Source organism: Curvibacter delicatus NBRC 14919 (assembly GCF_001592265.1).
Lineage (GTDB): Bacteria > Pseudomonadota > Gammaproteobacteria > Burkholderiales > Burkholderiaceae_C > Hylemonella > Hylemonella delicata.
On sequence record NZ_BCWP01000029.1, the window covers coordinates 1 to 42,696 of the forward strand.

The 42,696-nt window shown below is 63.3% G+C and carries 50 protein-coding genes and 3 pseudogenes; 31 read left to right on the forward strand and 22 right to left on the reverse strand.

What is annotated here, in order from left to right; genetic code table 11:
- Both CDE01S_RS13295 and CDE01S_RS13300 read right to left on the reverse strand, forming a co-directional pair.
- Nucleotides 1-245: winged helix-turn-helix domain-containing protein (locus tag CDE01S_RS13295; RefSeq protein WP_157077127.1), on the reverse strand; the 245-nt coding region annotated here is incomplete at its 3' end.
- 171 nt (nt 246-416) lie between these two features.
- Nucleotides 417-1,346, reverse strand: a complete 930-nt coding sequence (locus tag CDE01S_RS13300; protein WP_066708363.1) for a LysR family transcriptional regulator — start codon at nt 1,344-1,346, stop codon at nt 417-419.
- 119 nt (nt 1,347-1,465) lie between these two features.
- Here CDE01S_RS13300 and CDE01S_RS13305 point away from each other — a divergent pair, with 119 nt between their 5' ends.
- From CDE01S_RS13305 to CDE01S_RS13350, 10 genes are all read left to right on the forward strand, one after another.
- A complete protein-coding gene (locus CDE01S_RS13305) occupies nt 1,466-2,296 on the forward strand; it encodes an intradiol ring-cleavage dioxygenase (RefSeq protein WP_066708366.1) in 831 nt (276 codons plus the stop codon).
- 52 nt (nt 2,297-2,348) lie between these two features.
- Nucleotides 2,349-3,455 (forward strand): C4-dicarboxylate TRAP transporter substrate-binding protein, encoded by a 1,107-nt coding sequence (locus CDE01S_RS13310; RefSeq protein ID WP_084382887.1) that lies wholly within the window; start codon nt 2,349-2,351, stop codon nt 3,453-3,455.
- A 135-nt stretch (nt 3,456-3,590) separates the two neighbouring features.
- Nucleotides 3,591-4,133 (forward strand): TRAP transporter small permease subunit, encoded by a 543-nt coding sequence (locus tag CDE01S_RS13315; protein ID WP_066708370.1) that lies wholly within the window; start codon nt 3,591-3,593, stop codon nt 4,131-4,133.
- Between the two features lie 2 nt (nt 4,134-4,135).
- The gene (locus CDE01S_RS13320; protein WP_066708377.1) at nt 4,136-5,455 is read left to right on the forward strand and encodes a TRAP transporter large permease; all 1,320 of its coding nucleotides are present in this window, start codon (nt 4,136-4,138) and stop codon (nt 5,453-5,455) included.
- Between the two features lie 9 nt (nt 5,456-5,464).
- The gene (locus CDE01S_RS13325; protein WP_066708379.1) at nt 5,465-5,770 is read left to right on the forward strand and encodes a YciI family protein; all 306 of its coding nucleotides are present in this window, start codon (nt 5,465-5,467) and stop codon (nt 5,768-5,770) included.
- Nucleotides 5,771-5,782: 12 nt separating this feature from the next.
- The gene (locus CDE01S_RS13330) at nt 5,783-6,085 is read left to right on the forward strand and encodes a Dabb family protein (RefSeq protein WP_066708382.1); all 303 of its coding nucleotides are present in this window, start codon (nt 5,783-5,785) and stop codon (nt 6,083-6,085) included.
- Nucleotides 6,086-6,124: 39 nt separating this feature from the next.
- Nucleotides 6,125-6,742, forward strand: coding sequence for a nuclear transport factor 2 family protein (locus CDE01S_RS13335; RefSeq protein ID WP_066708385.1), 618 nt, complete (start codon nt 6,125-6,127; stop codon nt 6,740-6,742).
- 24 nt (nt 6,743-6,766) lie between these two features.
- Nucleotides 6,767-7,777 carry a Bug family tripartite tricarboxylate transporter substrate binding protein gene (locus CDE01S_RS13340; protein ID WP_066708397.1) on the forward strand — a complete coding sequence of 337 codons (1,011 nt, stop codon included), beginning with the start codon at nt 6,767-6,769 and terminating at the stop codon, nt 7,775-7,777.
- 38 nt (nt 7,778-7,815) lie between these two features.
- Nucleotides 7,816-8,358, forward strand: a complete 543-nt coding sequence (locus tag CDE01S_RS13345; protein WP_066708399.1) for an NADPH-dependent FMN reductase — start codon at nt 7,816-7,818, stop codon at nt 8,356-8,358.
- Nucleotides 8,359-8,389: 31 nt separating this feature from the next.
- Complete coding sequence (locus CDE01S_RS13350; RefSeq protein ID WP_066708401.1) at nt 8,390-9,145, forward strand: sulfite exporter TauE/SafE family protein; 756 nt, start codon at nt 8,390-8,392, stop codon at nt 9,143-9,145.
- Here the strand turns inward: CDE01S_RS13350 and kefC are convergent, their stop codons facing one another.
- Nucleotides 9,146-11,011, reverse strand: a complete 1,866-nt coding sequence (gene kefC / locus CDE01S_RS13355) for a glutathione-regulated potassium-efflux system protein KefC (RefSeq protein ID WP_066708404.1) — start codon at nt 11,009-11,011, stop codon at nt 9,146-9,148. It abuts the gene before it with no gap.
- A gap of 46 nt (nt 11,012-11,057) precedes the next feature.
- Between kefC and CDE01S_RS13360 the strand changes: the two genes are divergently transcribed.
- Both CDE01S_RS13360 and CDE01S_RS13365 read left to right on the forward strand, forming a co-directional pair.
- Nucleotides 11,058-11,672, forward strand: coding sequence for a nucleotide-binding protein (locus CDE01S_RS13360; protein ID WP_066708406.1), 615 nt, complete (start codon nt 11,058-11,060; stop codon nt 11,670-11,672).
- A gap of 200 nt (nt 11,673-11,872) precedes the next feature.
- Entirely contained in the window at nt 11,873-12,328 is a 456-nt protein-coding gene (locus CDE01S_RS13365) for a MaoC family dehydratase (RefSeq protein WP_066708408.1), read from the forward strand.
- A 6-nt stretch (nt 12,329-12,334) separates the two neighbouring features.
- Here the strand turns inward: CDE01S_RS13365 and CDE01S_RS13370 are convergent, their stop codons facing one another.
- Both CDE01S_RS13370 and CDE01S_RS13375 read right to left on the reverse strand, forming a co-directional pair.
- Nucleotides 12,335-12,802, reverse strand: a complete 468-nt coding sequence (locus CDE01S_RS13370; RefSeq protein ID WP_066708410.1) for a tRNA (cytidine(34)-2'-O)-methyltransferase — start codon at nt 12,800-12,802, stop codon at nt 12,335-12,337.
- Between the two features lie 151 nt (nt 12,803-12,953).
- Entirely contained in the window at nt 12,954-13,649 is a 696-nt protein-coding gene (locus CDE01S_RS13375; protein WP_066708412.1) for a ComF family protein, read from the reverse strand.
- Between the two features lie 35 nt (nt 13,650-13,684).
- Between CDE01S_RS13375 and CDE01S_RS13380 the strand changes: the two genes are divergently transcribed.
- The 7 genes from CDE01S_RS13380 to CDE01S_RS13405 all read left to right on the forward strand — a co-directional run bounded on the left by CDE01S_RS13380 (nt 13,685) and on the right by CDE01S_RS13405 (nt 19,522).
- The gene (locus CDE01S_RS13380) at nt 13,685-14,593 is read left to right on the forward strand and encodes a methyltransferase domain-containing protein (protein ID WP_066708414.1); all 909 of its coding nucleotides are present in this window, start codon (nt 13,685-13,687) and stop codon (nt 14,591-14,593) included.
- Between the two features lie 186 nt (nt 14,594-14,779).
- Nucleotides 14,780-15,955 (forward strand): cytochrome c oxidase subunit II, encoded by a 1,176-nt coding sequence (gene coxB / locus CDE01S_RS13385; RefSeq protein WP_066708489.1) that lies wholly within the window; start codon nt 14,780-14,782, stop codon nt 15,953-15,955.
- Between the two features lie 41 nt (nt 15,956-15,996).
- Nucleotides 15,997-17,613: a cytochrome c oxidase subunit I gene (gene ctaD / locus CDE01S_RS13390; protein ID WP_066708416.1), complete on the forward strand. Its 1,617-nt coding sequence runs from the start codon at nt 15,997-15,999 to the stop codon at nt 17,611-17,613.
- Nucleotides 17,614-17,637: 24 nt separating this feature from the next.
- On the forward strand, nt 17,638-17,751 hold the full coding sequence (locus CDE01S_RS18855; protein WP_218016526.1) for a cytochrome oxidase small assembly protein: 114 nt from the start codon (nt 17,638-17,640) through the stop codon (nt 17,749-17,751).
- Between the two features lie 9 nt (nt 17,752-17,760).
- Nucleotides 17,761-18,369 (forward strand): cytochrome c oxidase assembly protein, encoded by a 609-nt coding sequence (locus tag CDE01S_RS13395; RefSeq protein WP_066708418.1) that lies wholly within the window; start codon nt 17,761-17,763, stop codon nt 18,367-18,369.
- The gene (locus tag CDE01S_RS13400; protein ID WP_066708420.1) at nt 18,366-18,587 is read left to right on the forward strand and encodes a DUF2970 domain-containing protein; all 222 of its coding nucleotides are present in this window, start codon (nt 18,366-18,368) and stop codon (nt 18,585-18,587) included. Before CDE01S_RS13395 ends, CDE01S_RS13400 begins: the two co-directional genes overlap by 4 nt.
- Nucleotides 18,588-18,640: 53 nt before the next feature.
- Entirely contained in the window at nt 18,641-19,522 is an 882-nt protein-coding gene (locus CDE01S_RS13405; protein WP_066708422.1) for a cytochrome c oxidase subunit 3, read from the forward strand.
- Nucleotides 19,523-19,702: 180 nt separating this feature from the next.
- Here CDE01S_RS13405 and CDE01S_RS13410 read toward each other — a convergent pair whose 3' ends face one another.
- Nucleotides 19,703-19,924 (reverse strand): twin transmembrane helix small protein, encoded by a 222-nt coding sequence (locus CDE01S_RS13410; protein WP_066708425.1) that lies wholly within the window; start codon nt 19,922-19,924, stop codon nt 19,703-19,705.
- Nucleotides 19,925-19,951: 27 nt separating this feature from the next.
- Here CDE01S_RS13410 and CDE01S_RS13415 point away from each other — a divergent pair, with 27 nt between their 5' ends.
- From CDE01S_RS13415 to CDE01S_RS13435, 5 genes are read left to right on the forward strand one after another with little or no spacing between them, the layout of a single operon-like run.
- On the forward strand, nt 19,952-20,674 hold the full coding sequence (locus CDE01S_RS13415; protein ID WP_066708428.1) for an SURF1 family protein: 723 nt from the start codon (nt 19,952-19,954) through the stop codon (nt 20,672-20,674).
- A complete protein-coding gene (locus CDE01S_RS13420) occupies nt 20,625-21,350 on the forward strand; it encodes an SCO family protein (RefSeq protein ID WP_066708431.1) in 726 nt (241 codons plus the stop codon). Before CDE01S_RS13415 ends, CDE01S_RS13420 begins: the two co-directional genes overlap by 50 nt.
- A gap of 6 nt (nt 21,351-21,356) precedes the next feature.
- Nucleotides 21,357-22,517 (forward strand): COX15/CtaA family protein, encoded by a 1,161-nt coding sequence (locus tag CDE01S_RS13425; protein ID WP_066708433.1) that lies wholly within the window; start codon nt 21,357-21,359, stop codon nt 22,515-22,517.
- Nucleotides 22,514-23,410: a heme o synthase gene (gene cyoE / locus CDE01S_RS13430; RefSeq protein WP_066708436.1), complete on the forward strand. Its 897-nt coding sequence runs from the start codon at nt 22,514-22,516 to the stop codon at nt 23,408-23,410. The genes CDE01S_RS13425 and cyoE overlap by 4 nt, the downstream gene beginning before the upstream one ends.
- 5 nt (nt 23,411-23,415) lie before the next feature.
- A complete protein-coding gene (locus CDE01S_RS13435) occupies nt 23,416-24,027 on the forward strand; it encodes an SCO family protein (protein ID WP_066708491.1) in 612 nt (203 codons plus the stop codon).
- Nucleotides 24,028-24,060: 33 nt separating this feature from the next.
- Here CDE01S_RS13435 and rpoH read toward each other — a convergent pair whose 3' ends face one another.
- A complete protein-coding gene (rpoH, locus tag CDE01S_RS13440; protein ID WP_066708438.1) occupies nt 24,061-25,002 on the reverse strand; it encodes an RNA polymerase sigma factor RpoH in 942 nt (313 codons plus the stop codon).
- Between the two features lie 181 nt (nt 25,003-25,183).
- Between rpoH and CDE01S_RS13445 the strand changes: the two genes are divergently transcribed.
- The 3 genes from CDE01S_RS13445 to CDE01S_RS19290 all read left to right on the forward strand — a co-directional run bounded on the left by CDE01S_RS13445 (nt 25,184) and on the right by CDE01S_RS19290 (nt 27,140).
- Entirely contained in the window at nt 25,184-25,567 is a 384-nt protein-coding gene (locus tag CDE01S_RS13445; RefSeq protein ID WP_245636172.1) for a LexA family protein, read from the forward strand.
- A gap of 219 nt (nt 25,568-25,786) precedes the next feature.
- Nucleotides 25,787-26,767, forward strand: a complete 981-nt coding sequence (locus tag CDE01S_RS13450; protein ID WP_028915768.1) for an IS5 family transposase — start codon at nt 25,787-25,789, stop codon at nt 26,765-26,767.
- Nucleotides 26,768-26,921: 154 nt separating this feature from the next.
- The gene (locus CDE01S_RS19290) at nt 26,922-27,140 is read left to right on the forward strand and encodes a hypothetical protein (RefSeq protein WP_066708443.1); all 219 of its coding nucleotides are present in this window, start codon (nt 26,922-26,924) and stop codon (nt 27,138-27,140) included.
- A 139-nt stretch (nt 27,141-27,279) separates the two neighbouring features.
- Here the strand turns inward: CDE01S_RS19290 and CDE01S_RS13460 are convergent.
- From CDE01S_RS13460 to CDE01S_RS19250, 3 genes and pseudogenes are all read right to left on the reverse strand, one after another.
- A pseudogene (locus CDE01S_RS13460) lies at nt 27,280-27,411 on the reverse strand (integrase core domain-containing protein); the annotation flags it as partial.
- A 313-nt stretch (nt 27,412-27,724) separates the two neighbouring features.
- Nucleotides 27,725-28,627 (reverse strand): putative bifunctional diguanylate cyclase/phosphodiesterase, encoded by a 903-nt coding sequence (locus CDE01S_RS13465; protein ID WP_084382889.1) that lies wholly within the window; start codon nt 28,625-28,627, stop codon nt 27,725-27,727.
- A 36-nt stretch (nt 28,628-28,663) separates the two neighbouring features.
- A pseudogene (locus tag CDE01S_RS19250) lies at nt 28,664-29,100 on the reverse strand (diguanylate cyclase domain-containing protein); the annotation flags it as partial.
- On the opposite strand from CDE01S_RS19250, the gene CDE01S_RS18860 reads away from it, so the two are divergent.
- On the forward strand, nt 29,009-29,209 hold the full coding sequence (locus CDE01S_RS18860) for a DUF302 domain-containing protein (protein ID WP_218016529.1): 201 nt from the start codon (nt 29,009-29,011) through the stop codon (nt 29,207-29,209). The pseudogene CDE01S_RS19250 and the gene CDE01S_RS18860 sit on opposite strands and share 92 nt — an antisense overlap.
- Nucleotides 29,210-29,225: 16 nt before the next feature.
- Here CDE01S_RS18860 and sorB read toward each other — a convergent pair whose 3' ends face one another.
- The 8 genes from sorB to CDE01S_RS13510 all read right to left on the reverse strand — a co-directional run bounded on the left by sorB (nt 29,226) and on the right by CDE01S_RS13510 (nt 36,078).
- The gene (gene sorB, locus CDE01S_RS13475; RefSeq protein ID WP_221892517.1) at nt 29,226-29,894 is read right to left on the reverse strand and encodes a SorB family sulfite dehydrogenase c-type cytochrome subunit; all 669 of its coding nucleotides are present in this window, start codon (nt 29,892-29,894) and stop codon (nt 29,226-29,228) included.
- 11 nt (nt 29,895-29,905) lie between these two features.
- Complete coding sequence (gene sorA / locus CDE01S_RS13480) at nt 29,906-31,153, reverse strand: SorA family sulfite dehydrogenase catalytic subunit (RefSeq protein WP_066708460.1); 1,248 nt, start codon at nt 31,151-31,153, stop codon at nt 29,906-29,908.
- Nucleotides 31,154-31,190: 37 nt separating this feature from the next.
- Nucleotides 31,191-32,576, reverse strand: coding sequence for a beta-propeller fold lactonase family protein (locus CDE01S_RS13485; protein ID WP_066708463.1), 1,386 nt, complete (start codon nt 32,574-32,576; stop codon nt 31,191-31,193).
- Nucleotides 32,576-33,043, reverse strand: coding sequence for a DUF305 domain-containing protein (locus tag CDE01S_RS13490; RefSeq protein WP_424858570.1), 468 nt, complete (start codon nt 33,041-33,043; stop codon nt 32,576-32,578). Before CDE01S_RS13490 ends, CDE01S_RS13485 begins: the two co-directional genes overlap by 1 nt.
- A gap of 24 nt (nt 33,044-33,067) precedes the next feature.
- Nucleotides 33,068-33,910, reverse strand: coding sequence for an anti-sigma factor family protein (locus CDE01S_RS13495; protein ID WP_066708469.1), 843 nt, complete (start codon nt 33,908-33,910; stop codon nt 33,068-33,070).
- On the reverse strand, nt 33,907-34,434 hold the full coding sequence (locus CDE01S_RS13500) for an RNA polymerase sigma factor (RefSeq protein WP_174525469.1): 528 nt from the start codon (nt 34,432-34,434) through the stop codon (nt 33,907-33,909). The genes CDE01S_RS13495 and CDE01S_RS13500 overlap by 4 nt, the downstream gene beginning before the upstream one ends.
- A 39-nt stretch (nt 34,435-34,473) precedes the next feature.
- A complete protein-coding gene (locus tag CDE01S_RS13505; RefSeq protein ID WP_066708472.1) occupies nt 34,474-34,914 on the reverse strand; it encodes a nuclear transport factor 2 family protein in 441 nt (146 codons plus the stop codon).
- Between the two features lie 117 nt (nt 34,915-35,031).
- A complete protein-coding gene (locus tag CDE01S_RS13510; RefSeq protein ID WP_066708475.1) occupies nt 35,032-36,078 on the reverse strand; it encodes a YeiH family protein in 1,047 nt (348 codons plus the stop codon).
- A gap of 131 nt (nt 36,079-36,209) precedes the next feature.
- Here CDE01S_RS13510 and CDE01S_RS13515 point away from each other — a divergent pair, with 131 nt between their 5' ends.
- Nucleotides 36,210-37,124: a LysR substrate-binding domain-containing protein gene (locus tag CDE01S_RS13515; protein ID WP_200899120.1), complete on the forward strand. Its 915-nt coding sequence runs from the start codon at nt 36,210-36,212 to the stop codon at nt 37,122-37,124.
- Between the two features lie 456 nt (nt 37,125-37,580).
- The gene (locus tag CDE01S_RS13520; RefSeq protein WP_066708478.1) at nt 37,581-38,570 is read left to right on the forward strand and encodes an IS5 family transposase; all 990 of its coding nucleotides are present in this window, start codon (nt 37,581-37,583) and stop codon (nt 38,568-38,570) included.
- An 80-nt stretch (nt 38,571-38,650) separates the two neighbouring features.
- On the opposite strand, the gene CDE01S_RS13525 is transcribed toward CDE01S_RS13520, so the two are convergent.
- The 3 genes from CDE01S_RS13525 to CDE01S_RS13535 form a co-directional block, all read right to left on the reverse strand.
- The gene (locus CDE01S_RS13525) at nt 38,651-40,168 is read right to left on the reverse strand and encodes an AAA family ATPase (protein ID WP_245636173.1); all 1,518 of its coding nucleotides are present in this window, start codon (nt 40,166-40,168) and stop codon (nt 38,651-38,653) included.
- Between the two features lie 368 nt (nt 40,169-40,536).
- A complete protein-coding gene (locus CDE01S_RS13530) occupies nt 40,537-40,779 on the reverse strand; it encodes an MbcA/ParS/Xre antitoxin family protein (RefSeq protein ID WP_066708480.1) in 243 nt (80 codons plus the stop codon).
- A 59-nt stretch (nt 40,780-40,838) separates the two neighbouring features.
- Nucleotides 40,839-41,651, reverse strand: a complete 813-nt coding sequence (locus CDE01S_RS13535) for a metallophosphoesterase (RefSeq protein WP_066708483.1) — start codon at nt 41,649-41,651, stop codon at nt 40,839-40,841.
- A 143-nt stretch (nt 41,652-41,794) separates the two neighbouring features.
- Between CDE01S_RS13535 and CDE01S_RS19255 the strand changes: the two genes are divergently transcribed.
- Nucleotides 41,795-42,442 carry a HigA family addiction module antitoxin gene (locus tag CDE01S_RS19255; protein WP_084382891.1) on the forward strand — a complete coding sequence of 216 codons (648 nt, stop codon included), beginning with the start codon at nt 41,795-41,797 and terminating at the stop codon, nt 42,440-42,442.
- A gap of 5 nt (nt 42,443-42,447) precedes the next feature.
- Here the strand turns inward: CDE01S_RS19255 and CDE01S_RS18685 are convergent.
- Nucleotides 42,448-42,696, reverse strand: a pseudogene (locus CDE01S_RS18685) (metallophosphoesterase); the annotation flags it as partial.

Genomic DNA, 42,696 nt, shown 5'->3' on the forward strand with positions numbered 1-42,696 from the left:
AAGCCCATACTGACAAATACCCCCGAGCCTTGACGCGCTTCAACATAGCCATCGTGCTTGAGCCGCGACAGTGCTTCACGCACCATGGGTGGGCTCACATTGAACGCCTGTGCAAATTCGCGCGTTGAAGGCAATTTGGAGCCAGGCGCGTACTCACCCGACTCAATCCTGCGTAGCAGCACAGTGGTGATTTCATCGGGAAAGCGCAATGGCTTCGGAAGAGCTGTCATAGTGTGTTCAAACATGGTTACCAGGTTATCTGATAAGTTGAGATGTCGTATTGGTGGAAACCCTTGGAAAATTAGTTAATTGATATCAAGTTGACCAATAAATCACTGCGGTCCGCAATGAACTGTGAACGACTGAATTCAGGAATGGCCCAAGATCTCTGCTTCTGGCCGAGCCCAGCCATTCCCTCAATCTACCCCAAACCTCCCCGTCCACTTCTGCTCATAGTTCATCTTCGCAAAGTGCTCGGCCATGAAGTCGATGAAGGTGCGCACCTTGGCTGACAGGTGCTTGCGGCTGGGGTAGGCCAGGTTGACGGTCAGGCGCGGCAGGTCCCAGTCGTCCAGCACCGGCACCAGGCGGCCGGCCACCATGTCGTCGTACAGGATGTAGGTGGGCTGCACCAGGATGCCCATGCCGTCCAGCGCGGCGGCGCGCAGGATCTGCCCGTCGTTCGATTCCAGCAAGCCCTTCACCGACAGCGTGGTGGTCTGGCCGTCGCGCGTGAAGCGCAGCTCGTTCGGGTTGTTGGCGTGGGTGTAGATCAGCAGTTTGTGCTGCGCCAGGTCTTCCAGCGTCTTGGGCCGGCCGTGTTTGGCCAGGTAGCGCGGCGCGGCGGCCAGGATGCGGCGCGTCTGCCCCAGGCGGCGGATGGTGATGTTGGAGTCCGGCTCGAACTCGCGTGTGCGGATGGCCACGTCGATGTTGTTGTCGATGATGTCCAGGTAGCGGTTGGCGGCTTCCACGTGCACGCTTACATTCGGGTAGCGCTGGGTGTACTCGCGCAACAGCGGCGCCACGTGGTGCATGGAAAACGACAACGAGGCGGTGATGCGCAGCGTGCCGGTGGGGTTGAGGGTGGCGGCGTTCACCGCGTCTTCGGCGTCCTTCAGGTCGGCCAGCACGGTCTTGGCGCGGCTGAAGAATTCCTGCCCGGTGTCGGTCAGGTACAGGCGGCGGGTGTTGCGCTCCACCAGCCGCGCGCCCAGCCGGTCTTCCAGCGCTTGCAGGTGCCGGCTGGCCGCCGCGTTCGACAGGTCCAGCGCCTCGGCGGCGCGGCTCAGGCTGCCGGTTTCCGCCACCTGCACAAATAGTTCCAGTTCCGTCCAGCGGTCCACCGCAGTCTCCTGTTTTTTTCGCTGCGCGGAAAAGTCATTTACGGCAGCGCTCTTTCGCAAATTGTGGCGGACTTTTAGAGTCACGGGCATAGCGAGAACCCGCAGAGGAGACAGACAAGATGCGCAACCTGAACCAGGACACCATCACCCAGGCCGTGATCGAGCGCTTTTCCAGCACGCCCGACCCGCGGCTGAAGGAGATCATGACCAGCCTGATCCAGCACCTGCACGCCTTCGCGCGCGAGGTCAAGCTGACGGAAGAGGAGTGGTTCAAGGGCATCGAGTTCCTGACCCGCACCGGCCACATGTGCACCGACACGCGGCAGGAGTTCATTCTGCTGTCGGACACGCTGGGCCTGTCCATGCTCACCGTGGCCATGAACAACCAGAAGCCGGCCGGCTGCACCGAGTCCACGGTGTTTGGCCCCTTCTACGTGGAAGGCGCGCCGCACTACGACCACGGCGACGACGTGGCCAACGGCGCCCGCGGTGAACCCTGCGAGGTGCGCTGCACTATCAAGGGCCTGGGCGGCGAGCCGGTGCCGCATGCCACGGTGGAGGTCTGGCAGGCCGATGCCGACGGCAACTACGACGTGCAGTACGCCCACCTGGCCCATGCGCAGGCGCGTGGCGTGCTCAAGTCCGGCCTGGACGGCAAGTTGCACTTCAAGACCATCGTGGCCGAGGCCTACCCCATTCCCACCGACGGCCCGGTGGGCGACATGCTGCGCGCCACCAAAAACCACCCCTGGCGCCCGGCCCACCTGCATTTCATGATCAAGGCCGACGGCTACGAGACGCTGATCACCCACGTGTTCCGCGACGGCGACCAGTACCTCGACTCCGACGCGGTGTTCGGCGTGCGCCAGTCGCTGGTGAAAGACTGGGTGAAGCGGCCCGACGGCAGCTACCTGCTGGAGTACGACTTCGTGCTCAACCCGGAAAAGTGATTTTGTGCCAGTGAGACCTCTTCAGAAGAGGCAAAAAGATTAGGAGACAAGCATGAGCAAGCGACTGATGATGAAAACCGCCCTGGCCACGGCCCTGGGTGTGGCGCTGTCGATGGCGGCGGTGCTGCCGGCGCAGGCGCAGCAGACCTTCAAGCTGACCATCGCCTCCAGCCACCCGGTGGTGCTGCCCTGGGTGGGGCTGATGAGCACGCTGTTCGTGCCCGAGGTCAACAAGCGGGTGGCGGCGCTGAACAAGGGCTACAAGATCGAGTGGCGCGAGGCCTATGGTGGCCAGCTCTACAAGATGAACGCCACGCTCACCAGCGTGGAGCAGGGCGTGACCGACATCGGCTGGGTGTTCCACAATCTGGAGGCGGCCAAGATGCCGCTGTCGCAGTTCGGCACCGTGACGCCCTTCACCACCGACGACGTGCGCATCATCCTCGACGTGGCCAACGAGATGAACGAGAAGGTGCCGGCGCTGCAGAAGGAGTGGGACAAGAACAACATGGTGTTCCTCGGCGCCACCGGGGTGGACACCTACCACCTGTTCACCAAGAACCCGATTGCCACCTACGCCGACCTGAAGGGCCGCAAGATCTCGGCGCCGGGCTCCATCGGCCTGTGGCTCAAGGGCTCGGGTGCGGTGCCGGTGGACGGCTCGCTCACCAGCTACTACACCGACATCCAGAGCGGTGTGAGCGAAGGCACCATCTCCATTGCCACCGGCATCCTGCCCAACAAGATCTACGAGGTGGCGCCCTACATCACCACGGTGAACATCGGCGCGCTCTACATCGGCGGCATGGCCATGAACAAGGACAGCTACAGCAAGCTGCCGCCCGAGGTGCAGAAGATCGTGAAGGACGTCGGCAAGGAATATTCCAAGGCGCTGGGTGAGACGCTGATGCAGCGCTACGAGGGCGCGCTCAAGACCATGGTGGAGCGCGGCGCCACCCAGAGCCCGGCGGTCCGCCTGACCAACCTGAGCGGCGGCGAGCGTGACAAGTGGGTGCAGAGCATGCCCAACCTGGCGGCCGACTGGGCCAAGGCCAATGCGAGCAAGGGCCCGGCCAAGGAGATCGTCAAGACCTACATGGATGCGCTGCGCAAGCGCGGCGTCAAACCCGCCCGCGACTGGGACAAAGAGTTGAAGTGAACACCCCCGTGGCGGCTGTCGCCGCCTCCCCCTCAAGGGGGTAACGCCAGTGGCCCGGCAAAGCCGGTGCCACGGCGTTTCCCGGTTGCTTGGTTGGTGTGCCGCGGCTTGTGCCCGGTCTGGGAAGGAATTGATTTGTCTTACGAAGCGAATACCGATCTGGAAGCGGCGCCGGCACCCGGCGCGCCAAACAGCCTGTTCGGCTGGCTGGTCGATGGGCTCAATGCCGCCGGTTCGGTGGTGATTGCCATCGTCATGCTGCTGATGTGTGCCGACGTGCTGCTGCGTGACCTGGCCAACCGGCCGCTGGACGGCGTGGCCGAGCTGGTGGCCAGCAGCATCGTGGTCATCGTGTTCCTGCAATTGCCGGGCACGCTGCGCCACGGCCGCATGTCGCGTGCCGACCTGTTCATCGACCCCTTCATCCAGCGTCGGCCGCGCGCTGGCAAACGGCTGCGGGCGCTGTTCTCGCTGGCCGGGGTGCTGGCCTGCAGCATCATTGCCTACGCCACCTGGCCACTGCTGGCACGCGCCTGGAGCGACAGCGAGTTTTTTGGTGTCGAGGGGGTGTTCACCTTCCCGACCTGGCCCATGCGCGCGGTGGTGCTGCTGGGGGCGGCGCTGGCAGCCGTCCAGTACGTGCTGCTGGCGATTCAGGATTTGAAAGAGGCCCGTTGAGCATGTCTGATCTGAACATCGGCCTGCTGGCCATTGCCCTGATGCTGGCGGGCATCTATTTCGGCATGCACATCGGGGTGGCGCTGATCGTCACCTCCTTCATCAGCGTCTGGCTGGTCAAGAGCCCGGAGGTGGCGGCACGTTTCGTAGCGGCCTCGGCCAACGACGCCATCCGCGACTACCTCTTCGGCGTCATCCCACTGTTCGTGCTGATGGGCATGCTGGTCAGCGTCTCGGGGGTGGGGCGCGACACCTTCGATGTGTTCCAGTGGCTGATGCGGCGCATCCGCGGCGGCCTGGGGCTGGCCACGGTGGCGGCCAATGCGGTGTTTGCCGCCATCACCGGCATTTCCATTGCCTCGGCGTCCGTCTTCACCAAGGTGGCGGTGCCGGAGATGATGCGCCACGGCTACACGGCGCGTTTTGCGGTCGGCGTGGTGGCGGGTTCGTCGGTGCTGGGCATGCTGATCCCGCCCTCGCTGCTGATGATCATCTACGGCGTGCTGGCCGAGGAGTCGATCGGGCGCATGTTCATTGCCGGTGTCATCCCGGGCATCGTGCTGGCGCTGGGGTTTGCCGTGCTGATCGTCGGCATGGCCTACCTGCGCCCGGCCATGATCCTGGTGCCGGGTGCGGCCGATCTGGCCCGCGACGAATTGCAGGAAACGCCGGCCAGCGCCGCCATCAAGTTCATTCCGATCCTGATCCTCATCACCCTGGTGCTGGGCGGCCTGTATGGCGGCCTGTTCACGCCGACCGAGGCCGGCGCCGTGGGGGCCGCCGGCGCGCTGGTGATTGCGCTGGTGCGCCGGCGCCTCACCTGGGCCAAGCTATGGAACGTGCTGGTGGAAACCGGTTATGTCTCGGTGTCGGTGCTGTTTCTCATCATCTCGGCCATGCTCTACAGCCGCATGCTGGCGCTGACCGGCATGCCCGCGGCGGTGACGGAAGGCATCACCCACCTGGGCCTGGGTCCGTGGGGTTTTCTGGGGGCTTATGTGCTGATCGTGCTGGCGCTGGGCTGCATCATCGATTCGGTGTCCATCATGCTGATCATGCTGCCCATCGTGCTGCCGATTGCGCGTGCGTTCGGCATGGACGTGGTGTGGTTCGGCGTGGTGACAGTGGTGGCGGTGGAGATCGGCCTGCTGACGCCGCCGTTCGGTGTCTCGGTCTACACCGTGAAGTCGGCACTCAATGACCCGCGCATCACCGTGCGCGACATCTTTGCCGGTGCCTTCCCCTTTGTGTTGATGATGTTTGCCGTGCTGCTGGTGCTGATTGCCTTCCCGCAGCTGTCCACCTGGCTGGCCTACCTGTAGGAAACCACCATGATTTTCACTTTCATCCTGATCGACAAACCCGACAGCAGCGAGCTGCGCCAGCGCGTGCGGCCCGAGCACAAGGCCTACCTGGCGGCGGTGGCCGACCGCATGGCCTTTGCCGGCCCGTTCACCAAGGACGACGGCCAGACCATGATCGGCAGCCTGCTGGCGATCGACTTCCCGTCGCGCGACGCGGCGCACGCCTGGCTGGCGAACGAACCCTTCACCAAGGCTGGCCTGTACGCCAGCACCACGGTGCACGCCTTCGTGAACCTGTGGCCGCAAAAGGCCGGCTTCCCGCCGGCTGCCTGAACCCGCCTGCCCATGATCCGACACATCGTGATGTGGAACGTGCGCGGCGACACGCCGGCCGAGAAGGCGCGCGGCATCGCGCAGCTGCAGCGCAGCTTCGAAGGGCTGCGCGGCCGCATCCCGGGCCTGCTGCACCTGGAGATCGGCGTTGATGTCAGCCGCGTCGACTACGCCTGCGACGTGGTGCTGTATTCGGAGTTCGAGAGCCAGGCCGCGCTCGACGCCTACGGCACGCACCCCGAGCACCTGCGCGTCAAGGACGAGGTGGCCGAGCTGCGCATCGCGCGCCACCAGGTGGACTACGTGGTGCCGTGAGTCGCCACTGATTTTTGATGGAACCTTGAGGAGACAAGAATGAACGACAAGCTGATGGACGAACTGCTGATTCGCCAGATGGTGGAGCGCTGGGCGGTCTGGCGCGACGCCGGCGACTGGGAGCGTTTTGCCACCGTGTGGCACCCGGAGGGCGTGATGATGGCGACCTGGTTCCAGGGGCCGTTTGCCGACTTCATCCGCGTCACGAAAGAGGGGTGGGCCAAGGGCGTCAGCATCCTGCACTTTCTCGGTGGCTCGGCGATCGAGGTGGCAGGTGATCGTGCGATTGCCCAGACCAAGATGACGATCTCGCAGCGCGGCATGGTGGAGGGCGAAAACGGCCCGGTGCTGTGCGACGTGGTGTGCACCGGCCGCTTCCATGACTTTGTCGTCAAGCACAACGGCGAGTGGAAGCTGTTGCACCGCCAGCCGATCTACGAGAAGGACCGCATCGACCCGGTGGATTCCACCGCCGTGCTCAAGCTCGACCAGCAGGCGCTGGCCACCTTCCCCGAAGGCTACCGCCACCTGGCCTACATCCAGACGCGCATCGGCTACACGGTGAAGATGGACATGCCCATGCTCAAAGGCCCGGTGGTGGAAGAACTCTACAAACGCGGCGCACGCTGGCTGGCCGGTGGTGCGCTGGAGCGCTGAACAAGCTGACCTGAGGAGACCCGCATGAAGAAGATCGACGCGCTCCCGAAGCACCTGCTGTCGCGCCGTGCCATCGTGCAGGCGTTGCCATCCCTGGGCCTGCTCGGCCTGGCGCCCGGTGCATGGGCGCAAGGCGCCTACCCGAACCGGCCCTTGCGCGTGATCGTGCCGCAGCCGCCCGGTGGCGGTTTCGACTTCGTGGCGCGTGCGCTGGCCGACCGGCTGGGCAAGCTCATGGGCCAGAGTGTGGTGGTGGAAAACAAGCCCGGCTCCGGCACGCTGGTGGGCACCGACGCCGCAGCCAAAGCGGCGCCCGACGGCTACACCCTGCTGATGGGCTCGGTCTCCAACATCGCGCTCAACATGGGGCTGTACGACAAGCTGCCTTACGACAGCCTGCGCGACTTCGAACCGGTGGGGCTGGCGGTGAGCTACAGCTACACCCTGATGGCGCGCAAGGACCTGCCCTTCAACTCGCTCAAGGAGGTGGTGGCCTATGCCAAGGCGAATCCGGGCAAGCTGACCTATGCCTCGGCCGGCAATGGCTCGGGCCAGCACGTGCTGGCCGCGGCGTTGTGGCACCTGGCCGGCGTGAATGTGGTGCACGTGCCCTACCGCGGCGCGCAGGCGGCCTACCAGGACCTACTGGGTGGCCGGGTGGATGTGTTCTTCGACCTCTCGTCCACGGCGCGTGCACAGGTGGATGGCGGCACCGTCAAGGCGCTGGCGGTCTCGGGCGCCGAGCGCAACGCCATGCACCCGACGGTGCCGACCATCAACGAGAGCGGTGTGGCCCAACTCGATCTGGAGTCCTGGTTCGGCTACTTCGTGCCGAGCAAGACGCCGGCCGAGGTGCAGGAACGCTTGCGCACGGACCTGGCGCGCGTGATCGCCCAGCCCGATCTGCAGGAGACCTTCCGCAAGGCCGGCGGCAAGCCGCTGAACCTGAACGCGGCCGACACCAAGGCCCTGGTCAAGCGCGATGTCGAACGTTGGACTAAGCTGGTGCGCGATATCGGCATCAAGGCCGAATGATCCGGCCACTCGATGGTATTTTTTGAAAGAGGTAAGTCATGAAAGTTCTTGGCATTTCAGGCAGCCTGCGCAAGGGCTCCTACAACAGCATGGCGCTGCGCGCCGCACAAAAACTCGCGCCTGCCGGCATGGAGATCTCCATCGCCGACATTTCGCAGATCCCGATGTACAACGACGACGTGCGTGCCGCCGGTGAACCGGCCGCCGTGACGGCGCTCAAGGCGCAGGTGCGTGCCGCCGACGCGGTGCTCATCGTCACCCCCGAGTACAACTTCTCCATTCCGGGTGTGCTGAAGAACACGCTGGACTGGCTGTCGCGCCCGCCGGAACCGCCGTTCGACGGCAAGACGGTGGCCATCATGGGTGCCAGTCCGGGCCCGGTGGGCACGGCACGCGTGCAGTACCACATGCGCCAGGTGATGGTGTTCATGAACGCCTTCGTCGTCAACAAACCCGAGGTCTTCATCAGCAACTGCGCCAGCAAGTTCAACGAGCAGGGCGAGCTGACCGACGAGACCACCGCCAAGTTCATCGGCGAGCTGCTGGTGTCGCTGCAGAAGCTCAAGACCCGGGTGGGCTGAAGCCGGTGCTGCGGGCGGCGACAATCAGCGGATGAACTTTCCGCTCATCACCGACTGGTATTTCTACGCCGTGGCCGTGCCGGCCGTGCTCTTGCTGGGCATCAGCAAGAGCGGCTTCGGCGCGGGTTTTGGTTCGCTTGCCGTGCCCTTGATGGCCATGGCGGTGACGGTGCCGCAGGCTGCCGCCATCCTGATGCCGGTGCTGCTGGTGATGGACCTGCTGGGCATTGCGGCCTTGCGCAAGGAGTTTGACAAGCGCCTGCTCAAGTTCCTGCTGCCCTTCGGCCTGCTGGGCACGGTCATCGGCGCGTTGCTGTTCAAGGTGCTGGCCGCCCATATCGTGGCCGGCATCGTGGGCGGCTTCACGCTGCTGTTTCTGGCGCAGCGCCTGCTGTTCCCGCCGCGGGCCGACAGCGCACCGCCGCCGCGCTGGCTGGGTGCCATCCTCACCGCCACGTCGGGCTTCACCAGCTTTGTGGCGCATGCCGGCGGCCCGCCGGTCAGTGCTTATGTGATTCCGCTCAAACTGTCGCCGGTGGTGTTCGCGGCCACGCTGTCCTACTTTTTCTTCTTCATCAACCTGTCGAAGTGGATTCCCTACGCCTGGCTGGGCCTGCTCGACTGGCGCAACCTGGCGACGTCGCTGGTGTTGTTGCCGCTGGCCCCCATTGGCGTGTGGAGCGGCATCTGGCTGGCGCGGCGCATCAACCAGCAGCTGTTCTACCGCTTGATCTACCTCGGCTTGTTTATGACCGGCGTCAAGCTGGTGTGGGATGCGTTCCGCTGATCAGGCCTGAGGCTTTCCCTGGCTTGCCTGGCCGGCGGCTTCGGCGCGTTGGGCCCGCTCCTGCGCCATCTGCTCTTCCAGCTGCTGCCGCCCTTGCTTGATGACGGCAATCAGTTTGCTCTGGTCCTTGTAGTGCGGGCGCATTTTCTCGAACAGCTCCATGTTGTGCTGACGGAAACGGCGTGCGGTCTGGCGCACTTCGGCGGGGTCGTGGCCGAGCAGCTCAAGCACGCTGCGGGCACTGCGCAGACTGGACTCGAACAGCTCACGTACGACCAGGGTCACACCGTGGTCACGCAGCTTGTGCCAGTGCGTGACGTCGCGCGCACGCGCCACGATCTGCAGCTGCGGAAAATGTTTGCGGGCCAGGTCGACGATCGTGAGTGATTGCTCGGGATCGTCCACCGCCACCACCAGCACCTTGGCGCTGGCAGCGCCGGCAATGCGCAGCAGATCAAGCCGGGTGGCATCGCCGTAGAACACGCGGTAGCCGAAACTGCGCGCGGCCTCGATCATGTCGGCGTCATGGTCCAGCAGGGTGCAGGGGATGCCTTCTGCCAGCATCACACGGGCGATGATCTGGCCGTAGCGGCCAAAGCCGGCGATGAGCACGGGAGCGTCCTGCGGCTCCGAGATTTCTGACATGGCCGGGCCCTTGCTGCGGTTCAGCCGGGGCAGCCAGTAACGGTCGAGCCCCACGAGCAGCAGCGGGCTGAGCAGCATGGACAGGGCGACCGAGCCGATCAGCAGCGAGGCGGTTTCCGGCGACAGGACCTGGGCGCCGGTGGCGGCCTGGAACACCACAAAAGCGAATTCGCCGCCCTGCGCGAGCAGCAAGGTCAACACGGGGCGCTCCTGGACGGGGACCCGCATGAGGGCCGTCAGGCTGTAGATCACCACGCCCTTGATGGCCAGAAAGCCGAGCACGATGGCGGCCATCAAGCCGGGCGAGCGGCGCAGCACATCAAAGTCGATGCTCATGCCGACCGCGATAAAGAACAGGCCGAGCAGCAGGCCCTTGAAAGGCTCGATGTCGGTCTCCAGCTCGCGCCGGTATTCGCTCTCGGCCAGCAGCACGCCGGCCAGAAAGGCGCCCAGCGCCATGGACAGGCCGGCCTTCTGCATCAGGGTGGCAATGCTGGCCACCAGCAGCAGTGAGGCGGCGGTGAAGATTTCCGGTGTCTTGCTGCGTGCGATCCAGCGCAGCAGGGGCCGCAACAGCAAGCGGCCGCCGAGCACGATGCAGCCGATCACCAGGATGATCTTGAGGGCCGCCCACAGCCGGCCCGCGGGGGACACGTCGGAGGCGGCGAACAGCCCGCCATCGCTGCCCAGCAGCGGCAGCAGCGCCAGGATCGGGATGGCGGCCACGTCCTGCAGCAGCAGGATGGAAAAGCCGGCCTGCCCGCCGGGGGTGGGCAGGAGGTTGCGCTCGTCCATGGTCTGCAGCGCGATGGCCGTGGACGACAGCGCCAGCCCCAGTGCCGCGACCAGCGCTGTTTCCCAACCGCCCAGCAGTTTGGGAAACGCCGAGCCGAGGGCATACAGCGCCATGAACAGGGCCGCACTGCAGGCCAGCATCTGGGCGCTGCCCCAGCCGAAGATGGGGCGGCGCAGGCTCCACAGGCGGCGCGGCTCCAGTTCCAGCCCGATCAGGAACAGCATCAGCACCACGCCGAATTCGGCGAAATGCAGGATGTCCTCCACATGGGCGACCAGTCCCAGGCCCCAGGGTCCGATGGCGATGCCGGCGGCCAGGTAGCCGATGATGGCACCCAGACCGAGGTATTTGCTCAAGGGGACGGCGAAGACGGCGGCGCCGAGGTAAATCAATGTGCTGCTAAGCCAGCCGGGCGTGTGTTCCATGGCCCTACGCTAACATAGGGCTCGGTCAGACTTCAAGGAGCACGAGATGCCAGTTGTCGTGGTTGCCAATCCCAAGGGGGGGGTTGGAAAGTCCACCCTGTCCACCAATGTGGCCGGGTACTTTGCCAGCAAGGGACATAAGGTGATGCTGGGTGATGCCGATCGCCAGCAGTCTTCACGCCTGTGGCTGGGCCTGCGGCCGCCCACGGCGCGCCCGATTGCCACCTGGGATGTGGGGGAGGACCGCCTGGGCAAGCTGCCCAAGGGCACGACCCATGTGGTGCTTGACACCCCCGGCGGGCTCAAGGGTTCGCACATGAAGGATGTGCTGCGCCACGCCGACAAGGTGATCGTGCCGTTGCAGCCCAGCGTGTTCGACATCTTCGCCACCCGCACCTTTCTTGACCAGCTGCAGCAGCACCGCCACCCGGGTTTGCAGATCGGCATTGTCGGCATGCGCGTGGACGGCCGCACCATTGCTGCCGACAAGCTGCGCGAATTCGTCGAAAGCCTGGGCCTGCCGGTGCTGGGTTACCTGCGCGACACGCAGAACTACATCCACCTGGCGGCACACGGCCTGACCCTGTTCGACGTGGCGCCCAGCCGGGTGGAGAAGGATCTGGAGCAGTGGCAGGGTATCTGCCGCTGGTTGGATGCCTGAGAACTTGCGAATAAATCTGCTGCGCAGCCCGATCGCGGCGTTGGGCGGTGCTCGGAATCCTCACGTACCTGAGTACGCTCCGGTTCCTGCGCTCCGTCCGCCTTGCGCTCGTGCCGCTCGCTACGATTTCTTCGCAAGTTCTTCCTTTGCGTCGCACGCATGACAGCCAGCGCGTGGGTTGCACCGCTACAGTGGTTGACATGAAAACCTTCCAATCCCTCAAGGAGTTTCCGGCGCTGGTGGGGCAGGAGGTCGCGGTCAGCGACTGGCTCACCATCACGCAGGAGCAGGTCAACCAGTTCGCCCAGGCGACCGGTGACCACCAATGGATCCACATCGATGTCGAGAAAGCCAAGGCCGGGCCCTTCGGTGGTCCGATCGCGCACGGCTTTCTTACCCTGTCGTTGTTGCCGCAGTTCTTCGAGACGACGATGGAGATCGTCGAATCGCGCATGGGCGTGAACTACGGCCTGAACCGGGTACGTTTCATGGCGCCGGTGCCGGTGGGCAGCCGGCTGCGTGCGCGCATGAAGCTGTTGCAGTGCGAGCCGATCGACAACGACGGCATGCAGATGACCTGGGAAGTCACGATCGAGCGCGAAGGCGCACCGAAGCCGGTGTGCGTGGCCGAGTCGATCGCTCGGCGTTATCCCTGAGCGGGCTTAATCTGCTTTGAAGCCGTTCTGGCGCCAAGCCTCGAACACCGTCACTGCCACCGCGTTCGACAGGTTGAGGCTGCGCTGGCCGGCGCGCATCGGCAACTTCAGTTGTTGACCGGGCGCGAAGGCGGCACGTACCGCCTCTGACAGGCCGCGCGTTTCGGCGCCGAACACCAGCCAGTCACCGGGCTCGAAGTGCACGTCGTGCACGAAGCGTGTGCCGCGTGTGGTGAGCGCGAACATGCGCTCGGGCCGGGGCTGCTCGCTGGCCAGGAAGGCTGGCCAGTCGGCATGGCGTTTGACCTCGGCGTACTCGTGGTAGTCCAGCCCGGCGCGGCGCATGTGCTTGTCGTCCATCGAAAAGCCCAGCGGCTCGATCAGGTGCAAGGTGCAGCCGGTGTTGGCCGCCAGACGGATGACGTTGCCGGTGTTGGGCGGGATCTCGGGTTCGACCAGGACGATATGGAACATGCGCCTATTGTCGCTGGCGGGCGTGGGGCTGTTTTGCCGCCGGGCCGTCCCAAGGCGAAACGTGGCCCCAAGCCCAAGCAGAGCGCCGGGCAAGCCTGCGCCTGGGGGCAGCGAGCCACACGCAGTGGGTGAGCGTGGGGGTTCTATTTCTTCATTCCGTCCGCGCCAGCACCAGCCCGGTGATGTGGGCGGCGCCGGCGTCGCGCAGGGCTTGTGCAGCGGCGAACAGTGACGCACCGCTGGTCATGACGTCGTCCATCAGCACCACGCGCTTGCCACGCATCTCGGTCTGGCGCAATGGGTCGACGGCGAAGGCCGCTTTGACATTGCGCAGGCGCTCGGCGCGAGGCAGCGCGCTTTGCGGCGGCGTGTCACGGATACGCAGCAGCAGGTCGGGGCTGGCTTTGCCTGGTGCCAGTTGGCGCGCCAGTTCCCAAGCCTGGTTGTAGCCGCGCTGTTGCAGCCGTTGGCGCGACAGCGGCACCGGCAGGACCAGGTCGGCGGCCTCCAGCGCCGGTTCGACCCAGGGCATGCTGCGCAGCAAGCCGGCCAGGGTGGCCGACCAGCCTGGCACGCTGCCGAATTTGTAGCGTGCGATCAGCTCGCTCCAGGGATAGGCATAAGCGACGGCGCTCAGGCAGGTGTCGAGCGGCGGGGGTGATTTGAGGCAGGCGCCACAGCGGCTGATGCCGGCCGGTACCGGCAGGGCGCAGGTCTGGCAGCGCGGCTGCGGCTGGGCGAAACGGGTGACGCAGCCGTGGCACACCGGCTGGGCTGGCCAGGCATGGCAGACCACGCACTGGCTGGGGAGCGCACTGGACACGGTGTCGAACAGGCGGCGGAACATGGAGTCAATATACTCGTGACGCTATCGACCCGACCATGACCACCGAACGTCCTCCCACCATCGATCCCCTGGCTGCCGCACGCTGGCAGCGGCTGCCGCTGTCCGATTCGCCCTGGCTGCACGAGGAGGTGGCGCGTCGCATGGAGGAGCGGCTGGCCTGGATCATGCGCCAGCCGCAGAACTGGGTGCACTGGGAGCCGCAACGCGGTGGCCTGCAGGCACAGGCGCTGTTGCAGCGCCGTTACCCAGGTTCCGAATGTTTTCTGGCCTTGTCCCCCGAGGAGATTGCGCAAGGCGCTATTAAAAAGATAGCAAAACCGTGGTGGCATCCGGCCCGCTGGCGCGGTGGGCTGCGCTATGGCGCGGTACCGCCGCGCGGGGCGGCCCAGATGCTGTGGGCCAATATGGCGCTGCACATGGCGGCCGATCCGCAGGCGCTGCTGGCGCGCTGGCATGAGGCGCTGGCGGTCGACGGTTTCCTGATGTTCTCCTGCCTCGGGCCCGACACGCTGCGTGAGTTGCGCGCGCTGTACCAGGTGCTGGGCTGGCCGGCGCCATCGCACGAGTTCACCGACATGCATGACTGGGGCGACATGCTGGTGCAGGCCGGCTTTGCCGAGCCGGTGATGGACATGGAGCGTATCGAACTGACCTTCGAGACGCCGCAACGCCTGCTGCAGGAGCTGCGCGAACTGGGGCGCAACCTGCATCCGCAGCGTTTCCCTGGCTTGCGTGGCCGCGGCTGGCGCGAGCGGCTGCACCAGGCATTGCAGCAACTGGCCGACCCGGCGCAGGACGGGCGGCTGAAGCTGACCTTCGAGATCATCTATGGCCATGCCTTCAAGCCACAGCCACGCATTCCGGTGGCTGCCGAGACCGCATTGTCGCTGGAAGAAATGCGGCAGACTTTGCGCCAGCGCAAACCCAAAGAGCCGGGTCTTTGATCGAGATCAACACCTGCCGGTTGACGTAAAACGCTGGGCTACAATAAGTAGTTGCTGAAATTAGGTTTTCAACGGGTGCATTGCTGCCTGCTGTTGATTGGCAGCGGTCGCATGGGCCAAAAAAGCCGCATGTCCGGCGAGCCTGGGCAGTCTTGGATTAATTAAGACATTGAAGAAGTGAACATGATGAAGAGCATTTCTAATAAATTGACTTCACTGCTGCTCGCGGCAAGTGCATGGGCTGGCACAGCAGCATTCACGGTGGCTCATGCGGTGAATGACCTGCCCGGCGGCCCGGCCGTCAACCAGCTGAACCTCCATCCCCCGGCAACCAAGATCGCTGAAGAGCTGCACTGGCTGCATTGGTTCATGCTGATCCTGTGCGCCGTGATTTTTGTCGCTGTGTTCAGCGTCATGTTCTATTCCATCTGGAAGCACCGCAAGTCGGTGGGCCACAAGGCTGCCAATTTCCACGAGTCCGTCACGGTTGAAATCGTCTGGACGATCGTTCCCTTCATCATCGTGATCCTGATGGCGCTGCCGGCGACCAAGATGGTGGTGGCCATGAAGGACACCAGCAACGCCGACCTGACCATCAAGGCCACGGGTTACCAGTGGAAATGGGGTTACGACTACCTCAAGGGCGAGGGCGAAGGCATTGGCTTCCTGTCCACGCTGGATGCATCCCATCGCGCCATGTCCGAATCGGGCAAGCCGCCGGCAACCGACAACTACCTGTTGAAGGTGGACAACCCGCTGGTGGTGCCGGTGGGCAAGAAGGTGCGCATCATCACCACCGCCAACGACGTGATCCACGCCTTCATGGTGCCGGCCTTCGGCATCAAGCAGGACGCTATCCCCGGCTTCGTGCGCGACACCTGGTTCCGCGCCGAGAAGACCGGCGACTTCTATGGCCAGTGCGCCGAGCTGTGCGGCAAGGAACACGCCTACATGCCCATCCACGTGAAGGTGCTGTCGGCAGAAGACTATTCCAAGTGGGTGGACGGCGAGAAGAAGAAGCTGGCCGCCAAGGCGGATGATCCGAACAAGGTCTGGACGCTGGACGACCTGGCCAAGCGCGGCGAGAAGGTCTATGCCGCCAACTGCGCTGCCTGCCACCAGGCCAACGGCAAGGGCGCCGGCCCGATCAAGCCGCTGGACGGCGCTGCTGTGGTGCTGGACGAAGACAAGAGCAAGCAGATCGCCGTGCTGCTCAATGGCCAGAACAACGGCACCATGCCTTCCTGGAAGCAGTTGAGCGACACCGAGATCGCTGCGGTGATCACCTACACCAAGAACAACTGGTCCAACAAGACCGGCCAGCTGGTTCAGCCGGCTGAGGTCAAGACTGCTCGCAAATAACCAGTCGTCACACGCATAGAAGTATTGAGAAGGAAATCAGGATGAGTGCCGTTCTAGACCATCACGATCACGCCCATGACGACCATCACCACGCCCCCACGGGCTGGCGGCGCTGGGTCTTTGCGACCAACCACAAGGACATCGGTACCCTGTACCTGCTGTTCAGCTTCACCATGCTGATGATCGGCGGCATTCTGGCGCTGCTGATCCGTGCCGAGCTGTTCCAGCCCGGTCTGCAGGTGGTGAACCCTGAGCTGTTCAACCAGCTCACCACCATGCACGGTCTGATCATGGTGTTCGGCGCCATCATGCCGGCCTTCGTCGGCTTCGCCAACTGGATGATTCCGCTGCAGATCGGCGCCTCCGACATGGCGTTTGCCCGCATGAACAACTTCAGCTTCTGGCTGTTGATTCCTGCCGGTGTCATGCTGGCCGGTTCGTTCTTCATGCCGGGTGGCGCACCCGCTGCCGGCTGGACGCTCTACGCACCGCTGACCCTGCAGATGGGCCCCTCGATGGACGCCGGCATTTTTGCCATGCACATCATGGGTGCCAGCTCGATCATGGGTTCGATCAACATCATCGTGACCATCCTGAACATGCGCGCGCCCGGCATGACGCTGATGAAGATGCCGATGTTCTGCTGGACCTGGCTGATCACCGCCTACCTGCTGATCGCCGTGATGCCGGTGCTGGCTGGCGCCATCACCATGACGCTGACGGACCGCCATTTCGGCACCAGCTTCTTCAACCCCGCCGGTGGCGGTGACCCGGTGATGTACCAGCACATCTTCTGGTTCTTCGGCCACCCCGAGGTGTACATCATGATCTTGCCGGCCTTCGGCATCATCAGCCAGATCGTGCCGGCTTTTGCCCGCAAGAAGCTGTTCGGCTACGCCTCCATGGTGTACGCCACGTCTTCGATCGCCATCCTGTCCTTCATCGTGTGGGCTCACCACATGTTCACCACCGGCATGCCGGTGACGGGCCAGCTCTTCTTCATGTACGCCACCATGTTGATTGCGGTGCCGACGGCCGTGAAGATCTTCAACTGGCTGGCCACCATGTGGCGCGGTTCGATGACGTTTGAAACCCCGATGCTGTTTGCCATCGGCTTCATCTTCGTGTTCACCATGGGCGGCTTCACCGGCCTGATCCCGGCCGTGGCCCCGATCGACATCCAGATCCAGGACACCTACTACATCGTGGCCCACTTCCACTACGTGCTGGTGGCGGGTTCGCTGTTCACCCTGTTCGCCGGTTTCTACTACTGGAGCCCGAAGTGGACCGGTGTCATGTACAACGAGACGCGCGGCAAGATCCACTTCTGGTGGTCGCTGATTTCGTTCAACATCACTTTCTTCCCGATGCACTTCCTGGGTCTGGCCGGCATGCCGCGTCGTTATGCCGACTACCCGATGCAGTTCGCTGACTTCAACGCCATTGCCTCCGTGGGCGCCTTCGGCTTCGGTCTGGCCCAGGTCTACTTCTTCCTGTTCGTCGTGGTTCCGACCATGCGCGGCAAGGGCGAGAAGGCTGCCCAGAAGCCGTGGGAAGCCGCTGAAGGCCTCGAGTGGGAAGTGCCGTCGCCGGCACCGTTCCACACCTTCGAGAATCCCCCGAAGCTGGATGCCACGGCAACCCGCGTGATCGGCTGATCGAAATCGTCTGGAGGCCAAGCCATGAAGTCGCAAGAGCAAAAGAAAGCCAATGTCCGGATGGCACTGATTCTGCTGTCGGTGGTGCTGGTGTTCTTCTTCGGTTTCATGGCCAAGATGGTCCTGCTCGGCAAGTAAGCAGCCAACATGAGCTTGCGGACCGAAAACGTCAAGATGGTGGGCAAGCTGGTCGTGGTTGCGGCCGGCATGTTCGGCTTCGGCTACGCGCTGGTCCCGATCTACAAGCATCTCTGCGAGGCTTTGGGCATCAACATCCTGGCGCTCGGCGAGCGTGACATCCGCGGTGGCCGGGCCAGCTTGCCGGCGAACACCCAGGTCGACATGAGCCGTACCATCACGGTGGAGTTCGATGCCAATGCGCGCGGGCCCTGGAGTTTCCGGCCGGCCAAGCGTTCGCTTCAGGTGCACCCTGGCGAGTTGGCGACGGTGATGTACGAATTCCAGAACGTGCAGGACCGCCGCATGTCGGCGCAGGCCATCCCGAGTTATGCGCCGCGGCAGGCCTCGGCCCACTTCAACAAGCTGGAGTGCTTCTGCTTCAACGAGTACACGCTGGAGCCGGGTGAGAAGAAGGAATGGCCGGTTGCGTTTGTGATCGATCCCAAGCTGTCGAAGGACGTGACGACTATCACCCTGTCCTATACCTTCTTTGAAGTGGGCAGCAAGACGCCGCCCGCACCCGGATCGACCTCTGGCAAGACCGTGGCCCGTCTGTCCTCTGGAGTGGGGGCATGAGCCACACACCCTCTGGCAAGAAGACCATGCCCAAGGGCTCGTTCTGGCACACAGTCAAGGCCGTGGCCTGGTCGTTTATTGGTGTTCGCAAGAACAGCAGCTTTCAGGAAGACATCGGCCGCCTGAACCCTTTCCACATCATCGTGGTGGGGATTGCTGGCGCTTTGATTTTTGTAGTGAGTTTGATTGCATTGGTGAACTGGATCGTGGCCAAGTAAGCCGCGACCGTTGACCCGAGACATTGAAGAGAACCGGAAGGAATGGAGCAAAAATGAGTTCGACAACACACGGCGGCACCCCGTACTACTTCGTGCCCGGCCCCTCACGCCATCCCGTCATGGCTGCGATCGGCCTGTTCTTCGTCATCCTGGGCGCCGGTCAATGGGTCAATGGCGCCGAATGGGGCAAGTACTCCCTGTTCGCCGGCATGGCCTGGTGGCTGGTGGTGCTTTACCAGTGGTTCCGTGATGCCGTGTCCGAGAGCGAAGGCGGTCAGTACGGTCACAAGATCGACCTGTCGTACCGCTGGAGCATGACCTGGTTCATCTTCTCCGAAGTCATGTTCTTCGGTGCCTTCTTCACCGCTCTGTGGTGGGCACGTGCCCATTCGGTGCCGGCACTGGGCAGCCTGGACAACGCCTTGCTCTGGCCCGACTTCAAGGCAGTCTGGCCGAGTGTGGCTGCTGGCGTGACGGCTTCGCCGGCCGGCATCATCGAGCCCTTCCAGACCATGGGCCCGTTCTGGCTGCCGACCATCAACACCGCCCTGCTGCTGAGCTCCGGCGTGACGCTCACGATCGCCCACCACGCCCTGCGTGATGGCAACCGCAGCAAGACCATCGGCTTCATGTGGATCACCGTGCTGCTGGGCATCACCTTCCTGTTCGTGCAGGGGTATGAGTACGCACACGCCTACAGCGAGCTGAACCTCAAGCTGACCTCCGGCATCTACGGCTCGACTTTCTTCATGCTGACCGGTTTCCACGGTTTCCACGTGCTGGTCGGTATGCTGATGCTGTTGTTCATCACCCTGCGTCTGCAAAAAGGCCACTTCACCGCTGAGCGCCATTTCGGCTTCGAAGGTGCAGCCTGGTACTGGCACTTCGTGGACGTGGTGTGGCTGGGCCTGTACATCCTCGTCTATTGGATGTAAGGGGCTACTGCGCGGGCGCATTGCGTCGTTGGGCGGTGCTCGGAATCCTCACGTACCCCAAGGTACGTTCCGGTTCCTGCGCTCCGTCCGCCTAGCACTGCATCCCGCTCGCTACGCCCAGGTGGTGTGGCAATAAAAACAAAAGCCGCATGAAGCGGCTTTTGTTTTTGTTTGAGATGGTTATTTCCCGGCAGGAATGCCGGTGGGTTGGATATAGCCGAGCTTCCAGGCGATCAGGATGCAGAGGAAGATCAGGATCGAGAAGCCGACTCTAAAAGCAAGGGCGCGGGCCATGTTGTTGCTTTTGGGCTTGCCATCGCGGCCGTCCTTCATCATGAAGAACAGGGCAGAACCCAGGCTGGCGATGATGGCCAGGAAGGCAAGGGCAATCAGGTATTTCATGAGCGAGATTATCGCGTGACTGCACGTATGAATGAGCGCATCCGGTTCTGGTTGATCACATTGCTGGCGCTGCTGGCGGTTGCCACCACGGCTGCGCTCGGGCGCTGGCAGCTGTCCCGGGCCGCGGCCAAGGAGGCCTTACAGGCGAGCATGGAGGCACGCTTGGCAGAGCCTGTGCTGGATGGCGCCACCTTGCGCGGTGAGGTGACGACGGACGCGCTGCTGCATCGCCGCATGGTGGCGCGTGGGCAATGGCTGGCCGAGCGGACGGTGTTCCTGGACAACCGCCAGATGAACGGGCGGGTCGGTTTCTTTGTGGTCACACCGCTGCGCCTCGAGGGCAGCGATGTTGCCGTGCTGGTGCAGCGCGGCTGGGTGCCGCGCAACTTCGAGGACCGCAGCCGCGTTCCCGCGGTCGAAACACCCGCCGGGCTGGTCACCGTGACGGGGCGGATTGTCCCGCCGCCGGGCAAGCTCTATGAGCTGGGGGCAGCCGAGGTGGGGCCGATCCGGCAGAATCTCGATCTGGCGCAGTTCAGGGTTGAGACGGGATTGCCGCTGGTGGCCGTGTCGATCCAGCAGACCGATGCCGCCACCGACGGACTGGCGCGCGACTGGCCGCCCGGCAATACCGGCGTCGACAAACACTACGGCTACGCTTTTCAATGGTTTGGGCTCTGTGCCCTGATTGCAGTACTTTATGTCTGGTTCCAAATTGTCAGAAGATTCTTCCAACGCAAAAACGTCTGATGCGGGTGGCGATCACCCGCTGGGGCTGACCGTGTATTCCCTGCCCGAGCCAGGGCAGGCCATGGCGGAGGAGGCACGGCGTACCCGCCTTGGCCGCTGGAAGATGATCGCCGTGATGCTGGTGTGTGCCGCACCCGTGGTGGCCTCCTACTTCACCTACTACGTGATCCGGCCGGAGGGGCGGCGCAATTTTGGTGAACTGATCGACCCGCAGCGGCCGCTGCCCGAGCAGGCCGGCGCAGGTCTGGATGGCAAGACGGTCAATCTGGCCGAGCTCAAGGGGCAGTGGCTGCTGCTGAGCGTGGGGGGCGGCAATTGCCAGGCGGCTTGCGTGCAGCAACTCTACCTGCAGCGCCAGCTGCGCGAAGGGCTGGGCAAGGACAAGGACCGTATTGACCGGGTCTGGCTCGTCAACGATGCGCAGCCCGTGGCGCCGGAGCTGCTGCCCGGCCTGAAGGAGGCCACAGTGCTGCGCGTGCCGCCGGATGTGCTGGATCGCTGGCTGACACCGGCGGCGGGGCATGCCATCACCGAGCATTTGTACCTTGTTGACCCGCTGGGCAACCTGATGATGCGTTTTCCGGCCAACCTGGACGTGGCCACCGCGGCCCAGGCCAAACGCGACCTGGAGCGCCTGATGCGTGCCTCCAATTCGTGGGATCAGGCCGGAAGGTAAACCCGCATGAACGCCGCAGCGCTTTACGATCTGTCGCCCGTCATCTGGCTCATGCTGACGGGTGTGGTGCTGGCCCTCGGGCCGCTGGCCTGGGTCTGGCTGCGCAACCGGCAGGCCACGCGGGCAAGCCGCTTGCAGGCCTTGACGGTGCTGACCTTGTTCCTGACCTTCGATCTGGTCCTGTTCGGCGCCTTCACGCGTCTGACGGATTCCGGCCTCGGCTGCCCGGACTGGCCGGGTTGTTATGGCAATGCCAGCCCGGTGGGGGCGCATGCCGAGATCTCGGCAGCACAGCAGGCCATGCCCACCGGCCCGGTGACGCACGGCAAAGCCTGGGTCGAGATGATCCACCGCTATCTCGCCACCACCGTCGGTGTGCTGATTCTGGTGCTGGCCGTCGTGAGCTGGCTCGACCGTCGCCGCCAGGACCGGCGCACAGGCATCAGTCCATGGTGGCCCACGCTGACTCTGCTCTGGGTGTGTGTCCAGGGTGCGTTCGGGGCACTCACGGTCACCATGAAATTGTTTCCTGCCATCGTCACCTTGCACCTGCTCGGGGGCCTGCTGTTGCTGGCACTGCTGTGCGTCCAGGCCGTGCGTTATGCGCAAAGGCACAACGCCTCCAGCGTTGTGGCCGTGAGTCCGGTGCTGCGCCGCCTGCTGGGGCTGGGCCTGGTCCTGTTATGGCTGCAGGTGGCGCTGGGGGGCTGGGTCAGCACCAACTACGCTGTGCTGGCGTGCACCGAATTCCCGGCCTGCCAGGCCAACTGGTGGCCCGAGATGAATTTCGCACAAGGTTTCGAGCTGTGGCGTGAACTGGGCCTGACCGGCGACGGCCAGCACATCAGTTTCGCCGCGCTCACGGCCATCCACTACGTGCACCGGCTCATGGCTTACCTTGTCATTGCCGTGCTGGCCATATTGGCATGGCGCCTGCGTGCCGAGCCGGCCCTGCGTCGGCCAGCGAACTGGCTGGCCACCTTGCTGCTGCTGCAGTTCCTGACCGGTTTGAGCAATGTGGTGCTGGACTGGCCGTTGCTGGCGGCCGTCTTGCACACCGGCGGCGCAGCCGCCCTGGTGGTGGTGTTGACCTGGAGTCTGGCGACCACGCGTTCTTCCCGTCAGGCTGCTGCCGCTTCCCCTTCTGTTTCGAGTATCGCTGCATGAGCGCCCAATCCCTTTCCCCCCGATCTTCCGTGTTCAGCCAGTTCTATGCGCTGACCAAACCGCGCGTGGTGCAGCTCATCGTGTTCTGTGCCCTGATCGGCATGGTGCTGGCGGTACCTGGCCTGCCGGGCTGGGCCGAGTTGCGCCTGATGCTGATCGGCAGCGTGGGCATCTGGCTGGTGGCAGGGGCTGCTGCGGCCTTCAACTGCATCGTGGAAAAAGGCATCGATGCCAAGATGAAACGTACCGCCTGGCGGCCGACCGCCAAAGGCGAGTTGAGCGATGTGCAGACCCTGCTGTTCTCTGCCGTGTTGTGTGCCGCCGGCTCCGCGCTGCTGTACGTCTGGGTCAACCCGCTGACGATGTGGCTGACCTTTGCCACCTTCGTCGGCTACGCGGTGATCTACACCGTCATCCTCAAGCCGCTGACGCCGCAGAACATCGTGATCGGCGGTGCCTCAGGCGCCATGCCACCGGTGCTGGGCTGGTCCACCATGACGGGTGATGTCGGACCGGAAGCGCTGATTCTTTTCCTCATCATCTTCCTGTGGACACCGCCGCACTTCTGGGCACTGGCACTGTACCGTGTGGAGGACTATCGCAAGTCCGGCCTGCCCATGCTGCCGGTGACGCATGGCAACGCGTTCACGCGCCTGCAGATCCTGCTCTATACGCTGATCCTGTTTGCCGCCTGCCTGATGCCCTTTGTCTACCGCATGAGCTCCTGGATCTACTTGGCAGCGGCCGTCGTGCTGAACATTGGTTTCTTCTTTTATGCTTTCAAGCTGTGGCGCCACTACTCGGACGAGCTGGCACGCAAGACCTTCCGCTTTTCACTCATCCACTTGAGCGTGCTGTTCGCGGCACTGCTGCTGGACCATTACCTGCTGTGAGCACCATGAGCAAACGAAATACTCTTAAATTGATAGCGTCTGGCGCTGTATTGACGGGGGCTCTCGGCTTATTGAGTGCGTGCTCCGACAACAAGCCGCAATTTTCTGCAATCGACGTGACCGGCGCCGACTATGCCAAGGACTTCCAACTGACCGACCACAACGGCCAGCCGCGCAGCCTGCAGGACTTCCGCGGCAAGATCGTGGTGCTGTTCTTTGGCTACACCCAGTGCCCGGACGTCTGCCCGACCTCCATGACCGAACTGGCGGAAGTCAAGAAGCTGCTGGGCGCCGATGGCGAGAAGCTGCAAGGCCTGTTCGTCACGGTGGACCCGGCGCGTGACACGCCCGACATGCTGAAGGCCTACATGGCCAACTTCGACCCGACCTTCCTCGCACTCTACGCGGCCTCACCCGAGAAGCTGGCTGCATTGGCCAAGGACTTCAAGGTCTATTACAAGAAGGTCGAAGGCAAGACGCCGACCAGCTACACCATGGACCATTCAGCGGGCAGCTACATCTACGATACGCAAGGCCGGCTGCGGCTGTACACGCGTTATGGCAGCGGGGCGCCGGCCATGGCGTCCGACATCAAGCTTCTGCTGCAGCAGAAGTAACGTACCGTTTTCTGCCTGGGGGTCGCCAGATCGTCAGGCGTATTCTGCCAACGCGGCCTTCATCTTCTTCATGGCGGCCACTTCGATCTGGCGGATGCGCTCGGCACTCACACCGTACTCGGCGGCCAGTTCGTGCAGCGTCATGCCGCCCGAGTTGTCGTCGTTGACCTTGAGCCAGCGCTCCTCCACGATGCGGCGGCTGCGCGGGTCCAGTACGTCCAGCGCAGCGGCGATGCCGTCGCTGGCCAGCACGTCGCGCTGGTGCGCTTCGATCATGGCGGTTGGCTCGTGGCTGGCATCGGCCAGGTAGGCGATCGGGCCAAAAGCTTCCTCGCCGTCATCGGCCGGACCGGGGTCGAGCATGACGTCACCACCCGACAGGCGGGTTTCCATCTCTATGACTTCCTCGCGCTTGACGTTCAGCTCGCGCGCCATCAGGTCGATCTCGTACTCGCTCAGGGTCTCGCGGTGGGTGGCCGCATCGGCTGCTGCCGCGTCGGCCTTGTAACCCTGCTTCTTGGAGCGCAGATTGAAGAACAGCTTGCGCTGGGCCTTGGTCGTCGCGACCTTGACCATGCGCCAGTTCTTCAGGATGTACTCGTGGATCTCGGCCTTGATCCAGTGCAGCGCGTAGCTCACCAGACGCACGCCCTGGTCGGGGTCGAAGCGCTTGACGGCCTTCATCAGGCCGATGTTGCCTTCCTGGATCAGGTCGCCGTGTGGCAGACCGTAGCCCAGGTACTGGCGTGACACCGACACCACCAGACGCAAGTGAGAGAGCACCAACTTACCGGCAGCCTCAATGTCTCCGCTGTCGCGGAATTTGCGGGCAAACTCCTGCTCTTCCTCTTGGGTGAGCATGGGCAGGCGGTTGGCGGCCGTGATGTAGGCATCCAGGTTGCCCAGCGATGGCACGAGTGCCCACGGGTTGGCCACCGTCAGTGCGGAAGCGGAAACTCCAGTTTGAGTGGTCATTCCAGAACTCCTTGTCGTCATATTTCTAATATTAGCACTCAAACCAAGAGAGTGCTAATCCTTGGGTTCCATGAGGGTGATGACCGGTCGGTCACGGAGGCCTTATGGAATCTATACTGTACATATGATCAGTATTCATTCCGTAAGTTCCCCGGTTTTCATGAGCTTGCCGGAGCAAGGCATGCCGCCCTTGGTAGGCAGTGTGCGGGCCGGTTTCCCGTCCCCGGCCGAAGACCTTGGGGCGCAGCCGATCGACCTGACCCGGGAACTCATCAGCCACCCCCAGGCCACGTTCCTGCTGCGTGCCCGCGGGACCTCGATGGTCGAGGCCGGTATCTTCGACAACGACATCCTGGTGGTGGACCGGGCCATCCCGCCGCGGCATGGGCAGATCGTGGTGGCCGTGCTGGAAGGCGAGTTCACGGTCAAGACCCTGATCCGGCGTGGCGCCAGCGTGCGGCTGCAGGCCGCCAATCCGGCGTTTGCCGACATCGTGCCGGCACCCGGGCAGAGCCTGGAGATCTGGGGTGTGGTCACGGCGGCCATCCGGCAGTTTGCCGTCTGAGACCTTGCCATGTACGCCCTGATCGACGGCAACAACTTCTATGTTACACGGATGTGATTAGATTATTCGATGGATAGTGGCCAGGCTGCCCACGAAGGACTCCTTGGCTCCAACGGCTTCATTAGATAGAAGAGCCTCAAGATTCCGCACCTCTAGGGAAGGTCTGAACAACTCCGCCCCATTGCGCGACAATGCCTCACCGTGATCGGGGTGAGTGCGATGCAGCTGTCGTTCGGTGATGCCGAGGGTCTGGGGAGCCGCAAGCGCACGCGGCGCGAGGTGTTTTTGGCGGAGATGGAGCAGGTGGTGCCGTGGCAGGCGCTGCTGGGTCTGATCGAGCCGCACTACCCGAAGATGGGCCGTCCCGGTCGCCAGCCCTATCCGTTGGCGACGATGCTGCGCATCCACTTCCTGCAGCAGTGGTATGCGCTCAGCGACCCGGCGATGGAAGAAGCCTTGTACGACACGCCGGTGATGCGCCGCTTCGCGCAGTTGGGCGGGCTTGCCGACATCCCGGACGAGACGACGATCCTCAACTTCCGCCGGCTGTTGGAGACGCACGGGCTGGCCGAGAAGCTCTTCGAGCAGGTCAACGCCCATCTTCAGCGCAAGGGCCTGAGCCTGCGCAGTGGCACGATCGTGGATGCCACGATCATCAGTGCGCCGAGCTCGACCAAGAACAAGGCGGGCGAGCGCGATCCGGCGATGCACCAGACCAAGAAGGGCAACCAGTGGTTCTTCGGGATGAAGGCGCACATCGGCGTGGATGACGCGTCCGGTCTGGTGCACCACGTGGAATGCACGGCGGCGAACGTGGCCGACGTGACGCAGGTGTACAAGCTGCTGCACGGCCGGGAAGACACGGTGTGCGGCGACAGCGGCTACACGGGTGCCGAGAAGCGCGAGGAGCTGCAGGACGTGGACGCCGGATTCCTGATCGCGGAGAAGCCGTCGAAGCTGCGTGCGATGAAGAACGAGCGCGAGCGGCGCTACGCCGAGCGGTGGGAGCGCTACAAGGCCAGTCTGCGGGCGAAGGTGGAGCACCCGTTCCGGGTGATCAAGCGCCAGTTCGGCTACACGAAGGTGCGCTACCGCGGCCTGGCGAAGAACGCGGCGCAGGTGCTGACGCTGTTCGCGCTGTCGAACCTGTGGATGGCGCGCCGGCGTTTGTTGCCGACGACGGGAGCAGTGCGTCCGTAAGGCGGGGAAACCCGCCAAAAACCGCCCTGCACGGGCGAAATCCGGCTCGAAAGCGACGCCAGGCCGGCGCCACGATGCCGCAATCCGGGCGGCAGAGCGGGTTGTTCAGACCTTCCCTAAAGCGGAGGTCGCCAAGGCGGAAGCCGAGCTGATCGTGCTCAACAATCGGCGCAGCGACATCGAGCAGGCCAATGCCCGCAAAGCCGCGCAGGCCGAACGGGAACTGGCCGATGCCCTGGCGCAGGCGCGTGAGGAACTGGCGCAGATCACCGGCACGGCGACCGATGCCGACCGGCAGGCGGCCATTGCCCGCAGCTACCGCGATCTGCGCTCGCGCCTCGCAGCGGAAATGGCGTGCTGTCGGTGCACCTGAACGGCGTGCTCGCCATTCAGATGAACGCGCAGGACACCATCCGGGGTGGCGGCCCGCTGCTCACCGCCTTCATCGGCGCGATACCATCCACCCCGGACTCACTGCCTGATTGGCTACAAGTTCCATACTCAGGTCAGAACTGCCGCCAGCGTTCGATCAGGACCTTCGCCTCGGCGCGGCTGCGGAACCACTCTCGGTTGAGCAGCTCGTCCCGCAGCTTGCCGTTAAAGCTCTCGACGAATCCGTTCTGCCAAGGGCTGCCAGGCGCGACGAGGCCCGGGCTGATGTGTTCGGTTACCTCGAGCGGTTCCACAACCCGAGAATGCGTCGTAGAGTTGCCCGGCGTGACCGGGAGTTTCAGGCCTTAATCAAACCGTCCTGGAAACGGGGTAGAACCCTTGGGGCGAACCAGCCCAAGTGCCTTTGGTCTGTGCGCTTTCGCAGAGGCAACGGCCCCGATCGCTGTTGAACCGACCGGGCTGACGGCTCCCGATCACGGATCAGCGTGAACGCTACGAAGAGTTTGAGAGAACTCGGGGGCGTGATCATGCGCCGGGGCCCGGCGCCATGGAGCGGCTTTGCCGTTATGTACCGAGGTGGCCTTGCTCTTGGCGATCCACGTCCTGACCGAGATCATGACTCGGACATGCGCTTTGCAACCACCTGCGCGCGAAAACCTCGGCCGGCTCCGGACGGGCGAAGTAATACCCCTGTGCTTCGTCGCAACCCAATGCCAGCAAGTGTTCCGCCTGCGCTGCCTCTTCCACACCTTCGGCCAGGGTCTTGAGGCCGAGGCTCTTCGCCATGGCAACGATGGCGGACACAATGGCGAGATCGTTGCGATCGGTCAGCATGTCCCGCACGAACGAGATGTCGATCTTCAGTTTATGAACGGGAAATCGCTTGAGGTAAGCCAGTGAGGAATACCCGGTGCCGAAATCATCGATGGACAGCGCAAACCCGGCCGAGGTCAGGGCGCGCGTGACCTCCACGGCACGTTCCGGGTCGCGCATCATGCCCGACTCGGTCAGCTCGAGCTCGATTGCAGAAGACGCTGCACCGGATTCGCGAGCGATCCTAAGACACCGGTCAACGAAATCGTCGTCCTCAAATTGTTTCGCGGCCACATTCACCGCGACCCTTCCGGGCAGCGGACACCCTCGTTCCTGCCAATGCCGCACCTGGCGGCATGCCCCGGCGAGCGCCCATTCGCCCAATGTACCGATCAATCCCCGTTCTTCCGCGATCGGGATGAATTCGGCTGGGGAAACCATGCCCCAATCCGCATCATGCCATCTCGACAGTGCCTCGGCGCCTACGATTTTGCCGCTGGGCAAATGCACCTGGGGATGATAGTGGAGTTGCAACCGTCCGGCGGCAAGCGCGGTTTCCAGGCGATGGACGATTTCCAGCTTCCTCGCCAAATCCGTACCCATCTCCGAACGGTAGAAGCGATAGCCCCCGCCGCTGGCCTTGGCCCGGTACATGGCGATGTCGGCGTGTTTGAGCAGCTCCTCGGCCGAGCGTCCATCTTCTGGATAGAAAGCAATGCCGATACTTGCCTTGAGCGCAAAAAACCGTCCATTGATTGCGAGAGGTTCGGCGAGCGCTTTTTTTGGATACGTTCGGCGATGAGGGCCGCGGCCGACTGGTTGGCCCCCATTGCAATCACGACGAACTCGTCGCCTGCCAGGCGCGCCAGGGTTTCCTCCTCTCGCAATGCGGCCTGAAACCGCCGGGCGATCTCGATGAGCGCCCGGTCGCCGATGGCGTGCCCCTGGGTGTCGTTGATCTCCTTGAAGCGGTCGAGATCCAAAAACAGAAGCGCCACCCGCTGTCCGTGGCGCTGGGCGCTCGCCAGCGCTTGCTTGAGCCGATCCAGGAACAACGCCCGGTTGGGCAGGCCCTGCAACGTGGTGGTGCGGGAGGACACGCCGGGGCTGAGCACCGTCGCGTTCATCGATCCGCAAACCATGGTCGCGTTGAGCGGCAACCCACAGGTGCGCGAGGTGGCCGATGACGCCGCGGCGCGGCTGGCTCGCGTGCGCGAACGCCTGGCGGCGGGATGAGGAACGCGGACCGGCGTCAGCGGCTCAGCACCCACTTCGCCAGCGTATCCAGCTCGGCCGGCGTCAGTCCCGGGTACGGCGGCATCGGCACCGTGCCCCACTTGCCGGCGCCGCCCGCGCGGATGTTGGCGGCCACCTGCTGCAGCGCATCGGCCTTGCCGGCGTATTTCGCCGCGACCTCCTTGAACGCAGGGCCCACGACCTTCTGCTCGACGGCGTGACAAGCGGTGCAATTGTTGGCCTTCAGCAGCGCTTCGGGCTGCAGCGACGCAGCGGTAGTGGGGGTTGCCGGTGCAGCGGTCTTCGGGGGCGGCGCGGCGGCCACCATGGCGGGTGCCGGTGTGGCAGCGGTGGTCTGCTCGGCGCCGTAGGTCTTGACGAGGTAGTCGACCATTGCCGGAATGTCCTCGTCGGAGAAGGGCGCACCGAACGGGTGTTTCATCTTCTTCACCGTGGCTTCCCAGTAGCTGCGCGGGGAGGTGGACGGCTGGTACTGCACATATTGCGCCGAATGACAGGTCATGCAGTTCTGCTGCACCAGCCGGTAGCCCGGCAGCTCGCTGGGCTTGTATGCGGCCGTCTCAGCGGGCAGCGTGATGTCCAGCGCGAAAGCGGCAGGCAGCGCGGCCGTCGCCGATATGATCCCCACGAGAACGCGCAGGCAGTAACGTTGTTTTGTGCTCATGCCTGTTCTCCTCATGCCGCGACGACGCGCGTGGTCTCGACGACGTTGCGCATGTAGCCGGCCGGGTTCCACAACGCGGACAGCGGCTGGCTTTGACCGATGCGGTTGACCGCGCGCACCTTCAGTTCATGAGCGCCTCGCTTGCTCGGCTTGAAGGCCACACTCCACTCGCGGAAGGAATACTTGCCCAAATCCTTGCCGAGCCGGGCTTCCGTCCAGGTGTGTCCACCATCGGCGGAGAAGGCGACTTCGGTGATGCCGAAGCCGCCGTCGAAGGCAATGCCGCGCACCACCGTCTCGCGCCCAACGCGCACCTTGTCGCCGTCGCGCAGGCTGGTGATGAACGAGCGCACGTTGAACCGGTTGATAGGCACGGTCTTGGCTGGCGCCTTGCCCGGCTCCACGCAGGCGCAGGCGTTGTCGGGAATGCGGTAGGCCGTACTCATCCAGAACCCGTCGAACGCCTTGTCCAGCACTTGAATGTCGGACAGGTGCTTGACCCAGTAGGTGCCGTAATGGCCGGGAACGATCAGCCGGACCGGATAGCCGTTGAGCATCGGCAGGTCCTCGCCATTCATCGCCCAGGCCAGCATCACCTCGCCGTCGAGCGCGTGGTCGACCGCGAGCGCCTTGACGAAGTCCGGGCTCTCGCCTTGCAGCGTCGGATGGTCCAGGCCATTGAAGCTCACCTGCACGGCACCGGCCTGCACGCCGGCCTTCTCCAACACTTTCTTCAGCGGCACCCCTGTCCAGCGTGCGTTGCCCATCGCGCCATTGGACAGCTGGCCGCCGTTGGCGCGCGGCGTGAAATGCCCGCGGCTGTTGCCGGAGCACTGGTTGACCGCCACCAGCTCCACCGGGTCGGCCAGACGCTTCAGGTCGTCCAGCGACAGCTCCAGCGGCGTGTTGACCTTGCCGCCCACGCGCAGCCGATAGCTTTGCGGATCGATCGAGGTGGGAATGCCGCTCCAGTGGTAGCGCACGAAGAACGCGTCGTTGGGCGTGATGACGCCTTCGTTGAAGACCGAAAACGGCGTCTCCAGCTGCGGCGGCCGGCTGGTCAGCAGGATCAGCGGGCGCTTCTGCGGAAAGGCCACCAACTCGCGCTCGCCATTGTCGAACGGCAACACGACGCGACCCGCAGTCGCCGCAAGCGCCTCGGCGGTCGGACCCATCAGGCCGGCACCGGCGCCGATGGCGCCCAAGGTCTTCAGCACACGGCGGCGCGCAGGCCAGGGGGGGGTGTCGTCACGCTCCATGTTTGTCTCCTTCTTCGAGTAGATGGGAAACCGCGCCCTATCGGGCGCTCACCAGAACTGCATTCGACGCCTGCGCCGCCGCATCACCTTCGACCACGAGAATCTGCGCGACGGAAGGCGTTTTCGACGACATGGTGGTCACCGCGTCTCGCAGCGGGCCGATCACCGTGCCGTTGGCCGCCCCGGCGGGGTTGGTCTTGAAACTCGCGATCGGCGAACGCTGGCTGCTCACATACACGTTGTACACCGTTTGCGGCTTGAGCTTGAAGAGGAAGACTTCCAGAGCGTCCACCAGCCCCAGGTTGCGCGCCACGACGAAGCCGCGGGCCTCTCCCTGCGTGGCTTTGAGCGTAATGTTGACTGGCTCGTCGTTGACGCGGGGCACGAGGTGGGCTGTGCCCGTGCCGCTGGGCACGGCGTTCGACACATAGACCAGCGCCTGCGGGGCCTGCCCCACGGGTGCGCGAGCGATCACCCGGTCGGTGGCGGTGTCGATCACGTCCACCGCGTCACCGTTTTCCAGCCCCACGTACATGCGCGTGCCATCGTCGGATGGCCAGATGCCGTGCGGTAGCGCGCCCACCGGGATGGTGGCCAGCAGCTTGGGCGTGGCGTCGGTGGTGTAGACCTTCACCACGTTCTCGCCGCCGATGGTCACGTAGGCCAGCGTGCCGCGTGCGGTCTTGGCGAACCCGAGGTGGTTGGTGATGAATCCGGTCTCGATCACGCCCTTGACCTGAAGCGTATCGGTGTCGATGCGGGTCACCTTGCCCACGTCCTTGTGCGTCATCCACACTTCCTTGAAGTCCGGGGTTAACTGCAGGAAGGGCGAGAACGGGCTGACCACCGGGATGCGCTTGATCACCTTGCGCGTGGGCACGTCGATCACGTCCACCTCCGGCGTGAAGCTGTGCACCACGAAGGCGATGTTCTTCTGCGGATGGAACAGCACCATGCCCGGCCCGGGCGCGGTTTCGATGCGGCCGACTTCCTTGAAGGTCGCGGCATCGATCACGGACACGTAGTTCTCGCCGCGCACGACCGCCCACACGTGCTTGCCGTCCGGCGTGAAGAACGCCTCGTGCGGCGAGCGGCCGATGTAGGCGATGCCTTTGACCTGGTTGGTGGCGGTGTCGATGAAGGCGACCGAATTGGAGCCGTTGGAAATCGCGACCAGGGTCTTGTGGTCAGGCGAGAAGCCCAGGCCGTGCACGTTGAGCTCACCCTTGTACAACGGCGACAGCACCTCCGGCCGCACGTTGCCCAGCCGGATCTGGCCCAGCAGCGTGTTGGACGAAGGATCGATCACCGACACCGTGTTGGTGTTCTGGTCGGCGGTGTAGACGCGATCGGCGGGGGCCGGCGCGGCCAGCGCGATGCCGCTGCACATCACCAGTTGCAGGGCGAGGAAGAGTCGTTTCATCATCGGGTTCCTTGTGTCGTTTCGGTTGAGTGGGATGGGTGCGCCGCTGCGGCCTTGGCGGCGGCATCGTCGGCATGCCGTGCAAGCCAGGCCTGCATCAGTCGAATCTCGTTGCGCTGCTCGACAATGATGGACAGTGCAAGGTTGCGCAGTTCCGGGTCCTTGGTGGACAGCAGCACAGCCTTGGCCATGTCGATGGCGCCTTGATGGTGCGGGATCATCATCACGACGAAGTCGTGGTCGGGGTTGCCGTTCATCGGGGCGGTACGCATGCCGTGGTCCATGACCGCCATCGCGTCGTCCATCAACTGGGCGAAGGACTTGGCGGTGCTGGCCACGAAGCTCGGCGGGGGCGGTGTCTGCGCTTCGGCCGCTGGGGAATGAGCATGCTGCGCCAGGGCCGGCAGGCTCGCCAGCATGGCCAGCGCCGCCATCGCCCACTGGCGGGCGGGTCTCGGTGATGTCATCTTGAAAGCGAGAGGCTGCATGGATCAGCTCGGTTGAAGTTGGGCGTAGACGGCCGTGGCGATGCGCGCCAGCTCGCCTTTGTCGATGCCGGCCGATAAGGCGTAACCGAACTTGCCGTCGATCCAATAGAACACATTGACCGGCCCCTCCTGCGCGAAGCGGAAGCCGGTATCCTGATTGGATGCTTGCTCGTTCGTGACGTACAGCGTCAGGCGCTGCCCCGTGGTGTCGTGGTACATGAACTGCGCCACCGGGCCGCTCGATCCGGGCAACAGGCGCCCGCCGATCAGTTCGTAGCCCAGTGCACCCAGCTTCGGGGGGCGGATCTTCGCGCCCAAGCGCTTGGACAGCCAGGCGACCAACTGGTCTTCCTGGTCGGCGCCGATCTCCACCGGTCGCCGCACGTCGGGGCTGTAGACCACGTGCGCGATGGCCGCTTGCCGCGGCAGGCTGCCGGCCGCCGCGTTGACGATGACCGCCGGCCCACGGGACGACTGCGCGAGCATCTCCGCGGTTTGCCATGCGCCGCGCCCCACCCAGCCGGCGCCTGCGCCGAAGAACACCAACGCAAAGCCTGCCGCCACGCGTTCGAGCGACCAGCGCGGCAGGCGTGCACCCGCGTGGCGTGCAGCGGCGCGCGTACGCGGCGCCCGGGCCGCGTGCAGCAAGGTGTCGGGGACGGCTTCGTCCAGCACCGCGCCGTACAGCGCCTTGATCGCCTGTTTGTCTTGCCGGTAGGCCTGCAAGCGCTGCGCCTCCTGCGGGCGCTCGGCCAGGTAGGTTTCGATCTCGGCGCGCCGGGATTCGGGCAACAGGCCGTCGACAAAGGCATGCAGATCCGCTTCAGTGATGGGCAACGGGTTCATTTCACCACCTTCAATGCCGTGGGTTGGATGCGTCCCTCCATCACGCCGCGCAGGCGCGCGCGGCCACGCGACAGCCGCGACATCACGGTGCCCAGCGGCACACCGAGCGTGCGCGCGATCTCGTCGTAGCTCATGTCCTCCAGCGCCACCAGCAGCAGCACCTCGCGCTGCTCGGGCGGGAGCTGCCGCAGTGCAATTTCGAGATCTCTCATTTCGAGGCCGTCGGTCTGTGAAGCCCTGACCGGCGACGCCAGCGCTTCTTCGTCCAGCGGCACGGCTACCACGGCGGGCCGGCGGCGCTGGTCCACATGCAGGTTGTGCAGAATGCTGAACAGCCAAGCGCGCATGTCGCCGTCCGGCCGCCAGTTGTCGATGCGGGCCCAGGCCCGCTCCAGAGCGTCCTGCACCAGATCGTCGGCAGCGGCGTGGTCGCCGACCAGCGCGCGAGCGTAGCGCCGCAGGCGCGGCAGGGCCGCCACCATCAGCGCGCCCGCCTCGGTCAACGCCACGTCCTGGGCCTTCATCGCGCACCGACGCCGTTCGCTGCCGTCGCCCGTGGCTGCTCAGTAACTGGCCACTGACAGTTTCGGATCGATCTGCCAGGTTTCGTTGACGATCTTGGCGTCGCGATAGGTCAGAACGTAGCGCACCTTGATCGGCTGCTTGCCCTCGAACTGCACGTTGGCCGTCACGGTGGCGCCCTTGGGGTTGGCCGATTCCTCCACCTTGTCGATCGACACCTTCAGAGTCCCTTGCGACTTGGTGAACTTCTCCCAGACCCCGCGGATCGCGTCAGCGCCCGCGTAGCTGCCATCCAGCGGCCCCCCAACCCAGGTGAGTTGGGCGTTGTCGGCGTAGCCCCGCATCAGCACGGCCAGATCGCCCGAGCCGATGGCCTGGAAGTGCGTGCGGGCGTCGTCGGCGGGTCCGGCGAACGCCGTGCCGCTGAACAGGGTCGCGAGAGCGAAAGCGGTGGCGGTGGCGGTGGCGGTGAGTCGTTTCATGATCGGTAGTCCTTAGTACGTGGGTGGAAGAAATGAGGTTGACATTGAGGTATACGGGAGCGTCGGCCGGTTTATTCCCGCCTGGGCGCAAAACTCATCGCCTCATCGCGGCATGCTTCACCCCAGCCAGTGGCTGACGGCCCGGTTCACACCATAGCCGCCGACCATCAGAAAACCGAACAGCGTGGCCGCCAGCAGCAAGGGCTTAAGGCCCGCTTGGCGGATGGCTCCCACGTGGGTACGCAGCCCGAGCGCGGCCATCGCCATGGCCAGCAGCACGGTGTCGAGCTGCACCAGGGCCGCGACCCATTGCGGCGGCAGCCACCCCAGCGAATTCACGCCGGCGGCGGCGATGAACACCAGCGCGAACCAGGGAATGGTGATGCGGGCCGCGCCACCCTGTCCGTCGGCCCGGTCGGCCCTTGACAGCGCCAGCAGGAACGGCGCAAGCATCATCACGCGCAGCATCTTGACGATGACGGCCGTGGCGGCGGCCGGCTCGCTGACGCTGCGCCCGGCGGCCACCACCTGCGCCACCTCGTGGATCGTCGAGCCCGCGTACACGCCATAGGCCTGCTCGGACAGGTGCAGGTACGGGTACAGCAGCGGGTAGGCGAACATCGCCAGCGTGCCGAACACGACCACCGTGGCCACGGCCACCGACACCTTGTGCGCCTGCGCGCGCACCACCGGCTCGGCGGCCATCACGGCGGCGGCGCCGCAGATCGCGCTGCCCGCGCCGATCAGCATCGAGGTCTGCCGGTCCAGCTTGAACACGCGCGTGCCCAGCTGCAGCGCGAGAACAAAGGTCAGCGCCACCATCAGCGCATCGATCACCACGCCGGCCCAGCCGATGGCGCCGATCTGCTGGAAGGTGATGCGAAAACCGTACAGCACGATGCCCGCGCGCAGCAGCCGGTTCTTGGAGAAATCGACCCCGGCAGCCGTGTGCGCGGCGATGGCCGGAAAGAACGTGTTGCCGGCCACGATGCCCAGCACGATGGCCAGCGTCAGCGCCGACAGGCCCCAGCGCCCCGCCCAAGGCGTCTGCGCCGCCACCATGGCGGCGGCGGCAAGTAGCCCCGCCAGCGCCAGGCCTTGCCACCAGGCACGCGTCCTCCAGGTCGGAGGCGCAGAGGTCGTGGCGGACAACGAGGTGGACATGGTCGGACTCCTTCACGGAAAACGTTGGCTGGCGCTTAGAGACCGCTATGAGCGCCGCGATGCACGTCAGCTTCCTGCATCTGGTACCATGAGTCCAATACATTCTTTTCAAGAAAACGTAACTTTAAGTTATGCGACTGAATCTTCACCTGCTGCGCGTGTTCTTCACTGTGGCTGAGCTGCGAAGCTTCTCGCGCGCGGCCGAGGCCCTGTTCATCAGCCAGCCCGCTGTCTCCAAAGCCGTGCGCGAGCTGGAATGCCAGATCGGCCTACCCTTGCTCGAACGTGGCGCGGGCGGCCCCAAGAGCGCCCGGGGCGTGCAACTGACGCCGGACGGTGCGGCGGTGTTCGAGCATGCACGGGGCATCTTTGCGCTGGAGCGGGCCGCGATCGAAGACGTGCAGGCGCGCGTGGGGCTGCAGCGCGGTCGCCTGCGGGTGGGGGCCAGCACCACCGTGGGTGCCTACTGGCTGCCCCAACTGCTGGCGGACTTTGTGCATCGCCATCCAGCCGTCGATGTGCAAGTGGTTCAGGGCAACACGCAGATGGTCTGCGAGGCCCTGCTCGACTGCCGCATCGACATCGGTCTGGTCGAGGGCGATGTGCACGACCCGCGTCTTGCAGCGCACACGTGGCGCGAGGAGCCGCTGTGCGTCGTCGCTGGCGTGCACTCGCCGCTGGCGCGCAGCCGACGCCTCACCGCCGCCACACTGAGCAGCGAGATCTGGCTGCTGCGCGAGCCGGGCTCCGGCACCCGCGACGTGGCCGACCGGCTGCTGCACGAACTCGCGATCCGGCCACAGCGATGCATAGAGATCGGCAGCAACGAAGGCATCGCCCGCGCCGTCGCGGCCGGCCTGGGGGTGGCACTGCTGCCGATGCGCGTGGTGCGCGAGCTGCTGGCGCTGCGTGAAGTGGCTGCCCTCAAGCTATCAGGCGCACCCAAGCTGGTCCGGCTCCTGTGGCGCGTGGAACTGAAGGGCCGTCCGCCGTCGCCGCTGGTGCTGGCCTGGCGTGAGGCGCTGGCGCGCCCGCTCGCGCACTGACCGGGCGCGAGCGGGCCGCTCTGCTGTCGTTGCCTTCAGGAGTAGTCGTCTGAGCTGCGCGAGTTACTGGCACCAGATCGCATTCACAAGCTGACCGAGCAGGAGTTCGTAGATGCCGTTTCCCGGGTGCACGCGATCCGAGACCAGGCCGTCAGGCAGGGATACGAGCACTTGGTCTTGCCTGACCGACCGCAGGCCGGCGACGACAAGGTGGAAAAGTTCGGCGAGTGGCTCTGACGGCAGCGATTCGCGGAACGCGATCCGCAGCGACGACTGCCGAAGTGGCTTATTGCTTCAATCGCCGATTCGATCTTAAAACCACCCTCCCGCGCCTGATCATCGCAGCGGCGCGTACGTGCGCTTGCCCGTTGCAGATGATCAGGTGGGCTGAGGGACATTGCTAAGGAAGGTCTGCAAAACCTTCCTGCCAGACTGCCGGGATGGGACAATAGCGACATGAAGCAGATGAGTCTGGAGGCGCCGATGTATACGGGCTTTGAGCTGCGCGCCAAGCGCACCCGCAAGCGTGCGTTTTTGGAGCAGATGGACCGTGTGGTGCCGTGGGCAGAGTTGGTCGCACTCATCGAGCCGTATGCGCCGAAGGCGGGTCCCAAGGGTGGGCGGCCACCCTTTGCGGTAGAGAAGCTGCTGAGGATTCATTTTTTGCAGCAGTGGTTTGGTCTGTCGGACCCGGCGGTGGAGGAAGCCTTGTACGACACGCCGCTGCTGGCGAGCTTTGTTGGTCTGGACCTGGGGGTGGATGTCGTGCCGGATGAGAGCACCATCCTGCGCTTTCGCCACCTGCTGGAGCAACACGGCCTGAGCCAGCGTATCCTCGAGACGGTCAATCGCATCCTGACCGAGCGTGGCCTCATGCTCAAGAGCGGCACCATCGTGGATGCCACGCTCATTGCTGCTCCCAGCTCGACCAAGAACGCCCGCCGTGAGCGCGACCCTGAGATGCACCAGACGAAGAAGGGCAACCAGTGGTACTTCGGCATGAAAGCGCACGTTGGGGTCGACGCCGAGACAGGGCTGGTACACACGGTGGTGGCCACCGCTGCCAACGTCTCGGATGTGACGCAGGCGCATCGGCTCTTGCACGGGCAAGAGACCGACGTCTTTGCCGATGCGGGCTATCAGGGAGTGGACAAGCGAGCGGAAAACCAGGGCAAGCAAGTCGCTTGGCACGTGGCCATGCGGCCGGGCAAGCGCCGGGCATTGGACAAGCGCACTTTTCTTGGCCAGGTGATGGATGCCTTGGAACGCACCAAGGCGCGCATTCGTGCCAAGGGTGAGCATCCGTTTCGGGTACTCAAATGCCAGTTTGGCTACCGCAAGACGCCCTATCGAGGCTTGGCCAAGAACGGCGCGCAGCTCAACGTCCTGTTTGCGCTGGTCAATCTGTGGCTGGCGCGCAAAGCCTTGCTGGCTGCGACGGGATAAGTGCGCCCGCAGTGGGCTCACTGGGGCCGGATGAGGCTGCAGAGGGCCCACGAAGGGGCTTGCTGGAGCCCAAGAACCGTTCAGCATCTGTTTCGATCCCATCCTACGAAACGATATTGACCCTGAACTCGTCGCCACGAACGAGTGGGCGGGGTAGTGCAGAGGTTCCCTAGGGCAAGCTCATCAATCGCCCTTTTGTCGGTTACTGCGGTTGCCTCCAAATCTTTGCACTGCTTCTCATTGCCTGCATAGTCAAACTCTTGAATTTCTGCCGCAGCAAAATGAAGCTCAAGAGACTTCTTGGCTTTGGAGGTTTCCACACTGAAGTTGTCCGTCTTATTGTTGTGCTTCTTCACTAAATCAACAATGGACGACAAGATCACATTGAAGTTCGTCACATCATCCTCAAACACATCCGCAATCTGAATGTCGGTCTTTAAGGGGTCGGTGATTTTTGCCTTCAGGGCTTCCCGCCAGCCTTCAATTTGCTCATTGATTTTTTCAGCAGCTTCCTTGTATTGCCCTTCTAGCTTCGTCGCCTCAGTGGCGAACTCTTTATAAAAGCCTGTTGATGCAGGCAGGCTATTAGCGGGGGCGCCTTGGGATTCAATCCACGTCGCCGCATTGTTCAATCTCGTTTGGAAGTCTGTGAATTCCTTGCTGAAATGAGCCGCCAAGACCTCCGCACGAGCTTTGGTGAACGGTTCCCCGCAGAATTCGCAAGATTCTGATTTGTAATGTTCATGGATTTCCATGCCCTTCTGCACCCAATCACGGATATCAGGATTATCTGTAAGCCGCTCTATCGCCTGATTAATCGCTGTCGTTCCAATCAGGTCGCGGATGCGACCTGCGGCCTTCTTGAAGTAGCCTTCTTCAATTGCTGTTGAGACGAAGGTAATGCTTGGCAGATGGTCCGGCTTTGCTGCATTTGTTAGTTCAATGACTTTCTCGTCAGAAAGCACGGACTCTTTCTTTGCAACCGATTCACCATGGCCCTCAATGAACTTCAAGAGCTTGCGGCGGTCATAGTTTAGATAATAGCTATCGCTAGTATCAATCGCCTGAAGACCCGTCTTCATCTTTTTGGCCGCATTGGTCAGAAATTTATCCTGTGCTTCCGTCTTTGTACGGATTTCCGTCAGCTTTGCCGCGTGTGCTTTTTGCTTTTCCCCAAGTTCACCCTTCTTCCTCTCCAAAGCCTGAAGATCATCAATTTTCTCTTTGGCAATGAGGAGAATGCTTTTTACCGACTCATCCCAATTAATGTTCTCGTGGATGAATCGTTGATTGAAAACATGGATGTTCAGTTGTGAATCCGCCAGGTTTGCTTCAGTGAGTGACGTCCCATCGTCTAGTACGATGGAGAACTGCGCCTCAGCAAAGCGAGGAATCAGTGAACGACGCTCAAGGCAAGAGAAGACATTAGAAAGGGTTGACTTTCCAGTGCCATTCCAACCATAGATAAGGTTGTACCTGCCAAACTGCTGAATGCCAGACCCGTTGTAGTCGGTGAAGATGCCGAACTGCCGAAGGCGATTGATGCGAAGAATCACTTTTAGAGCTCCCCCAACCGTGTGCCAGTCAAGCACAGGCATCACCTAGTTGTGATCTCTATATGTAAGCGAATGAAATGATTCTGTGACGACCGCATGGCTATCGTTAACCCTTAGAAGGACATTCTTTGATTCACCCCGTGGCGAGGGCTGACCCGCGCTGCTGATCTTGGTCATTGTGGCCTTTGCGCGGCCAGCCGTTGGCTGCCGCTCATGTCCTGCGTTGAACGACAGCTATAGGGCGACGCGTTCGACGATTTGAACGCCGGCAACCGCTGCAAAGCCGTCGCCTGCCTTGGACTGCCAACGGTCGGCAACGGGTCGAACAGCGACTCCCGGCCAGGAGTGGTCTTTCAGGCTCGCGGGTCGGTTGACAGTTTCAGACTGGAAGCGGTCAAGTGGGCTGCCCGTTACGTAAATGCACCCGCCTGCGCCCTTGCCAGCAACGTGGTTAAGACTTCTAGCCCATCCTCCGAGCTCAAAAGCTCCACCGGCCGTTGACCACCAAGCGCCGGCAGCGGCCTGTCAAGCCACTTAAGCAGCCATTCCCTGGCATCAAAGCCTGTCGCATCACCTGACTCCTCAACCATCTTTTGCACCTGAGTGACGAGGGCATCAATGGCCATTTCCTTGCGTGTTAGCTTGTCAGACATGATTCAAAACTCCGCGGTGATGGGCTATACGTAAATGAAACCGAATGGGGAGAGACGCGTCAACCCATGGCTTCAGAGGCAATGTCAGCGTCCAGGACAAGGTCGGGGCGAAATAATTGGTTCTCAAGCTTGCGCTCAGACGCCTCACTGACACTCTTCCCGTTCAAGCAATAGCCGGCAGGGTTAGCCACCACCCGGCATCGACCAACTCGGTATTCAAACGTGTCGTGAACATGGCCATGAAGCCAGAGGTCTGCCTTGTGCAGCAGCGGCGTCAAATCACTGGCGAAGCCAGCATTCAAGACACTTCCAGCATGGCGCGGATGAATGCTCAAGGCATGCGGCGCATGGTGGGTTATTACGATCGTCAGACCATCAAATGGACGCTCCAGTTCGTCAGCCAACCAGGCTCTTGAAGCGCGGTGATCGTTCAGGGTGTCCTGAGGTTCCAAGGTCCGGTCGACGTTCTGGATCTTGAAATAGTCATTCAGCCGCGACCCGGCCTGCTCCATGAGTGACGATTGCGTGTGGCCCCTTTGCTGGAAGTCGGTCCAGAGCGTGCAGCCGAGAAACCTGACAGCTCCCATGTAAAGGACATCATTGTCGAGAAAAGTCACCGAAGTGCCTTGGGATGCGGCCTTGAGGAATTGCCTGGTCGCCATCCAGTCCCGGCCATAGAACTCATGGTTGCCGGCGACATAAAGAACGGGAACCGGCCAGTCACCAAACATGTCGATGATGCTCTCGGGCTTGTGGATATCCCCTGCCAAGACCAGCAGGTCGGCGTCTGGAGCAGGCTCCACCAGTTTTTCATCAGGCAAGAAGGCCTCGATCAACTCCAAATGGAGGTCTGAAGCCAGCTGAATTTTCATGAGGTGACGTTGCCTTCCCGGCGATCTGAGAGAGAAATCAATTCTGAGATTGAATTCAGGCGTTGATTGAACTGTAGCGAATGGCTACCCTTACGGCAATGTCCCCGACATTCACTGGTTGATCTTCGCTGCACCTTCCATCTATGAACCTGAAACGCAAACCGCCACCACCCCACCCCGGGGAAGTCCTCCGCGAGTACTTGGGGGACACGCCCGTTTCCGACGCAGCAGGAGCCCTTGGTGTGGGCCGCACCACCATCTCCCGACTGCTTTCGGGAAAGTCCAGCGTCTCCCCCGACATGGCCATACGCTTGGGCCAGGCACTTGGAACGACGCCCGAGCTGTGGGCCCACTTGCAGGTGGCGTATGACCTCCATCTTGCGGCCAAGCAAAAGCGGCCGCGGATCCGGCAGATCCATACTTTGAAAAAGGACCGCTCCGTCGTCGAACTCAAAGGCATGTTTCCTTTGCCAGCAGGTGTACGTGTCGGTGTCGAGGACATGCGTGTGGCGATGCAGAAGGAGATGGCCGAATGGGATTCCATGCCACCCGTTGGCCGAGAGTTTGGCAGCCCGGACTATGAGCGGCTCGACGCGATGGACGCACTTGCCTTTGACGTATTCGGTTCGATGACAAAGGCCAGGCGCTGGCTGGACGCGCCGAACGCTGATCTGCAGGGGAAGTCACCGGAAGATCTGTCCAAGACCAAGGCCGGCTATCGGGCTGTCATGAGTCGTCTTCAGGTGCTGCTCAAAGCGAAGAACAAGGTCCTAAACAACAAGCGGGCCTGAGGCGGTCAAATTTCTAACGTCAAGGCTGGATCGAAGTCCTGGTTGATACTGTCGCCGCTGGCATCAGGGTAGCCGCGAGGATTGCTGACGATGCGGGTGCTGCCAATATTGAAGTCCACGCTTTCATGGGTATGGCCATAGATCCAGAGAGCCGATCGCCCCATCAACCTGGACAGATCCGAAGCGTAGGACGGGCTTAAAAGATCGCCTTGGTACTCAGCCGGGATCGCGCCCGTTATGGGCGCATGGTGGGT

Coding starts and splice junctions, on each gene's coding strand:
- CDE01S_RS13370 (WP_066708410.1), bottom strand. CDS start 12,802: ATGTTCCATATCGTCCTGGTCGAACCCGAGATCCCGCCCAACACCGGC.
- CDE01S_RS13340 (WP_066708397.1), top strand. CDS start 6,767: ATGAAGAAGATCGACGCGCTCCCGAAGCACCTGCTGTCGCGCCGTGCC.
- CDE01S_RS13345 (WP_066708399.1), top strand. CDS start 7,816: ATGAAAGTTCTTGGCATTTCAGGCAGCCTGCGCAAGGGCTCCTACAAC.
- CDE01S_RS13350 (WP_066708401.1), top strand. CDS start 8,390: ATGAACTTTCCGCTCATCACCGACTGGTATTTCTACGCCGTGGCCGTG.
- CDE01S_RS13335 (WP_066708385.1), top strand. CDS start 6,125: ATGAACGACAAGCTGATGGACGAACTGCTGATTCGCCAGATGGTGGAG.
- CDE01S_RS13425 (WP_066708433.1), top strand. CDS start 21,357: ATGAACGCCGCAGCGCTTTACGATCTGTCGCCCGTCATCTGGCTCATG.
- CDE01S_RS13450 (WP_028915768.1), top strand. CDS start 25,787: ATGCAGCTGTCGTTCGGTGATGCCGAGGGTCTGGGGAGCCGCAAGCGC.
- rpoH (WP_066708438.1), bottom strand. CDS start 25,002: ATGACCACTCAAACTGGAGTTTCCGCTTCCGCACTGACGGTGGCCAAC.
- CDE01S_RS19255 (WP_084382891.1), top strand. CDS start 41,795: ATGAACCTGAAACGCAAACCGCCACCACCCCACCCCGGGGAAGTCCTC.
- CDE01S_RS13365 (WP_066708408.1), top strand. CDS start 11,873: ATGAAAACCTTCCAATCCCTCAAGGAGTTTCCGGCGCTGGTGGGGCAG.
- CDE01S_RS13380 (WP_066708414.1), top strand. CDS start 13,685: ATGACCACCGAACGTCCTCCCACCATCGATCCCCTGGCTGCCGCACGC.
- CDE01S_RS13405 (WP_066708422.1), top strand. CDS start 18,641: ATGAGTTCGACAACACACGGCGGCACCCCGTACTACTTCGTGCCCGGC.
- CDE01S_RS13310 (WP_084382887.1), top strand. CDS start 2,349: ATGAGCAAGCGACTGATGATGAAAACCGCCCTGGCCACGGCCCTGGGT.
- CDE01S_RS13535 (WP_066708483.1), bottom strand. CDS start 41,651: ATGAAAATTCAGCTGGCTTCAGACCTCCATTTGGAGTTGATCGAGGCC.
- CDE01S_RS13410 (WP_066708425.1), bottom strand. CDS start 19,924: ATGAAATACCTGATTGCCCTTGCCTTCCTGGCCATCATCGCCAGCCTG.
- CDE01S_RS13520 (WP_066708478.1), top strand. CDS start 37,581: ATGAAGCAGATGAGTCTGGAGGCGCCGATGTATACGGGCTTTGAGCTG.
- CDE01S_RS13490 (WP_424858570.1), bottom strand. CDS start 33,043: ATGACATCACCGAGACCCGCCCGCCAGTGGGCGATGGCGGCGCTGGCC.
- CDE01S_RS13435 (WP_066708491.1), top strand. CDS start 23,416: ATGAGCAAACGAAATACTCTTAAATTGATAGCGTCTGGCGCTGTATTG.
- CDE01S_RS13305 (WP_066708366.1), top strand. CDS start 1,466: ATGCGCAACCTGAACCAGGACACCATCACCCAGGCCGTGATCGAGCGC.
- CDE01S_RS13400 (WP_066708420.1), top strand. CDS start 18,366: ATGAGCCACACACCCTCTGGCAAGAAGACCATGCCCAAGGGCTCGTTC.
- CDE01S_RS13420 (WP_066708431.1), top strand. CDS start 20,625: ATGTCTGGTTCCAAATTGTCAGAAGATTCTTCCAACGCAAAAACGTCT.
- cyoE (WP_066708436.1), top strand. CDS start 22,514: ATGAGCGCCCAATCCCTTTCCCCCCGATCTTCCGTGTTCAGCCAGTTC.
- CDE01S_RS13375 (WP_066708412.1), bottom strand. CDS start 13,649: ATGTTCCGCCGCCTGTTCGACACCGTGTCCAGTGCGCTCCCCAGCCAG.
- CDE01S_RS18855 (WP_218016526.1), top strand. CDS start 17,638: ATGAAGTCGCAAGAGCAAAAGAAAGCCAATGTCCGGATGGCACTGATT.
- coxB (WP_066708489.1), top strand. CDS start 14,780: ATGAAGAGCATTTCTAATAAATTGACTTCACTGCTGCTCGCGGCAAGT.
- CDE01S_RS13495 (WP_066708469.1), bottom strand. CDS start 33,910: ATGAACCCGTTGCCCATCACTGAAGCGGATCTGCATGCCTTTGTCGAC.
- CDE01S_RS13500 (WP_174525469.1), bottom strand. CDS start 34,434: ATGAAGGCCCAGGACGTGGCGTTGACCGAGGCGGGCGCGCTGATGGTG.
- kefC (WP_066708404.1), bottom strand. CDS start 11,011: ATGGAACACACGCCCGGCTGGCTTAGCAGCACATTGATTTACCTCGGC.
- CDE01S_RS13360 (WP_066708406.1), top strand. CDS start 11,058: ATGCCAGTTGTCGTGGTTGCCAATCCCAAGGGGGGGGTTGGAAAGTCC.
- CDE01S_RS13510 (WP_066708475.1), bottom strand. CDS start 36,078: ATGTCCACCTCGTTGTCCGCCACGACCTCTGCGCCTCCGACCTGGAGG.
- CDE01S_RS13530 (WP_066708480.1), bottom strand. CDS start 40,779: ATGTCTGACAAGCTAACACGCAAGGAAATGGCCATTGATGCCCTCGTC.
- CDE01S_RS13325 (WP_066708379.1), top strand. CDS start 5,465: ATGATTTTCACTTTCATCCTGATCGACAAACCCGACAGCAGCGAGCTG.
- CDE01S_RS13415 (WP_066708428.1), top strand. CDS start 19,952: ATGAATGAGCGCATCCGGTTCTGGTTGATCACATTGCTGGCGCTGCTG.
- CDE01S_RS13395 (WP_066708418.1), top strand. CDS start 17,761: ATGAGCTTGCGGACCGAAAACGTCAAGATGGTGGGCAAGCTGGTCGTG.
- CDE01S_RS13465 (WP_084382889.1), bottom strand. CDS start 28,627: ATGTACCGGGCCAAGGCCAGCGGCGGGGGCTATCGCTTCTACCGTTCG.
- CDE01S_RS13515 (WP_200899120.1), top strand. CDS start 36,210: ATGCGACTGAATCTTCACCTGCTGCGCGTGTTCTTCACTGTGGCTGAG.
- CDE01S_RS13330 (WP_066708382.1), top strand. CDS start 5,783: ATGATCCGACACATCGTGATGTGGAACGTGCGCGGCGACACGCCGGCC.
- sorB (WP_221892517.1), bottom strand. CDS start 29,894: ATGAGCACAAAACAACGTTACTGCCTGCGCGTTCTCGTGGGGATCATA.
- CDE01S_RS13320 (WP_066708377.1), top strand. CDS start 4,136: ATGTCTGATCTGAACATCGGCCTGCTGGCCATTGCCCTGATGCTGGCG.
- CDE01S_RS13505 (WP_066708472.1), bottom strand. CDS start 34,914: ATGAAACGACTCACCGCCACCGCCACCGCCACCGCTTTCGCTCTCGCG.
- CDE01S_RS13485 (WP_066708463.1), bottom strand. CDS start 32,576: ATGAAACGACTCTTCCTCGCCCTGCAACTGGTGATGTGCAGCGGCATC.
- CDE01S_RS13525 (WP_245636173.1), bottom strand. CDS start 40,168: ATGCCTGTGCTTGACTGGCACACGGTTGGGGGAGCTCTAAAAGTGATT.
- sorA (WP_066708460.1), bottom strand. CDS start 31,153: ATGGAGCGTGACGACACCCCCCCCTGGCCTGCGCGCCGCCGTGTGCTG.
- CDE01S_RS13445 (WP_245636172.1), top strand. CDS start 25,184: ATGCCGCCCTTGGTAGGCAGTGTGCGGGCCGGTTTCCCGTCCCCGGCC.
- ctaD (WP_066708416.1), top strand. CDS start 15,997: ATGAGTGCCGTTCTAGACCATCACGATCACGCCCATGACGACCATCAC.